The sequence below is a fragment of the Synechococcus sp. BO 8801 genome (assembly GCF_002252675.1).
Lineage (GTDB): Bacteria > Cyanobacteriota > Cyanobacteriia > PCC-6307 > Cyanobiaceae > Cyanobium.
On the sequence record NZ_NQKY01000018.1, the window covers coordinates 1 to 45345 of the forward strand.

Consider the following 45345-nt stretch of genomic DNA (forward strand, 5'->3'; position numbering starts at 1 on the left):
CCGCTGGCAGGGCCTGCGGCCCCGCCCCGTCGGCCGGCCGGCCCCCCTGCTGGAGCAGCCGGCCCCGGGGCTGCTGCTGGCGGGCGGCCACTACCGCAACGGCATCCTGCTGGCGCCGGCCAGCGCCGCCTGGGTGGCCGGGCAGATCGAGAGCCGCCCCACCGGCACCTGAACACCGCGGCAGGCCATGAAAAAAGCCCCCCGAGGGGGGCTTGGTGCCGAGCGATCCGGGCCGGGCGGCCCGGGGATCACTTGCTCTCGGTGAACTCGGCGTCGATGACGTCATCGGCGGCGGAGGCGGTGCCGTTGCCATTGCCACCGGGGGCGGCCCCGGCGGCGGCACCTTCGGCCCCGGCCTGCTGGTACACGGAGGCACCGGCGGCATAGAGAGCCTTCTGCAGCTCCTCGAGGCTGGCCTTGATGGCCGGGGAGTCGTCCTTCTCAAGGGCCTCCTTGAGGTCCTTGGCGAAGCCCTCCACCTTGGCCTTGTCCTCGGCGCCCACCTTGTCGCCGAGCTCGCCCAGCTGCTTCTCGGACTGGTAGATGAGGGTCTCGGCCTGGTTCCTCAGGTCGATCTTCTCGCGCTTCTCCTTGTCGGCGCTTGCGTTGGCCTCGGCGTCCTTCACCATCTTGTCGACTTCGTTGTCGCTGAGGGTGGAGGCGCCGGTGATCGAGATGCTCTGCTCCTTGCCGCTGCCCTTGTCCTTGGCGGTGACGCTGAGGATGCCGTTGGCGTCGATGTCGAAGGTGACCTCGATCTGGGGCACGCCACGGGGGGCGGGGGGGATGCCGTCGAGGCGGAAGGTGCCCAGCGACTTGTTGTCGGAGGCCATCTCACGCTCGCCCTGCAGCACGTGGATCTCCACGTTCGTCTGGCCGTCGACGGCGGTGGAGTACACCTCCGACTTCTTGGTGGGGATGGTGGTGTTGCGGGTGATCATCTTGGTCATCACGCCGCCGAGGGTCTCCACACCCAGGGAGAGGGGGGTGACATCGAGCAGCAGGATGTCCTTGACCTCGCCGGCCAGCACACCGCCCTGGATGGCGGCACCCACGGCCACCACCTCATCGGGGTTGACGGTCTGGTTGGGGGTCTTGTTGGTGATCCGCTTGACCAGCTCCAGCACCGCGGGGATGCGGGTGGAACCACCCACCATGACGATCTCGTCGAGCTCGCTGGTGGAGAGCTTGGCGTCCTTGAGGGCCTGCTCCACCGGCACCCGGCAGCGGTCGATCAGCTTGGAGGCGAGCTCCTCGAACTTGGCCCGGGTGAGGGTGAGGTCGAGGTGCTTGGGCCCTTCGGGGGTGGCGGTGATGAAGGGCAGATTGATCTCGGCCTGGGTGGCGCTGGAGAGTTCGATCTTGGCCTTCTCGGCCGCCTCGGTGAGGCGCTGCAGGGCCTGCTTGTCCTGGCGCAGGTCGATGCCTTCGTTGGCCTTGAAGTTGTCGGCCAGGTGATCGACGATCACCTTGTCGAAGTCGTCGCCGCCGAGGTGGGTGTCACCGCTGGTGGAGAGCACCTCAAAGACGCCATCGCCCACTTCCAGCACGGAGACGTCGAAGGTGCCGCCGCCGAGGTCGAAGACGAGGATGCGCTCGTTGCTCTTGCGATCCAGGCCGTAGGCCAGGGCCGCGGCGGTGGGCTCGTTGATGATCCGCAGCACTTCGAGGCCGGCGATCTTGCCGGCGTCCTTGGTGGCCTGGCGCTGGGAGTCGTTGAAGTAGGCGGGGACGGTGATCACCGCCTGGGTGACGGTTTCACCCAGGTACTTGCCGGCGTCCTCGGCCAGCTTGCGCAGCACTTCGGCCGAGATCTCCTCGGGGGCGAACTGCTTGCTGAGCACCGGGCACTTGATCTTGACGTTGGAGCCGGCCTTCTCGACGCCGTAGCTGACTTCCTTGGACTCCTCGTTGACCTCATCGACCCGGCGGCCGATGAAGCGCTTGACGGAATAGAAGGTGTTCTCCGGGTTCATGACCGCCTGGCGCTTGGCGATCTGTCCGACCAGCTTGTCCTGGTTCTTCGTGTAGGCCACCACCGACGGCGTCGTGCGGAAGCCCTCGGCGTTGGCGATCACCGTGGGCTTGCCGCCCTCCATCACGGCGACGCAGCTGTTCGTGGTGCCGAGGTCAATACCGACGACCTTGCCCATGGATGACCACCTCCTGGTGTGGATGAAGTTCTGACTGGAGCCATCTTCCGCATCCAGGGTTCACCCAGGCGAGGGGTGGTTCCCGAACCGGTGCCGTACCGGGAAGGGGGTCTGGGCCTGTCGGAGCCTGGGATCCGGCGGACCTACGGTCGGGCGGCAGCTGCCCATGCGAGCCCATGCCAACCCCACAGGCAGCACCGGTGATCGGTGGTGGCACCGCCCTGGCGGGGGTGCTGGGGGATCCGGTGCGCCACTCCCTTTCACCGGCGATGCACAACGCCGCCATCGCCGAGCTGGGCCTCGACTGGGCCTACCTGGCCCTGCCGGTGGCGGCCGCGGACCTGGCCGTGGTGCTGCAGGGGCTGGAGGCGATCGACTGCCGCGGCCTCAACGTCACCCTGCCCCACAAGCAGGCCGCGGCCGCCCTGGCGCGGGAGCTGACACCGCTGGCACAGCGGCTGGGGGCGGTGAACACCCTGGTGCGACGGGACGGCGGCGGCTGGCTGGGCGCCAACACCGATGTGGAGGGGTTCCTGGCGCCGCTGCGGGGCCTGGCCGCCCGCGAGGCCCTGGTGCTGGGCTGCGGCGGCAGTGCCCGGGCGGTGGTGGCGGGCCTGGTGGAGCTCGGCCTGGGCCGCATCCGGGTGGCGGGCCGCGACAGCACCCGCCTGGGCCGCTTCCTCGCCTCCTGCGCCGACTGGGCCCCCGGCCTGGAGCCCCTGGCCTGGGAACCCGGGGCGGACGGTCAGCCGGACCCCCTGGCCGAAGCGCTGGCGGGCGCCGATCTGGTGGTGAACACCACGCCCCTGGGCATGGCCTCCGGCGGGGATCCGGCGGCGGCGGCGCGCTCGCCCCTGGATCCCGCCCAGGTGGCCCTGCTGCGGCCGGCCGCCACGGTCTACGACCTCATCTACATCCCCCGGCCCACCACCCTGCTGCGCCTGGCCGCTGAACGGGGCTGCCGCACCATCGACGGCCTGGAGATGCTCGTGCAGCAGGGGGCCGCCTCCCTGCGGCTCTGGAGCGGCCGGCCGGACGTGCCGGTGATCGCCATGCGGGACGCCGCCCTGGCCAGGCTGGGGGCCCCCTAGCCTGCGGGGACCGTCCACACCCGAGCCAGCGCCCCCATGGAAGGTCCTCCGATCTGGCAGCGGCTGCTGGGAGCCCTGGCCTACCTGCTGCCCCTGAGCGACGCCCTGCGCTTCGGCCAGGCCCTGTTCGACATGTTCCCGCTGCTGGGGTGGCTGGCGCTGCCGGCCCTGCCCCTGGTGGTCCTGGAGCAGGCCATCCCCTTCGGCGGCCTGGTGCTGTTCCTGCTGCTGTTCCTGCTGGTGGTGCGCAACCCCAAGGTGCCCTACCCGATCCGCTTCAACGTGCTGCAGGCGATCCTGATCGACATCGTGCTGGTGCTGCTCAGCCTGGCCTTCGACACGGTGCTGGCGCCCCTGGGCGCCGGCTTCGCCATCCGCACCCTCTCCAACACGATCTTCCTGGGCACGGTGCTGCTGGTGCTGTTCTCGGTGATCCAGAGCCTGCGGGGCAAGGAGGCCGACATCCCCACCGTCTCCGAGGCGGTGCGGATGCAGCTCTTCTGAAGGGGGCCACGGCGCTGCGATAAGGTCTTGGATCCGTCGCTGACGGGCCCCGGTGCCCTTCAGCCCCTCCACAGGCGACCATGACGCAGCCCTACTACGAAACGATGTACATCCTCCGGCCGGACATCCCGGAGGAGGAAGTCGAGACCCACGTCGCCAAGTACCGCGACATCGTCGTCGAGGCCGGCGCCGAAGTGCTCGACACCCAGATGCGCGGCAAGCGCCGCCTGGCCTACCCGATCGCCAAGCATCGGGAAGGCATCTACGTGCAGCTCAACCACAGCGGCAACGGCCAGCAGGTGGCCCTGCTCGAGCGGGCCATGCGTCTCTCCGAGGACGTGATCCGCTACCTGACCGTGATCCAGGACGGCCCCATGCCCCCGCCCCGCAGCGTCCCCGGCGCAGCGGTCGAAGTGGCCCCCACCGAAGCGGCGACGGCCTGATCCGGCTTGTTCTCCGCTGATCACTGGGCCTACATTCCCCCCAATGGGTGCTAGGCGATGACTGCGACGGACAAGTCCAAAGCCGGCGAGGAAGCCGGCGAGGAGGTCGGCCCGGAAGGCAGACCAGCGTCCCGTGGCCTGCCGGCCCAGCCGGCCTTTCCGCCCACCAGCTGGCCGGCCAGCCCGGCGCCGCCGGCGGCGAGTGTCCTGACGCCCGGCCAGCCGGTGGCCTCCGTTCCGGTGCCACCGCCGGCCAGCTTCAGTTTCGGAGAAGTTCCGGCCGTTGCGGATCCGGCCCCCATGGCCGTCGAGCCCGTCACTGACGACCTGGGGCCTGCCGTGGAGCCCGTCCCGCCGACATCAGCGATGCCGGCGGCAGCACCGGCGGTGGCCACGGCCAAGCCCACCAGCCTGGCGATCACCACCACCGGTCCCGACGCCCAGCAGCTTGAGATGGAGCTGGCCGCCGCCCGGGATGAGCTGAAGGCCCTGCACGAGATGCTGGAAGACCTTCCTGAGATCTTCGAGCGCAAGTTCCAGCAGCGCCTGGCCACGGTGATGGAGCACCAGAAGCACCTGCTCGCCGACAACCAGGCCCTGCGGGACCGGCTCTACAGCCTCAACCCCGCCGCGGCCGATGGGCCGCCCCCGGGCTCAGGCCGCCCCCAGCCCCTGCTGCTGCCCACGGTGGCCAGGAAGCAGGGCTGGGGCCAGGCCCTGAAGCGGGCCCTGCGGCTGGGCGGCGAAGGGGCGCCCCAGAAAATCAGTCGCCACGACGACGGGCGGCCCATAACCGCGTAGGCATCCCCCACACGTAGATGAAGCCCTCGGCGGCCCGGTGGTCGAAGAGATCCTCCGCGCCGTAGGTGGCCATGTCTGGCACATAGAGGCTGTCGCTGGCGCTGGAGCGCCCCACCACGGTGGCGCTGCCCTTCTGAAGCCGGATCCGCACCAGGCCGTTGACCGTGGCCTGGGTGCGGTCGAGAAAGCCGTCAAGGGCGTCCTTGAGGGGACCGAACCAGAGGCCCTGGTACACCAGATCCGCCCAGCTCATCTCGATCTGGCGCTTGTAGCGCAGCACGTCGGCAGCCAGGGTGAGGCTCTCCAGCTCCTGGTGGGCGCGGATCAGCAGCAGCAGGCCCGGGGTCTCGTAGATCTCCCGGCTCTTGATGCCCACCACCCGGTTCTCGATCATGTCGAGACGGCCGAAGCCATGGGCCCCCGCCAGGGCATTGGCCCGGCGGATCAGGGCCACCGGATCGAGGCGCTCGCCGTCGATGGCCACCGGATTGCCCTGCTCGAAGGCGATCTCCACCACCTGGCCTTCGGCCGGGGCGTCCGCCACCGACCGGGTCATGGCGTAGACCTCCTCCGGCGGCTCCACCATCGGATCCTCCAGGGGGCCGGCCTCGATGCTGCGGCCCAGGAGGTTGAGATCGATGGAATAGGGGGACTTCTTGCTCACCGGCGCCGGGATGTCGCAGCGCTCGCCGTAGGCGATCGTCTCCTCCCGGCTCATGCCCCACTCCCGGGCCGGGGCCAGCACCTTGAGGTCGGGGGCCAGGGCGCCGATGGCGACGTCGAAGCGCACCTGGTCGTTGCCCTTGCCGGTGCAGCCGTGGGCCACCGCGTCGGCCCCCACCTCGCGGGCCACCTCGACGAGGCGGCGGGCGATCAGGGGGCGGGCCAGGGCCGTGGAGAGGGGGTAGCGCCCCTCGTAGAGGGCATTGGCGCGGATCGCCGGGAAGGCGAACTCGCGGATGAAGGGATCGATCAGGTCGTCCACCCGCGACTGGCTGGCGCCGGCCGCCAGGGCCTTGAGACGGATCGGCTCCAGCTCGTCCCCCTGGCCGAGGTCGGCGGCGAAGGTGATCACCTCCTTCACCCCCCACTCGCGCATCAGGTACGGGATGCAGACGCTGGTGTCGACACCACCGGAATAGGCGAGCACCACCCGCTCGGCACGCGGTGTGCCCATGGGCGATTCAGCGCCCGCCCCCTGCTGCCCCAACGTCGCCATCCGTGCCGCTCCTGCGCTGTGGCGACCGATTCTGGCGCCTGGGGGTCATTCTCCCCCCTGGTCCGCCGGCGGCAGCCGCCAGCGCAGCAGCACCACCAGGGCCAGCAGCAGCGGCGGCCCCAGCACCAGGGCGGCCACCACCGCCGGCTGGACCGGCAGGGGCTGGGGCCAGCGCAGGCCGGCGGCGGCCAGCAGGGTGCTGAGCAGGAGGGCCGCCGACCAGAGACGGCCCACCTCCAGGAACTTGGCTGGGGTCATGGGGGCGGCGCGATAGAGTGGTGAGTCGGTCCTTGACGACCCAGCCTGACGGCATGAGCATTCTCGACACCATCAACCCCTCCCTGACCCGCTACCGGCGCAACGAGCCGGCGCCGGTGCTGCCGCTGCGGGATGAGCCCGATCTGCTGAGCCTGCTGGAGGCCAGCGGCCGCCTGGTCGCCGACGAGGAGACCGCCAGCACCGATGTGAGCACGGTGGAGGAGGAGGAGCTGTCGGCGCTGATGGGCGAGAAGGAGGATTACAACCCGGCCGACGAGCCCTCGGAGGAAGACTGGGAGGACTGACGGTCCGCTCCGGCTCCACCCTGCAGCATTTCCGATGGCCTCCCGCGACGGCCGCTTCCCTGCGGCCCTGCTCGCCCTGATCCTGCTGGCCGCCTGCCTGGCCAGTGATGCCCTGGTGGCCAATTCCATGCTGACCCTGCCGCTGGTGGTGGCGGCCCTGGTCAGCGCCGGGGTGGCGGCCCTGGGGGTGCCGCGCCTGCGGGCCCTGAAGCTCGGCCAGGTGATCCGGGACGAAGGGCCCCAGGCCCACCACAGCAAGGCGGGCACCCCCACCATGGGCGGCCTGCTGGTGGTGCCCGTGGGGGTGCTGGTGGGGGGGCTGATCAGCCCGGAGGATCCCCGCCCGCTGGCGGTGGCAGCGGTCACCCTGGCCTACATGGCGATCGGCGCCGTCGACGACTGGCGCAGCCTCACCCGGCGCACCAACACGGGCCTGAGCCCCCGGGGCAAGCTGCTGCTCCAGGCCCTGGCCGCCGTCGGCTTCCTGGTCTGGGCCCACCAGGGCGGCTGGCTGGGGGGCGGGGTGCCAGGGGATCTGGGGCTGCCCTTCGGCCGGGTGCTGACCCTCGGGCTGCTGATCTGGCCGCTGGCCCTGTTTGTGTTCCTGGCCGAGAGCAACGCCACCAACCTCACCGACGGGCTCGACGGCCTGGCCGCCGGCTGCGGCGCCATCGTGTTCACGGGCATGGGGCTGCAGTTGATGCTGCGGGGGCACGGGGGCGATCCGGTGCTGGCCGCCTTCTGCACCGCCATGGCGGGCTGCTGGCTCGGCTTCCTCAGCCAGAACCGCCATCCGGCCCGGGTGTTCATGGGGGACACGGGCTCCCTGGCCATGGGGGCCGCCCTCTCCTCGGTGGCCCTGCTGACCGACAGCCTCTGGCCCCTGCTGCTGATGGGCGGGGTGTTCCTGGCCGAATCCCTCTCGGTGATCCTGCAGGTGGGGGTGTTCAAGGCCACCAAGGGCCCCGACGGCCAGGGGCGGCGCCTGTTCCGCATGGCGCCGCTGCACCACCACTTCGAACTCGGTGGACTGCCGGAGCAGAGCGTGGTGCTCGGTCTCTGGGGCGCCAGCCTGATACTGGTGCTGGTGGGACTGGTGCTGCTGCCCTGAGCAGCCGCCCCCTGTCGTCGATCGCGGCGACCCTGCCTACCGATCCGTCGCACCCCCGGCCATGGCGTTTTTCACCTGGAAGGAAACGGGCCTCACCGCCGACTGCGCCAGCCTGGAGGCGATGGCGTCACGGTTCGAGGAGGCGGCGGCCCTGATGCGCCGCATGGCCGATGAGGGCTTCAAGGTGGAGCGCCACCCGGAGGGGCAGCGCATCACCCACCCCGATCCGGCGGTGTTCGGGGCCTACGGCTTCGTGAGCGAGGAATCGGCCGAGAGCCAGCTCACCCTGCTGGAGGAGCCCGGCGCCTGAGGGGGCCAGATGCGTGGGGGGCCCGGCCGCTCAGCGGCGCAGGTAGCCCACCAGCCACACCACCACGAAGGCCAGGGACGACACGCCCAGGTAGACCAGCGTCCAGGTCTGGAAGTCCGAGACGCTCCATCCGAAGGGCAGCAGCCCGTTGGCCGCGTCACCGGCGGTGCTGAAGGCGAGGATTCGGGAGGCCAGGGGGCCGAAGCCCTGGGAGATCACGGGGAGAGCCGCAGGCATCGCGGCACGTTAGGGGAAGGGGCGCGCGCCGCGTCAGGATCGCCTGATCCGCACCCCACCCCAGCCATGGCACCAGGCCCTTCCCCCTTCCCGCGGACGGTGATGCTGCTGGGCAGCGGCGAGCTGGGCAAGGAGGTGGCCATCGCCGCCCAGCGGCTCGGCTGCCGCGTCATCGCCGTCGACCGCTACGCCGGTGCCCCCGCCATGGCGGTGGCGCAGGTGAGCGAGGTGGTGGCCATGGCCGACCCCGACGCCCTCAAGGCGGTGGTGCGGCGCCACCGGCCCGATGTGGTGATTCCGGAGATCGAGGCCCTGGCGGTGGATGCCCTGGCCGAGCTGGAGGCGGAAGGTCTCACCGTGATCCCCACCGCCCGGGCCACGGCGGTGACCATGAACCGCGACCGCATCCGTGACCTGGCTGCCGCCGGGCTGGGGCTGCGCACCGCCCGCTTCGCCTATGCCGAAAGCGCCGCCGAACTGGCGGCGGCGGCGGCGCCCCTGGCCTGGCCCGTGGTGGTGAAGCCGGTGATGAGTTCCTCGGGCAAGGGGCAGAGCGTGGTGCACGGGCCCGAGGCGATCGAAGCCGCCTGGGAGGCGGCGATGGCCGGTGCCCGGGGGGAGGGGGCGCGGGTGATCGTCGAGGAGTTCCTGCGCTTCAGCCTGGAGATCACCCTGCTGACGGTGCGCCAGTGGCAGGGGCCCACCCTGTTCTGCCCGCCGATCGGCCACATCCAGGAACGGGGCGACTACCAGTGCAGCTGGCAACCGGCCCGGCTGGGGGAGGAGCAGCTGGCGGCGGCCCAGGCGATGGCCCAGGCCGTCACCGACGACCTGGGCGGCGCCGGCCTGTTCGGGGTGGAGTTCTTCCTCTGCGGTGAGCCCGGCCGCGAGGAGGTGGTGTTCTCCGAGCTCTCACCCCGGCCCCACGACACCGGCCTGGTGACGCTGGTGGGCCAGAACCTGAGCGAATTCGAGCTGCACCTGCGGGCGGTGCTGGGGCTGCCGATCCCAGAGATCCGCAGCCTCGGAGCGGCGGCCTCCCGGGTGATCCTGGCCGGAGCGGACGTGCCTCCGGGAGCCGGAAGCCCCAGCTATGTGGGGCTGGAAGAGGCCCTGGCGGTGCCGGACACCCAGGTGCTGATCTTCGGCAAACCCGAGGTCCGGCCCTGGCGGCGCCTGGGGGTGGCCCTGGCCCGCGGCGACGATGAGGCGGACGCCCGCGGGCGCGCCGATGCGGCCGCGGCCCGCGTGCAGGTGCAGACCAGCCGATAAACCGCCACCACCACTGGTTTTTCGCCGCTTTGAGCCCTATGGTGCGCCCCTGCGGGTAGCACAATGACTCAGGCCCATTCCCCCTCGAGGCTCCCTCGCTCCCGGAAGACCCGGCAGAAGAGGGAACTCGGGGCGGTGGCGCTGCCTGAGAAGACCAGCACCAGGCCCGATCCGAAGCAGCGGCCCCCGGCGCCGCACCGGTCCCGCCGCCGGCCCCTGCTCACCTTCGGCGTCGGCGTCGCCGTCGGAGCCTTGATGGCGGGCCCCCTGCCGGCACGGATCGCCCCGTTCCTGGCGGGTCTGATCCCCAGCTCGCGGGGCATCGGCGCGGTGCTGAATCCCCTCACGATCGAGAACCGCCCGATCCTCGTGCTCGGCCGCGATGCCGTGGGCGAGAACACCGACGTGATGTTCACGGTGCGGCTCGATGGCGACATCACCCACATCACCCAGGTGCCGCGGGACACCTTCATCGAATCGCCCCAGCTGGGGGTGGTGAAGGCCAACTCCCTGTTCGCCCTCGGCGGCATCCAGACCGCCAAGGCGGAAGTGGGCACCCTGCTCGCCACCCCGGTGGAGCGCTACCTGAAGGTGAACCTCGACGCGGTCAACAAGGTGGCCGAAGCCCTCGGGGGCGTCGAGGTGGATGTGCCCAAGCGCATGTACTACGTCGACAACGCCCAGGGCCTCTACATCGACCTCTACCCCGGTAAACAGCTGCTGAAGGGCAAGGACCTGGAGGGTTTCCTGCGCTTCCGTCACGACGAGCGGGGCGACCTGGGCCGGATGGAACGCCAGCGCCAGGTGATGGCCGAGGTGTTCAGCAAGCTGGCCCAGCCGGCCACGATCGCCAAGCTGCCGGCCCTGCTGGAGATCGCCGGCAATGACATGGTCACCGACCTGTCGCCGATCGAGATGACCCAGCTGATGTCCGCCCTCGGCAAGACGAAGCTGAGCACCCAGCGGGTGCCCGGCCGGCTCTACTGGCACAACGACCTCAGCTACTGGATGCCGGACAGCAACCAGGCCTACCCCAGCGGCAGCGGCGAAGAGCCGCTGCCCTGAGGCCTCAGGCGGCCGGGCCCCGGCCGTCGTCCGGGGTGCGCCAGCCGGCGGTGAGCTCGGCCAGCAGCTGGGCCAGCCCCTCCTTCTTCGGCAGGTCGGCCTCCGCCGCCCACTCGATCTCCTGGATGCGGGCATCGGCGAGGCCCAGCAGCTCCACGAGATGGCGATAGGCCACCCGCTCCTGGGCGTTGATGCTGGACTCCGCCGGTGAGCGCCGGCCCACCCGCACCATCATGTAGCCGAGCTTCAGGGCCAGCTGGCGGTCGTCGGAGCCGGGCAGCTGGGTCACCAGATCGTCCAGGCCCGCCACCGGCAGCCGCTCGGCCAGAAAGGCCTCCAGCTGCGCGTCGCCGAGGCCATTGGGGCTGTCGCCCTGCAACTGGGTGGCCACCTGCTCGGCCAACAGCTCCCGCTCGGCGGTGGAGCATTCGCCGTCGGCCCAGGCGACGGTGCAGACGATGCGCAGCAGGGCCGCCTGGGTGGGGGTGAGTTCAGCCATGGGTCAGGCCGCGAGGGGGATGGGGGGATGCTGCTCCAGCACGTGCCGCAGGTAGCGGCCGGTGTGGCTGGCGGCGTTCTGGGCCACGGTCTCGGGGGTGCCGACGGCCACGATCTGGCCCCCCTTGTCACCGCCTTCCGGTCCGAGGTCGACCAGCCAGTCGGCACAGCGGATCACATCGAGGTTGTGCTCGATCACCAGGATCGAATTGCCCTTGTCCACCAGACGCTGCATCACGTCCATCAGCTTGTGGACGTCGTAGAAGCTGAGGCCCGTGGTGGGCTCGTCGATCAGGTAGAGGGTCTTGCCGGTGGCGCGGCGGGAGAGCTCGGTGGCCAGCTTCACCCGCTGGGCCTCACCGCCGGAGAGGGTGGGGGCGGGCTGGCCCAGCTTGATGTAGCCGAGGCCGACGTCCACCAGGGTGCTGAGACGCTCGCCGGCCTGGGGGATGGCGGCGAACACCTCGGCGGCCTGCTCCACCGTCATCTCCAGCACATCGGCGATGGTGTGGCCCCGGAACGTCACCTGCAGGGTTTCGCGGTTGTAGCGGGCCCCCTTGCAGACGTCGCACTGGACATAGACATCGGGGAGGAAGTTCATCTCGATCACGTTCACCCCCTGGCCGCTGCAGGCCTCGCAGCGGCCGCCCTTGACGTTGAAGCTGAACTGACCCACCTGGTAGCCGCGGGCCTTGGCCTCCACCGTGGCGGCGAACACCTGGCGGATCGGATCGAAGGCGCCGGTGTAGGTGGCGGGGTTGGAGCGGGGGGTGCGGCCGATCGGCGACTGGTCGATGACGATCACCTTGTCGATCGCCTTGATGCCCCGCAGCTCCTCAAGGCCGGAGGGGAAAGGCACCTTCATGCCGAGGCGGTTCTCCAGGGCCGGATGCAGCAGCTCATTCACCAGGGTGCTCTTGCCGCTGCCGCTCACCCCGGTGACGCACACCAGCCGGCCGAGGGGGATCTCCACGTCGATGCCCTGGAGGTTGTTGCGGGTGCAGTTGGCCAGGGTGAGCCGGCGGCTGCCGGCATCGCGGCGCTCGGCGGGGGTGGGGATGGAGCGGCGACCGCTCAGGTAGGCGCCGGTGAGAGAGGCCTCGGCGTTGAGCAGGTCGTCGAGGGAGCCCTCGGCGACGATGTGGCCGCCGTGGACGCCGGCACCGGGGCCGATGTCGACGAGGTAATCGGCGGCGCGGATCGTGTCCTCGTCGTGCTCCACCACGATCAGGGTGTTGCCCAGGTCGCGCAGCTTGGTGAGGGTGGCCAGCAGGCGGTCGTTGTCGCGCTGGTGCAGGCCGATGCTGGGCTCGTCGAGTACGTACAGGACGCCGGTGAGGCCGGCGCCGATCTGGGTGGCCAGGCGGATCCGCTGGGCCTCCCCGCCCGAGAGGGTCATGGCGGGCCGGTCCAGGCTCAGGTAGTCGAGGCCGACATCGAGCAGGAAGCGCAGGCGCATGCGGATCTCCCGCAGCACCAGGTCGCCGATCTGGATCTGGCGGCTGCTGAGCAGGGGCTCGGCCCCTTCGCTGGCCCCAACGCCCATCAGGGCTTCGATGCGCTCCAGGGTGACGGCCACGCTCACGGAGGTGAGCTCGTGGATGGCGTAGGGGCCCACCCGCACCGCCAGGGCTTCGGGCCGCAGCCGCAGGCCGTGGCAGCTCTCGCAGGGCACCAGCTCCAGGTACTTCTCGAGCTTCTGGCGCATGGATTCGCCGCTGGCATCGCGCAGCTGGCGCTCCAGGATCGGCAGGATCCCCTCGAAGGGCCGCACATAGCCCTCGCTCTTGCGGTAGCGGCTGTCGGCCTTGATGGCGATCGGCTCCTGGCTGCCCTGCAGCAGCACCGTGCGCTGGGCGTCGGTGAGCTGGTCCCAGGGGGTCTTGAGCTCGAAGCCGAAGGCCTCACCGACGCTGAACAGCAGGGAGAAGTAGTAGCTGTTCTCCTTGTCGCTCCAGGGGGCGATGGCGGCGTACACCGGCAGGGAGGGGTCGGGCACCACCCGCTCCACGGTGAACTTGCGCAGATGGCCGATGCCGTGGCAGTCGGGGCAGGCGCCGTAGGGGCTGTTGAAGGAGAACAGGCGCGGCGAGAGCTCCTCCATCACGGCGCCGTGCACGGGGCAGGCGAAGTTCTCGGAGTAGAGCCGCTCCCGCTCCACGCCCTCGGGCAGGGGTTCGTCGGCCTTGGGCACCACCTCCACCAGGGCCAGTCCCTCGCCGCGCTTGAGGGCGGTGCGCAGGGAATCGGTGAGGCGCTCGTTGATGCCCTCGCGGGCCACCAGCCGGTCGACCACCACCTCGATGTGGTGGGCGTGGTTCTTGTCGAGCTCGATGTTGTCGGCCAGCTCGCGCACCTCGCCGTTGATCCGCACCCGGGCGAAGCCCTCCGCCACCAGGCCGGCCAGCAGCTTCACGTGGGTGCCCTTCTTGCCCCGCACCACGGGGGCCAGCAGCTGGTAGCGGGTGCCCTCGGGCAGGGTGAGGATCTGGTCCACCATCTCGTCGATGGACTGGGGCTTGATCGAGCGGTCGCACTGGGGGCAGTGGGGTTCGCCGGCGCGGCCGTAGAGCAGGCGCAGATAGTCCTGGATCTCCGTCACCGTGCCGACGGTGGAGCGGGGGTTGTGGCTGGTGGACTTCTGGTCGATCGAGATGGCGGGCGAGAGCCCCTCGATCGCATCCACGTCCGGCTTGTCCACCTGGCCGAGGAACTGGCGGGCGTAGGCGGAGAGGCTCTCCACGTAGCGCCGCTGGCCCTCGGCGAAGATCGTGTCGAAGGCGAGGGAGCTCTTGCCGCTGCCGCTCACCCCGGTGAACACCACCATGCGGTTGCGCGGGATGGTGAGATCGACGTTGCGCAGGTTGTGCTGGCGGGCCCCACGGACCCGGATCACATCCTCGAGGCTGCCGCCGGTGAGGGTGCGCAGGGCCTGGTCGGGAGAGGGGACGGCATCCTCCGGCAGCTTGCCGGAGGTGCCGTTGCCGGGAGCCGCGCTCTTGCTGGAGGATCCGACGCGGGCACGGGGCATGGGGGGCGGTCGGCAGCCGATGAGTCTACGGGGGATGGCCCTGGGACAGGCTCAGGCCAGCGCCGGCAAGGGGGCGGCGGCGGCGCAGAGCTCCAGGCTCACCTCCCAGAGGCGCCGGCACTGGTCGGCATCGAGGGCGGCCGGGGCGATGCGCACCTCGGTGGGCCAGCCCCGCATGCCGCCGAACTGGTCGGGGCCGTAGTGGCCACCAGGCCTGGCCTCGGGCGCGGTGGCGGCGAACAGCTGGGGCAGGGCCCCCATGGCAGCGCTCTGGAACAGGGGATCCATCAGCCGGTAGGCGAGGGGCTCGAGGCGGGAGCCGGTGGCGGCGATCGAGGCGGGCTGGAGATTGGTGCGGGCGATGCCGGGGTGGGCGGCCAGGGAGAGAACGGGGCTGCCCTGGTCGGCGAGGCGCCGCTGCAGCTCGAGGGCGAACATCACATTGGCCAGCTTGCTCTGGCCGTAGGCCCGCCAGCGGTCGTAGCGGTGCTCGCCCTGGAGGTCGTCGAAGGCGATGCGGCCGAAGTACTGGGCCCCGGAGGTGACGGTGACCACCCGGGCACCGGGCCGGTTACGCAGCAGGGGCAGCAGGGCGAGGCTGAGGGCGAAGTGGCCCAGGTGGTTGGTGCCGAACTGGAGCTCGAAACCCTGGCGGGTGAGGCACCGGGGCGGCGCCATGACGCCGGCGTTGTTGATCAGCAGATCGAGGCGGCCGTAGCGCTCCGCGACGGTCCCGGCGGCGGCGGCCACGCTGGCCAGGTCGGCCAGATCCAGGGGCAGCACGTCGATGGCGCCGGTGGAGGACGCGGCGGTGAGCAGCTCCTCGCGGGCCTGTTCCGCCTTGGCCAGGGAACGGCAGGCCAGCAGCACGGTGGCGCCGCGGGCCGCCAGGGCCCGGGCCGTTTCCAGACCCAGGCCACTGTTGGCACCGGTGACCAGGGCAATCCGGCCGGACTGGTCAGGGATGTCGGCGGCGGTCCAGCGCATGGCGATCGGGAAGCGAAAAGCGTTTGGGGGAGAGCCGTCAGCCGGAGCCGTCCTCCTTCGCTGAAATCGTAACGGAATGTGACGGACCCGGTCCTTCGCGGCGCAGCAGGAAGAAGAAGGGGGTCTCCATGCCCTTGAGGTCCATCACCCCCAGCACGGTGTCGTCGTCCACCTTGCGGAAGACATCGTTGATGGGCAGGTGGTCGTACTGCATCGTGGCGCTCTCCACGCCGCGGTAGCGGGTCATCCGCAGCCGGGCCCCGGAGCGGCGTGTGCTGAACAGTGGCAGCAGCAGCTGGAACAGACGGCCGGCCAGCGGCGCGGTGGGGATCGGCACACGCCCGCTCAGGCGCAGCCCCGGCCCCATGGCCCTCGGCTCCAGGCAGGTGAGGCCGCCGCCGAGCGTGTGGAACACCAGCGGATGGACCTCCTCGGCGCTGTCGAAGCGCTTGCCATGCCAGTGGAAGGCCTCCAGGGCGCCGTCGAGCGGGTGGCCGGTGGGGACGCTCTCCCCCGTCCAGGCTCCGAGCATGAACGCGACCTCCACCGGAGGGAGGGCATCGAAGCGGGCGAAGGCCGCCTCCGTGCTGCTGGTGGTGCTGGTGCTGCTGGTGGCGGGGGGCGAACCCATGCCGGGTTCCGGCGTCAGGTCTCCATTGTCCGGCGCCGACGGGTGCCGCGCGGGGATTCCCCCCAGCGGCGGCGGTAGTCGGCAGCGGTGCCGCCGCAGGCCAGGAGTCCGGCAGCCTGCATCAACTCGGCGATGCTGCGGTGGTCCTGGTCGGCCTCCAGCAGGAGCTGTCGCAGGCGGCAGAGGCGCAGCCGCTTGGCCTCCGCCATCGGCGAGCGCCCCAGTTCCTCCTGGAAGCCGTACTGCAGGTTGCGGACGGAGAGGTCCATGGCCCGGCTCAGCTCCTCGATGCGGAAACGGTGGGTCAGGTGCTCCTGGATCCAGTCGCGGGCATCGGCCACGGCCTGGCGCCGACGCCGGGCGGTGATGCGTTCAGGGCCCTGGTCGCTGTCGGGGGGGTGGCACCACTGGTGCAGGGCCTCCTCCAGGGCCGCGGCGGCATGTTGCGAGCCCCCCGGCTCCCAGGCGGCGGCCCGGGCCAGCTGCAGCCCGGCCGCGATCAGCTGCCGGCTGGCGTGCCCCTGGTCGAGCAGCGGAGACGGCGGCGCCGCACCCCGGAGACAAGGCTGGGGAATCAGGATCGAGAGACCGGTGATGGCATCGCTGGTGCGCCCCCGCATGGCATCGCCCGGGCGGAACAGCAGGGCCATGCCCGGTTCCGCCACCCGCTCGACACCGTTGATCCACTCCTGGGTCAGCCCCCGGAGCGGTATCCAGAGCACCCCGTGGCCGCATTGCTCCCGCTGCAGTTCCAGCCGGCCGCGACCGCTGAGCAGCAGCACCTGGAACTCCTCCACGGCGCCGCAGCGGATCTGGGCCTCGAACGGCGGCGAGCCCGGCAACAACCGGCTGCGGTGATGGCCGAGGGTGCTGGCCACCAGGCTGTCCCACTGGCCGAACGCCCTGGTGTGCAGAACCGTGCGCAGGCCCGGTGCGTCCAGCAGCTGCCGCGGTTGCAGACCGGCCAAGGCGCTGGTGCGTGTGTCTCTGTTCTACAGCGACCAGCACAGGGCGTCCCGCTCGCCAATCAAGAGACTTGCCTTTCTCTCACATCGGCATCCACATGTGCCCATGAAAATGCATTGTCTTCTGGATTGAGTTTCACGCGGTGGGTACGGATGTCCTGCTCGACAAGATGCAGGGGGTTTTTCCCATGGATTGTTCGTGGCCTGCTGAGCATCCTTCCGCTCCGGGGGCGTCAGCCGCCGCTGGGCCCTGTTGCTGGATGCCTCCAACACCCAGGCGTCCGAGGGGTTGGAGTCTCGGCTCTCCAACGACTGGAAGATGGGCGGCGTCTTCGGCTACGGAACCAGTGGACAGTCCACTGACCAGTTCAGCAACGTGTCCATCGATACCGATCCAATCGCCCCCTTCAGTTCGGGACGATGGATCGCACCGCCGAGGCGCGATGGTCTGGCCATGGCCTCAACCTGGCCTTGAGCTCTGAAGTCGATTGGGTGCTGAACCCGGATCACTGACGCTTCTGGGCCAGAACCGCGTCGCCAGTGCCTTGGATGTGGGCGGCTCCTTCTGGAGCAATGGCAACGGGATCTCCTGGGGCGGTGGGCTGCGGTGGCGGTTCGGGGGGCTCCCGGGGGCGGGGACACCGCCGCTTCCCCTTGAAGGGTGAAGTCGGCGGCACGGGCCCAGCGCGCTCCTAGCCTGAACCGGCCAGGTGAGCGCCGGTGCGATTGATGACCCTCCACGACAGAGCGGCGGCCCGATACTCCCTGGAGGACGACATCTACTCCTCCTCCGATCTCTCGGTCACCCTGCCGAAGAGCCATTTTCCCAGCAAGGAACACAACCCCCGCGCCGTGTTCGCCGCGATCCGCGACGAGCTGATGCTGGATGGCAATTCCCGCCAGAACCTGGCCACCTTCTGCCAGACCTGGGTGGAGGACGAAGTCCATGCCCTGATGGATCTGTGCATCGACAAGAACATCGAGGACAAGGACGAATATCCCCAGACCGCCGAGATCGAAGCCCGCTGCGCCCGCATGGTGGCCGATCTCTGGCACGCCCCCGCGGTCGATGACGCCATCGGCTGCTCCACCACCGGCTCCAGCGAGGCCGCCATGCTCGGCGGCCTGGCGATGAAGCGCCGCTGGGAAGCCGAGCGCAAGCGGCAGGGACAACCCAGCGACAGGCCCAACCTGGTGACCGGGCCGGTGCAGATCTGCTGGCACAAGTTCTGCCGCTACTGGGACATCGAGCACCGCGAGATCCCGATGGAGCCCGGCCAGCTGATCCTCAGCCCCGAGGCGGCCCTGCGTTACTGCGACGAGAACACCATCGGCGTGGTGCCCACCCTGGGGGTCACCTTCACCGGCCAGTACGAACCGGTGCAGGAGCTGGCGGCCGCCCTCGATGACCTGCAGGCCCGCACCGGCCTCGACATCCCCATCCACGTGGATGCCGCCAGTGGCGGCTTCCTGGCGCCCTTCTGCGCCCCCGACCTGGTCTGGGACTTCCGCCTGCCGCGGGTGCGCTCGATCAATGCCTCCGGCCACAAGTTCGGCCTGGCACCCCTGGGCGTGGGCTGGGTGCTGTGGCGGCAATCCGTGGATCTGCCAGAGGAGATGGTGTTCTGGGTGAACTACCTGGGCGGCAACATGCGCGATCTCACCCTCAACTTCTCCAGGCCGGGGGGCCAGGTGGTCTGCCAGTACTACAACTTCCTGCGCCTGGGCCGGGAGGGCTACCGCAAGGTGCATGCCGCCTGTTACGCCACGGCCCAGTACCTGGCGAGGGAGATCGGCAAGATGGGCCCGTTCGAGATCATCTACGGCGGCGAGGATCAGGCGGGCATCCCCGCCCTCTGCTGGAAGATCCGGGAGGGAAGTGAGGTGACCTTCAACCTCTACGCCCTCGCCGACCGCCTGCGGGTGCGCGGCTGGCAGGTGCCGGCCTACAGCCTGCCGGCCCACTGCGAGGGGATCACCGTGCAGCGGATCCTGGTGCGCCACGGCGTCAGCCGGGATCTGGCCGATCTGCTGCTGGAGAACATCCGCCAGTCGCTCGACTTCTTCGCCAGCCACCCCGGCCACTCCGCCCTCAGTGAGGCGACCGCTTCGGGGTTCCACCACTGAGCCGGACCAGCGTTGAGGTTGGTGTCATCGCCGCCTCGGCTGCGGCGCCCTGCCCAGGTTGGGGAGTGGTGTCGCTGACGGATCCCGATGAACTGGCTCGAGCCCACCACGCTGCTGCTGCTGGCCTGCGGCCTCCTCTACGGCCTGATGGGGGAGTGGGTCGATGGGGCGATCCTGCTGGCCTTCGTGCTGGGCATCGGCCTGCTCGATGCCGTCCAGCAGCAACGCAGCAGCCATGCCCTGGCGGAACTGGCGCGCCTCTCGGCGCCCCGCGCCCATGTGCGCCGCGATGGTCAGGAGCTGGAGCTCGCGACCGACCAGGTGCGCCTGGGGGACCAGCTGCGCCTGGAGGAGGGGGATCGGGTGGCCGCCGATGCCGCGCTCACCGAAGCGGTGGGGCTGTGGCTGGATGAGTCCCTGCTGACGGGGGAATCCCTGCCGGTGGCCCGCACCGAACCGGGGGAGCGGGTGCTGGCGGGGTCGCTGGTGGCGGGGGGACGGGGCTGGGCGACGGTGGTGGCGGTGGCAGAGGCCACGGAACTGGGCCGGCTCGGCAAGAGCCTGGCCACGGTGCAGCCGCCGCTGACCCGCCTTCAGCGCCAGACCCGCCGGCTCACCTCCCGCCTCACCGTGATGGCCCTGGCCCTCTGCGCCGCCCTGGCCGTGATCCAGGGAGCGTCGAGCGGCGACTGGCCCCGGGCCCTGCTGGCGGCCCTGGCCCTGGCCCTGGCGGTGCTGCCCAACGAGATCCCCGTGGTGCTGGCCCTGTTCCTGGCCCTCGGCGCCCTGCGCCTGGCCCGGATCGGGGTGCTGGCCCGCTGGCCGGCGGCGGTGGAGAGCCTGGGCAGCGCCACGGTGCTCGCCGTCGACAAGACCGGCACCCTCACCGAGAACCGCATGGGGGTGCAGCAGCTGCTCACCTGGCCGGACCTGGAGATCTGGCAGGCCGGCGCCCGCTTGGAGGAACCCTTTCACCAGCTGGTGGAGCTGGCGGTGCTGGCCAGCCGGGGCGATCCGGTGGATGCGATGGAACGGGCGATCCAGCGCCTCGCCACCGACCAGCTCGACGGCAGCGAGCACCTGCACCCCGACTGGCCGCTGGAACGGGAGTACCCGCTGCAGAGCGATCTGCTGGTGTTCTCCCGCCTCTGGCGGGACGGCGATGGGCAGCAGCAGCTGGCGGCCAAGGGGGCCCCCGAGGCGATCGCCGATCTGTGTCATCTCGATGCCGCCGGCACCACCCGCCTGCTGGCCGCCGCCGATGGGCTGGCCCGCCAGGGCCTGCGGGTGCTGGCGGTGGCCCGCGGCCTCGATGGCGCCCCCCAGCACGACCCACCGCCGCCGTCGGCCGCCACGGAGCCGGCCGCCGCCGCCCACGACTACCCCTTCGAGCCGGTGGGCTTCCTGGCCCTGGCGGACCCGCTGCGGGCGGAGGTGCCGGCGGCGATCGCCACGGCCCGGGGCGCAGGGGTGCGCGTCGTGATGATCACGGGCGACAGCCCGGTGACGGCCCGCTCAATCGCCGACCAGGCGGGCCTGCCGCCGGGACCGGTGCTCACCGGCCCCGAGCTGGAGGCCCTCACCCCGCAGGCGCTGGCGGCGGGCATCGGCGCGGTGTCGGTGTTCGCCCGGGTGATGCCCCAACAGAAGCTCCAGCTGGTGCGCGCCCTGCAGGCCGCCGGTGAGGTGGTGGCCATGACCGGGGATGGGGTCAACGACGCCCCCGCCCTCAAGGCCGCCGACATCGGCGTGGCGATGGGCCAGCGGGGCACCGCCGTGGCGCGGGAATCCGCCGACCTGGTGCTGCTCAGGGACACCTTCAGCGATCTGGTGCTGGCCCTGGAACTGGGACGGCGCGTCGATGCCAACCTGCACCGGGCGCTCGGCTACACCCTGGCGATCCACCTGCCGATCGCCGCCCTCGGCCTGGTGCCGCTGCTGCTGCCGGGCCAGGCCCTGATCCTGCTGCCGGTGCACATCGCCCTGCTGCACCTGGTGATCGATCCGGCCTGCACGGTGGTGTTCGAGGCGCTGCCGGCCACGCCGGGGCTGATGCAGCAGGCGCCCCGCCCGCCGGAGGCCCCCCTGTTCGGCCCCGACACCTGGCGCCACTCCCTCACCCAGGGAGCTGTGGTGATGGTGGCGGCCCTGGTGCTGGCCTTCTGGCCCGACACGGACATCGAATCACGCCGCAGCCTGGTGTTCTCGCTGCTCCTGATGGCCGGTGGCGGACTGGTGTGGCTGAACGGGGATCCCCGCAGCCGCATCACCGCCGCCGGTGCCGGCATCGGCCTGGGGTTGTGGCTGCTGCTGATGGCCACTCCCCGGTTGCAACGGCTGCTGAGCCTGGCGTCCCTGCAGGCTTCCCAGATCGTCACGCTACTGATCACCACCGCAGTGGCCCTTCTGCTGGCGGCGGTGGCGGATCGCTGCAGGTTGAGGCCGCCAATCTCCAAGCCAGCGAATCATTTTGAAAACCGTTGAAGGAACCAAAGGAATGATCCAAAAATATCAATCACTACATCTTGGCCATCTTCAAAGCACTTCGCAATCGACAGCAGCTGAGATCCCGCCATCGAGTGGCTCCCGTCGGCAGCTCCTGGCCCTGGAAGGATGCCAGGACCTCAGCTGGAATGGAAAAGCGCGCTTTCCGTGCTAGGACAGATTTTATCTGGTTAGATTCTGCTGAAACTCAGCGCCAGCCATGGATACCCAAGCTTGAACGTTCTGCTCGTCTACCCTGAATTTCCGAAAACATTTTGGAGCTACGAGAAGATCCTTGAATTGGTGAACCGAAAGGTTCTGCTGCCACCACTCGGCCTGATCACTGTCGCCGCCATTCTGCCCCAGGATTGGGATTTCAAGCTGGTAGATGTCAATATCAGGCCCGTTTCAGAGCAAGAATGGCAATGGGCTGATCTGGTGATCATGTCAGCGATGATCGTCCAGAAAGACGACATCATTCGCCAGATCAATCTGGCTAGACACCACGGCAAGCCGGTGGCTGTTGGGGGGCCCTACCCAAGCTCAACTCCCGAGGAACTCGTTGCCGCCGGGGCCGACTTCCTGATTCTGGATGAAGGCGAGATCACCCTGCCGCTGTTCGTCGAGGCCTGGAACCGTGGCGAAACAGGCGGCCGTTTCAGCTCCGAGGGCGTGAAACCGGATGTCACCGCCACACCCATCCCCCGCTACGACCTGCTCGAGCTCAGTGCCTACGACTCGATGAGCGTGCAGTTTTCGCGCGGCTGTCCCTTCCAATGCGAATTCTGCGACATCATCGTGCTCTATGGCCGTAAGCCCCGCACCAAGACGCCGGGGCAACTGATCAGCGAACTCGACCGCCTCTACGCCATCGGCTGGCGCGGAGGCGTGTTCATGGTGGATGACAACTTCATCGGCAACAAGCGCAACGTCAAGATGATGCTCACAGCCCTTGAGCAATGGCAGAGGGACCGTGGGTTTCCGTTCCGCTTCGATACGGAGGCCTCCCTTGATCTGGCTGATGACCAGGAGCTCATTGATCAGATGCTGGCCTGCAACTTTGCGGCCGTCTTCATGGGCATCGAGACACCGGACACGGACAGCCTGGCCGCCACGATGAAGTTCCAGAACACGCGCTCACCCCTGCTCGAATCCGTCGACAAGGTGACGCGCTCAGGCCTGCGGGTGATCGCGGGATTCATCATCGGCTTTGATGGTGAAAAGGAGGGCGCTGGCCAGCGGATCGTCGCCTTCTCGGAAGCCGCGGGGATCCCCACGACCACTTTCGCCATGCTGCAGGCACTTCCCCATACGGCCCTTTGGCACAGGCTGGAGAAGGAAGGGCGCCTGATCGATAAGGTCGGCAACATCAACCAGACCACCCTGATGAACTTCGTGCCGACCCGGCCGGTGGAAGGCATCGCCCAGGAGTATGTGGAGGCGTTCTGCCAGCTTTACGAACCCCACAGGTATCTCGATCGGGTCCATCGCTACTTCCTGAAACTCGGCCCCCCCAGGGTCAAGAGCACCTTCAAGCTTCCCGAGCTGGCGGTGCTCCGGGCACTGCTGATCGTCTGCTGGCGCCAGGGTCTCAAACGCTCCACCCGTTGGGCCTTCTGGCACCACCTGTTCCACATTCTCTGGGCCAACCCCAAGGTGGCGGAGCAATACCTCGCTGTCTGCGCCCACAACGAGCATTTCATGGAGTATCGAGACATCGTGCGGCTGCAGATCGAAACCCAATTAGCCGCCTATGGCCATGAACAGGAGCTGGCTCGCCATCGGCCCATCCCCGTAGCCAACTGAACGGCCGGATGTTCTGTCGCGGAGTCAGAAGTGGAGCTCAAGCCGCCCGTCTCCCCTTCTCGGGTTCGCTCGTGCCCTCAACGCCCAGCAGGCTGGCGGCATAGCTGTGGGTCTCGCCGGAATCACCGCCGGCCAGTTCCGCCAGCTCCGCCTGGCGCTCGCGAGTGTCCCGCAGGTGGGACACCCGCGTGTGGGTGAGACCGGCCTCAACGCTCTTGCTGACCCGGAAATGGTGCTGGGCGGCGGCGGCCACCAGGGGCTGGTGGGTGATGCAGAAGACCTGGCGCCGCTCGGCGAGGCGCCGCAGCAGCTGGGCCATGGCGCCGCTGACACGGCCGCTCACCCCCGCATCGATCTCATCGAAGAGCAGGGTGACGTGGGAGTCGGCTGCGGCCAGGCAGGTTTTCAGCGCCAGCAGGAAGCGGCTCATCTCACCGCCGGAGGCCACCTCCACCAGGGGCGCCGGCGGCTGGCCCGGGTTGGCGGAGAACAGGAACTGCACCGCATCGGCCCCCTCCTCGCCGGCCTCGGCGGGGCTGAGGGCCACGGCGAAGCGCACGTTGGCCAGGCCCATGGGCCGCAGGGCCGCCATCAGCTGCTCCTCAAGGCGCCGGGCGGCGGCGGTGCGGGCCTGGGTGAGCACGGCATTGGCCCGATCGCGCCGCTGGCGGGCGGCGGCTTCGGCGGCCTCCAGGCCCGCCAGGGCGGCCTCGGCATCCGCGCCGGCCAGCTGCTCGCGCAGCTCGTCGCGCCGGGCGATCAGTTCGGGCAGGGACTGGCCATGGCGGCGCTCCAGGGCCTTGAGCAGGGCCATGCGCTCCTGCAGCAGGGCCAGGCTGTCGGGGTCGCTCTCCAGCAGGGAGCCGTAGCGGTCAAGGTCGCGGGCCAGATCCTGCAGCCCGGCGAGGGCGTCGGCGCAGGCCCCGTGCAGCGGCGCCACACCGGCATCGAGGCCGGCCATGGTCTGCAGCTCCTGGTCGCAGGCCGCCAGGTGATCGAGCACGGATGGGGCGGCCTCGGCCCCCTCCACCAGCCGGCCGATCAGGGCCATCACCCCCTCCTGGAGGCGCACCGCGTGGGCGAGCCGGTCCTGCTCGCCCTGGAGCCGCTGGCGCTCGGCGGGATCCTCCAGCGCCGCGGCCTCCAGCTCCGCCAGCAGCTCCTCCTGCCGCTCCCGATCCCGGGCGAAGCGGTCCCGGTCGGCGCGGGCCCGCGCCAGGGCATCGGCCTCCCCCTTCCAGCCCTGCCAGGCGGCACGGGTGGCCTCCAGAAGCGCGGCCAGCTCCTCGCCGGCGAAGCGATCCAGCCAGCGGCGCTGCTGGCCGGGGCGGCCCAGTTGCTGGGTCTGGCCCTGCACAGTGAGATCGAGCAGCAGCGGGCGCAGCTCCAGCACCTGGCTGCGGCTCACCACCACCCCGTTGAGGCGGTGGCGGCTGGTGAGCCGGTCGTCCTGCAGGCGCCAGTCGCGGCTGAGCAGCAGTTCGTCGTCCTCGGCGTCGAGCTCCTGGCGCTCCAGCCAGTCGCGCACCGGGGCCGCCAGGCTGAAGCTGGCCTCGATGCGGCCCCGCTCGGCGCCGCGGCGCAACAGGCGGGCCCCCTGGCTGCCCTGGGCACCGCCCAGCAAGGCGTCGAGGGCATCCAGCAGGATCGACTTGCCGGCGCCGGTCTCGCCGGTGAGCACCGTGAACCCGGCCGAGAACACCAGCTCCAGCCGCTCGATCAGGGCGATGTTCTCGAGGCGCAGACCCGTGAGCACCCAGGCCTCCGGCGAGCGATCGGTACGTGGCCCGACCGTAGCGGCTGTGACTTTCGTTTAGAAGGGGGTTTCGCCTGCCGGCGCCGCGGCGGTACCTCCCAGCCATGGTTTCCTCCCCCCCCGCCCCCGCCGTGACCCCCGAGCGCCCGGGGGCCACCGTCGAGATGGGCGTCGAGATGGGGGACTTCCTGGAGGCGGCGGGCCTGCTCAGCTACGACCCGGCCGCCATCACCCGCATCTACGCCGGCCACCCGATGCGCCTGGCCCGGCGGGTCTGGCAGACCCTGGTACCGATCGGCCTCTATCTGCTGGGGGTGGGCTTCGACTGGTTCACCGGCCAGCTGGCCAACCCCGCCCGGGCACGGGAACGGGCCCGGGAGTGCGCCGAACTGCTGGTGGCCCTCGGCCCCGCCTTCATCAAGGCGGGCCAGGCCCTCTCCACCCGGCCCGACATCATTCCGCCGATCCTGCTCGAGGAGCTGGCCCAGCTGCAGGACCAGCTGCCGGGCTTCGACAGCGCCCTGGCCATGGCCTGCATCGAGGAGGACCTCGGCGCTCCGGTGGAGACGATCTTCGCCTCGCTGGAGAAGGAGCCGATCTCCGCCGCCTCCCTCGGCCAGGTGCACCGGGGGGTGCTGATGAGCGGCGAACGGGTGGCGGTGAAGGTGCAGCGGCCGGGCCTGCGGGAGCAGATCACCCTCGACCTCTACATCGTCCGCAACATCGCCGGCTGGCTGAACAAGAACGTGGGCCTGATCAAGAGTGATCTGGTCGGTCTGATCGATGAACTCGGCAAGCGGGTCTTCGAGGAGATGGACTACATCAACGAGGCCACCAACGCCGAGACCTTCGCCCGCCTCCACAGCCACAACCCCCGCATCGCCGTCCCCGCCATCTACCGCCAGGCCACCAGCCGCCGGGTGCTGACGATGGAATGGATCGACGGCGTCAAGCTGACCAACCTCGAGGCCGTGCGCGCCCTGGGGGTGGACCCCGACCAGATGGTGGAGGTGGGGGTGAACTGCAGCCTGCAGCAGCTGCTGGAGCACGGCTTCTTCCACGCCGATCCCCACCCCGGCAACCTGCTGGCCCTGCCCGACGGGCGCCTGGCCTACCTGGATTTCGGCATGATGAGCGAGGTGTCGCGGGAGGCGCGCACCGGGCTGATCCAGGCGGTGGTGCACCTGGTGAACCGCAATTTCGGCGCCCTCTCCAAGGACTTCGTGCAGCTGGGCTTCCTGGGGGAAGCGGTGGACCTGGAGCCGATCGTGCCGGCCTTCGAGACGGTGTTCGGCCAGGCCCTGGAGATGGGCGTGAGCCGGATGGACTTCAAGGCGGTCACCGACGACCTCTCCGGGGTGATGTACCGCTTCCCCTTCCAGGTGCCGCCGTACTACGCCCTGATCATCCGCTCCCTGGTGACCTTGGAGGGCATCGCCCTGAGCGTCGACCCGGACTTCAAGATCCTCGGCGCCGCCTACCCCTACTTCGCCCGCCGGCTGATGGAGGATCCCGATCCCGAGCTGCGCCGCAGCCTGCGGGAGATGCTCTACGACGGCGAGGAGTTCCGCTGGCAGCGGCTGGAGAGCCTGGTGGCCAGCGCCTCCCTCCAGGACCAGCTGGACCTCGACGGCCTGCTCGACCAGGTGCTGGATTTCCTTTTCTCCCCCAACGGCGGCCTGCTGCGCCAGCAGCTCGTCGATGCCCTGGTGCAGCAGATGGATGCCCTGGCCTGGAACACCACCCTGCGCCTCGGCCGCCGGCTTCCGCCCCGCCTGCTGCCGCCGGGGCTGCGGGCCCTGCCCCCCAGCGCGGCGACGCCACCGCTGCTGGACCTGGAGCCGATCCAGGAGCTGCTGGCGATCCTGCGCGACCTGCCCGGCTTCGAGCCGTCGCTGCTGCTCAAGCGCCTGCCGCGGGTGCTGGGGGAGCCGGATCTGCGCCGGATGGGGCTGCAGGTGGCGAAAGGTCTGGCGGAGAGGGGCGTCGTGCACCTGCTGCGCGATGTGCTGGTGACACCGGCGGTGCGCCAGGCCGCCGGTGTCAGCGGTGCCTGAGATCCGTAGAGTCGATCGCACCCATAGGGAGACAAGCGTGAACAAGCGGCGAAGGCTCGTGGCCGCTGTCCTGGGTCTGGGGCTGTGCTGCTCGACTCCCGCGGCCATGGCCACCGAGAACCTGGTGTTCACCAGCGGGGCCTTCCGGCGCTCGATCCCGGTGGCCGACCTGGAGCACCTGGCCACCACCGGCGAGGCCCGGGGCCTGCTGGCCGACGTGCTGCGGCTGGGCCGCCAGGACCCCAAGCAGGTCAGCAAGCTGCTGAACGAATCGGTGAAGCTGCCGATCGTGCTGATGAGCCGCCTGCTCAACACCCGCATCGGTGAGGCGATCCTGGCCCGCCTGGCGCGGATCCTGTTCCCCCTGCGGGCCCCGGAAGCCGGCGTGCCCGCCCTGCGCGCCGCCATGGTGCTGGGCACCTACGAAGGCAAGGGGTCGCTGTCGGCCATCACCTTCCTGCGGGCCTACCCGACCCGGGAGCTGGAGGTGAGCATCCCGGCCCTGATGGGGCTGGCCTCGAAGGCCTCCTCGATCAGCGAGCTGGTGCGCTTCTTCTCCGAGTCCCCCCTCGACGGGCTGCGGGGCAACGAGCCCCAGGCGGCCCCGGCGCCGTCAGCCGCCACGCCGGCGCCGGCCGCCCCTGCCCCCTGACGCCCCAGACCGGAGCCCTACATTGACGTCAGCCTCGCCGCTGTCCCCCGTGCCCCTGCTTCGAGCCCTGCGACGTATGGGCCGGCAGCCCACCATGCAGGACTGGCCGGGGCTGATCGAGGCCTACCGCAGCTGGCTGCCCGTCAGTGACGCCACGCCGGTGGTGACCCTGCGCGAGGGGGCCACCCCCCTGATTCCGGCGCCGGTGATCGCCGAACGGGTGGGCCGGGGCGTCAAGGTTTTCCTCAAGTACGACGGCCTCAACCCCACCGGCTCCTTCAAGGACCGGGGCATGACGATGGCCATCAGCAAGGCCAAGGAGGCGGGCTCGGAGGCGGTGATCTGCGCCAGCACCGGCAACACCTCGGCGGCGGCGGCGGCCTACGCGCGCCGGGGCGGGATGCGGGCCTTCGTGCTCATCCCCGACGGCTACGTGGCCCAGGGGAAGCTGGCCCAGGCCCTGCTCTACGGCGCCGAGGTGCTGGCGGTGCAGGGCAACTTCGACCGGGCCCTGGCGATCGTGCGCGACGTGGCCGACCGCTACCCGGTCACCCTGGTCAACTCCCTCAACCCCTACCGGCTGCAGGGGCAGAAGACGGCCGCCTTCGAGGTGGTCGATGCCCTCGGCGAGGCCCCCGACTGGCTCTGCATCCCGGTGGGCAACGCCGGCAACATCAGCGCCTACTGGATGGGCTTCAAGGAGTACCGCCAGGCGGGCCACAGCACGGTCCTGCCGCGGATGATGGGCTTCCAGGCCGCCGGTGCCGCCCCGATGGTGCTGGGGCACACGGTGGAGCAGCCCGACACGATCGCCACGGCGATCCGCATCGGCAATCCGGTGAACAAGGAAAACGCCATCAAGGCCCGAACCGAGAGCAACGGCGACTTCATGGCCGTCACCGACGCCGAGATCATCGAGGCCTACAAGCTGCTGGGCCAGGGGGAAGGGGTGTTCTGCGAGCCGGCCAGCGCCGCCTCGGTGGCGGGTCTGATCAAGCGACGGGAGGAGGTGCCGGCCGGCGCCACGGTGGTGTGCGTGCTCACCGGCAACGGCCTCAAGGACCCGACGACGGCGATCGAGAACAACGACGCCACCTTCCACACCGGCATCGCCCCCGAAACCGAGACCGTCGCCAAGGTGATGGGCTTCTGAGCCGCCAGCTCGGACCTTTTCGGACCTGACGGCGGCCCAACCGTCTGGGGAAATCCTGGGACATTCCCCACCGCACGCCGGGAGAGCCGGGGGAGGGAAACCCCCCGTGGGCGGCCCCCGGATTCCCCAGGACCGGGAATCGGTGGAAAACCCCTGGAAACGGCCCCGTTGCGGCGCCGATTCCCCAGCCATCGAGCCCGTAAAACCCAGTGAGAGAAAGGGGAGTGAACCGCTTTACCCGTTTTCCCCCGCCCCTACTGCGACGGGCTGTTTTTCTTCTTCTCAATCCTTGATTGATCCTCTGAACAGTCGGGGAGCCACCCGTTGCGCTTTGGCGCGCCCTGTGAAACCGTGGGGCCTCACGAACGCCGTGCCGCCCTCGCCGGCCCCCGCCATGAAGCTGGTCTGCTCCCAGGCTGAACTCAGCGCCAGCCTCCAGCTGGTCAGCCGGGCGGTGGCGACCCGCCCCACCCATCCGGTGCTGGCCAACGTGCTGCTCACCGCCGACGCGGGCACCGGCCGCCTCAGCCTCACGGGCTTCGACCTCAGCCTCGGCATCCAGACGAGCCTGCCCGCCGCCGTCGAGACCAGCGGTGCCATCACCCTGCCGGCGAAGATGTTCGGCGAGATCGTCGCCCGCCTGGCCACCGACAGCCCCATCAGCCTCAGCTGCCCGGAGGGCGAAGAGCAGCTGGAGCTGACCAACCTCTCGGGCAGCTACAAGATGCGGGGGATGCCCGCCGACGACTACCCGGACCTGCCCCTGGCCCAGAGCGGCACGCCGATCCGCTTCCACGCCGAGGCCCTGGTGAAGGGCCTGCGGGCCACCCTGTTCGCCAGCAGCCCCGATGAGAACAAGCAGCTGCTGACGGGCGTCCACCTGCGCCTCGATGGCGAGGGCCTGGAGTGCGCCGCCACCGACGGCCACCGCCTGGCCGTGCAGCGCCTCTCCCACGCCGTGGAGGCCGCCGGCGGCGAGCCGCCCGCCGCCGATGGCGAGGATTTCGCCGTCACCGTGCCGGCCCGATCCCTGCGGGAGCTGGAGCGGATCCTCTCGGGCCGCGGCTCCCAGGAGCCCCTGAGCCTGTTCTGCGAGCGCGGCCAGGTGGTGGTGCTCTCCGCCGACCAGGTGCTCACCAGCCGCAGCCTCGACGGCACCTACCCCAACTACCGCCAGCTGATCCCGGCCTCCTTCCAGCGCCGCATGGTGCTCGACCGCCGCGCCTTCATCGCCGCCCTCGAGCGGGTGGCGGTGCTGGCCGACCAGCACAACAACGTGGTCAAGATCAGCGCCGACCCGGGCGCCGGCACGGCCACGATCCGGGCCGACGCCCAGGACGTGGGCAGCGGCTCGGAATCGCTGGCGGCCACGATCGAGGGGGAGGCGATCGAGATCGCCTTCAACGTCCGCTACCTGCTCGATGGCCTCAAGGCCATGGGCTCCGACCAGGTGGTGCTGCAGTGCAACGCCGCTACCACCCCGGCCGTGCTGGCGCCGGTGGGGGCCGATGAGGCGTTCACCTACCTGGTGATGCCCGTCCAGATCCGCACCAGCTGAGCCCGTGGGTCTTCCCGACCAGCTGCTGCTGAGCGATCTGCTGCGGCGGCAGGTGCGGTGCGATCAGGGCCTCGAGCGGGGGGCCGGGGTGCTGGCCTGGATGCACCCGCCGGTGCACCGGCTGCTGGGCTGGGCCAGCCGGCCCTCGGCCTTTGCCCAGAAGCGGCTCGTCTGGCGGCTGGACCAGCTGCGGGGGCTGGGGGAGCAGGAGGTGTTCGTGAAGGGGGAGCCGGCGGAGACCGACGCCGCCACCCTGGAGCGGCTGCCCACCCTGATCGATGCGGCCCTCACCGGCGCCGATGACGTGCCCCTGGGGCTGGTGGCCGACGCCGCCGTGGAGCTGCGCAGCGGCCGCATCCTGCATTACCTGGTGGCCCGCAGCGACCCGCGGCTGCCGGGCACCAGCCGCTGGCGCCTGAGCCCCGACCGGATCGTCGACCAGCAGCCCGGCCGGGTGTTCACCGCCCTGCGGGGCCTCGACGACCTGCCGGTGGCCCGCGCCAGCGTGCGCCAGCAGCTGCTGCGCCGCTCGCGGCGCTGGAAGGAGCAGGTGCAGGAGGTGGGCGGCCGTGTCGAGGAGCGGCTGGAGGGCTGGCTGGAGGAGCCCCCCTGGCCGGATGCCTTCCGCGAGGAGCGGCCCTGGCCCGACCTGGACCCGGACCCTGCGCGGGAGCGCCGCGACCCCTACGACGATGACCCCGCCGGGGCCGACCCCTATCCCCAGGAGCGCTACGCCGGCGAGCCGGACGAACCCGACCCCCTCGAGGACTGGCCCGAGGAGGAGGAGCCCCAGGCACCGCCCCGGGAGTTCCGGGAGACCCGGGAAGCGCCCCCGGTGGAGCCGGCGCCGCGCCGCGACCGTTACCGGGGCCGGGAGCCCCACGGGGACGACGACCCCTGGATCTGATACTGGAGGGCCGTTGCCGCGCCCCCCGGTGGTTCCTGTCTCGACCCCGTCCTTCTCGGTGCCCGAGGCCCTGCGCAAGGAGGGCCTGAGCCAGGGCGACTACGACGAGATCGTGCGTCGCCTCGGCCGACCCCCCAACCGGGCCGAGCTGGGCATGTTCGGGGTGATGTGGTCGGAGCACTGCTGCTACCGCAACTCCCGCCCCCTGCTGGGCCAGTTCCCCACCAGCGGCCCCCGCATCCTGGTGGGGCCGGGCGAGAACGCCGGCGTGGTGGACCTGGGCAAAGGCCAGCGGCTGGCCTTCAAGATCGAGAGCCACAACCACCCCTCGGCGGTGGAGCCCTTCCAGGGGGCGGCCACCGGGGTGGGGGGCATCCTGCGGGACATCTTCACCATGGGGGCGCGCCCGATCGCCCTGCTCAACGCCCTGCGCTTCGGGCCCCTGGAGGACGAGCGCAACGTGGGCCTGATGGAGGGGGTGGTGGCCGGCATCGCCCACTACGGCAACTGCGTCGGCGTGCCGACGGTGGGCGGGGAGGTGGCGTTCGACCCCAGCTACGGCGGCAACCCGCTGGTGAACGCCATGGCCCTGGGCCTGATGGAGACCGACGACATCGTCTGCTCCGGGGCGGTGGGCGTGGGCAATCCGGTCGTGTACGTGGGCAGCACCACCGGCCGCGACGGCATGGGCGGCGCCAGCTTCGCGTCCGCCGAGCTCACCGAGGCCTCCCTCGACGACCGGCCCGCCGTGCAGGTGGGCGATCCGTTCCTGGAGAAGGGGCTGATCGAGGCCTGCCTGGAGGCCTTCAAGAGCGGCGATGTGGTGGCGGCCCAGGACATGGGCGCCGCCGGCCTCACCTGCAGCTGCTCGGAGATGGCCGCCAAGGGCGGCCTGGGCATCGAACTGGATCTGGATCGGGTGCCGGCGCGGGAGAGCGGCATGACGGCCTACGAATTCCTGCTGAGCGAGTCCCAGGAGCGGATGCTGTTCGTGGTGGCGGCGGGCCGGGAGGAGCCGCTGATGGAGCGTTTCCGCCGCTGGGGCCTGCAGGCGGCGGTGGTGGGCCGGGTGCTGGAGGAGAACGTGGTGCGGGTGCTGCAGCACGGCGAGGTGGCGGCCGAGGTGCCCGCCAGCGCCCTGGCGGACGACACGCCGATCAACCACCACGAGCTGCTGGCGGAACCCCCGGCCGAGATCCAGGCCCACTGGGGCTGGAGCGAAGCCGAGCTGCCGGCGGCTTCGAATGCCGGCGGCCTGGAGCTGGCCGCTGGATCACTGGGTTGGGGCGACGCCCTGCTGCGTCTGCTGGATGACCCCACCATTGCCAGCAAGCGCTGGGTCTACCGCCAGTACGACCACCAGGTGCAGGCCAACACCGTGGTGCTGCCCGGTGGCGCCGATGCGGCTGTGGTGCGGCTGCGGCCCCAGCAGGGGGAGGGGGCGATGGAGGCGGCGACCCGCGGCGTGGCGGCGACGGTCGACTGCCCCAACCGCTGGGTGGCCCTCGATCCGGAGCGGGGCGCCATGGCGGCGGTGGCGGAGGCGGCCCGCAACCTCTCCTGCAGCGGCGCCGAGCCCCTGGCGGTCACCGACAACCTCAACTTCCCCTCCCCCGACACCGCCACCGGCTACTGGCAGCTGGCGATGGCCTGCCGGGGCCTGTCGACGGCCTGCAGTGCCCTGGCCACGCCGGTCACCGGCGGCAACGTCTCCCTGTACAACGAGACCCGCCTGCCGGACGGCCGCATGCAGCCGATCCACCCCACCCCGGTGGTGGGCATGGTGGGACTGGTCCACGACCTGGCCCACGTGACGGGGCTGGCCTGGGGCCAGGCCGGCGATGCCATCTGGCTGCTGGGGGTGCCGCTGCAGGAGAGCGGCGACGAACGCCTGGGGCTGGGGGCCAGCAGCTACCTGGAGGTGGTGCACGGCCGGCTCACGGGCCGCCCGCCCCTGACGGATCTGGCCCTGGAGGGCCAGGTGCAGGGCTTCCTGCGGGCGGCCATCGCCGCGGGCCTGGTGCGCTCCGCCCACGACCTCTCCGATGGCGGCTTGGCGGTGGCCCTGGCGGAGGCCTGCATCGCCTCCGGCCTGGGGGCCGCGCTGGATCTGCCCGCCGGTGCGGGGCGCCCCGACCGGCTGCTGTTCGCCGAGGGCGGGGCCCGGGTGCTGGTGAGCGTGGCGCCGGAGCAGGAGGCGGCCTGGCAAGCCGCCCTGGCGGAGGCCGGTGCGGCCGTGCCGGCCGAGCGCCTGGGCACGGTCACGGCGGATTCCCGCCTAGTGGTGGCGCGGGGCGGCGAGCCCCTGCTGGCGCTGGCGGTGGAGCAGCTGCGCCACACCTACGAGCAGGCGATCCCCGCCCGGCTGGGCAAGGCCGGCCCCCCACCCGACAGGTAATGGGCCAAGATGAACTCGGTCCTTGGTCTGAGCCTGCCGTGCCCTTCGCCGATCACCGCGATGCGCACGCTGCCCTGATCGACCCTGACCGCCCCGACAAGCCGGAGGAGGCCTGCGGCGTGTTCGCCGTGCTGGCGTCGGGTCAGGCGGTGGCCAACCTCACCTATTTCGGGCTCTACGCCCTGCAGCACCGGGGCCAGGAGTCGGCCGGCATCGCCGTCTTCGACGACGTCAAGGTGCGGCTGCACAAGGACATGGGCCTGGTGAGCCAGGTGTTCGACCAGGACGTGCTGGAGCGGATGCCCGGCCAGCTGGCCGTGGGCCACAACCGTTACTCCACCACCGGCAGCAGCAAGGTCTGCAACGCCCAGCCCGTGGTGCTGATGACGCGCCTGGGGCCCCTGGCCCTGGCCCACAACGGCAACCTGGTGAATGCGGCAGAGCTGCGGGATTCGCTCGCGCACCTGGCCGGGGAGTTCACCTCCACCACCGATTCGGAGCTGATCGCCTTCGCGCTGCAGGAGGCGGTGGATTCCGGGCTGGGCTGGAACGCGGCGATCCGCCAAGCCGCCGGCCGCTGCCGCGGCGCCTTCAGCCTGGTGATCGGCACCCCCGATGGGCTGTTCGCCCTGCGGGACGGCCACGGCATCCGGCCGCTGGTGTTCGGCCTGCTGGGGGAACCGGAGCAGGGCCAGTGGGTGGCCAGCAGCGAGAGCTGTGGCCTCGACATCATCGGCGCCAGCTTTGTGGATGATGTGCAGCCCGGGGAGCTGATCCACTTCCGCCAGGCCGATCCGATCCCCGAGCGGCAGCGCTGGTGCGAGGAGCCCAGCAAGCTGTGCGTCTTCGAGATGATCTACTTCGCCCGGCCCGACAGCCGCTTCTTCGGCGAGTCGCTCTACAGCTACCGGGTGCGGATCGGTGAGGTGCTGGCCCGGGAAACGCCCGTCGAGGCCGACATCGTCATCGGCGTGCCCGATTCCGGCATCCCGGCGGCGATCGGTTATTCGCACGTGAGCGGCATCCCCTTCGCCGACGGCCTGATCAAGAACCGCTACGTGGGCCGCACCTTCATCCAGCCCACCCAGGCGATGCGGGAGGCGGGCATCCGGGTGAAGCTCAACCCCCTGCCCGATGTGCTCGCCGGCAAGCGGGTGGTGGTGATCGACGACTCGATCGTGCGCGGCACCACCAGCCGCAAGCTGGTGGCGGCCCTGCGGGATGCGGGTGCCACCGAGGTGCACATGCGGATCAGCTCGCCGCCCGTCACCCACCCCTGCTTCTACGGCATCGACACCGACACCCAGGACCACCTGATCGCGGCGCGGCTGACGCTGGAGGAGATCGAGCGGCACCTGGGGGTGGATTCGCTCGCCTACCTCACCAAGGGCGGCATGGTGGAGGCGGCCCAGGCCAACTCCAGCCATTTCTGCACCGCCTGCTTCGACGGCCAGTACCCGATCGAGATGGATGAGGAGGTGCGCAACAGCAAGCTGATGCTCGAGCCCACCGGCCTGGCGGCGCGGGTGTAGGCCCGGCGGCCGGCCCCAGCATGCGCATCGCCTTTCTCGATTCCTGGCTGCAGGACGTGGCCGAGGGCAGCGGCACGGCGGCGGCCATCGGCGGCCTGGCCGGGGCCCTGATCGCCCGGGGCCACACGGTGGAGCGGCTGGTGCCCGAGGGCGCCTGGCCCCGCAACCTGCTGCTGCGCCGCCTCTGGTTCAACCTCACCCTGCCCCGGCGCCTGGCGGCCGCCGAGGGCCGCTACGACCTGGTGGTGGGCTTCGACATCGACGGCTTCCGGGTGGCGCACCGCTGCCCGGTGCCCTACGTGTGCTGCATCAAGGGGGTGCTGGCCGAGGAGTCGCGCTGCGAGAGCGGCTGGCCGCGGCTGATGCTCTGGGGTCTGTCGCGGCTGGAGCGCCTCAACGCCAGGCGGGCGCCGCTGGTGCTCTCCACCAGTCGCTACTGCTGCGAGCGCATCGAAGCCCACTACGGCGTGCCGGCCGATCGGCTGCGGCTGGTGCCGGAGGGGATCGATGTCGGCCTATGGAATCCTGCGGGCGGGGACGATGCCGCTCGCGAGCCCCACACGGTGCTGTGCGTGGCGCGCCAGTACCCCCGCAAGCGGGTGGGGGATCTGATCACGGCGTTCCAGGGCGTGCAGCAGCGGTTGCCCAGCGCCCGGCTGGTGGTGATCGGCGATGGGCCGGAGCACGGGGCACTGCGGGAGCTGGTGGAGCGGCTGGGGCTTGGTGAGGTGGTGCGACTGCTGGGGGCCCTGCCCGACGACGGCGCCGTGCGCGAGTGGTACCGCCGCAGTGCGGTGTTCTGCCTGCCGTCGATCCAGGAGGGCTTCGGGATCGTGTTCCTCGAGGCGATGGCCAGCGGCCTGCCGGTGGTGAGCACCACGGCCACGGCGATTCCCGAGGTGGTGCCCCACGGGAAGGCCGGCCTGCTGGTGCCGCCGCGGGATCCCCAGGGCCTTGCCGAGGCCATTCTCAAACTGCTCACCGATTCCGCGCTGCAGGCCGAGCAGCGGGCCTTCGGCCGCGCTCACGTGGGGCCGTTCAGCTGGGACCGGGTGGCGGAACGCTTCCTGGAGGTGGTGTCGCCCCCGGCAGCCGCCGGATCGTGACCAAGCCGCGGCTGCGACCCGAGGTGGAATCAAGGGTGCGGATCGCGGCCCAGAGGTCGGCGACGGGGACCCACACCGAGGGGTAGCGGTAGCGGGCCACGTCGAGGATCAGCACCCGGTCGGAGGGGGCGTGGAAGGCGGCCAGGGGGGCGATGTGGCCGCCGCCGGCCTGGCCGAGGGTCGGGCGCAGGTAGTTGGCCAGCAGGCGGTCGCCGGGCTGGTTGAGGTTGGCGCGCAGCAGGGCGCGGAACTGCTCCAGGCTGAGCTGGTCGCCGTGGATCGCTTCGGCTTTCACCCCGTGGGCCCCCAGCAGACCGGCCAGCTCGGCCAGGGTCATGCCCTGGCGCCGCACCACCTCGGCGCTCACCACCTGGCGGCCGGCCGGCACCTCGAAGACGTTGTCCTGGGTCCAGAAGCGGTAACGGCCGTAGCCCGGCACGGCCGGGGCGGGTACGGCGAGGCTGTTGAGCACCATGGCGGCGCTGGCCACACCGCAGTAGGCGAGGTTGGCCTGGGTGAGGAACTGCTCGGCCAGGGGGCCGTAGTCGGCTCTGGCGGCGCCGTTGGCCACCAGCAGGTCCATGCCCGCCGGCTCCATCAGGGGGATCGGCGCGGCCCGCAGCGGTGCCGCCAGGGCCAGCGACAGCAGCACCAGGCCGGGGAACGGGAGGATCGAGCGCTTCATCACGGCTGCCTTGGTCCCCGGGGTGGGGGGCCTGGGATCGAAGGTAGGGGAGCCATCGCTGGGCTGGGGTTCAGCCGAGCTCCAGGCAGGGAACCGGTGATGGATCGTGCACTCCAATGCCGTGCTGTCCGCTCGTCTATGTCGTCACACTTTTCTGAAGAGCTTCCTGGGCGAGCCTATTGAGACTCTTTCCTTGTACCTCCGCAGTCATCGCCAGTTTCTTGTGAAGTTCAGGCGAGATTCTTAGATTGAACCTGCCTGAAAAGTGTTTACGGGGTTCAATTCCCTGTTCCTTGCAGACCTCAAGGAAAACCTCCAAAGACTTCTTGAACTCACGGCGAAGCTCATCAGGAGTTGAGCCATAGAAGTCGGCACCTCCAGATAGGCCAAGAATTTCCCCACGAAATTGATCCGTGTCCGGGTCGTATTCAATTTTGGCCTGGTAGCCATCCAGTGTCATGAGATTCATGGCGTCACTCCGTGTTCTTCAAGCCATTTTCGGATCGATGCGACAGCACCCTTGTCTGTATCAGGCGATGGGTGGGGTCGATGGAAGACTCTGACTTCACCAAACAGAACGACCGCGACGCGGCTGCCTGCTCTCTCGGTGACATCCCCACCCAGTTCCTGAAACAGCGCTTCCACGTCCCTCCACGGCACATTGCCGCTCACAGGTCGGGAAAAGATCAGCTCAAGAGTGCGCTGGTTCTTTCGCTTCATTCCAGAATGGTACTGATTAACGGTACCATCCGTGGATAGCGATCAGCCGAGCTCCAGGCAGGCCAGCCCGTACACGTCCGCCAGCGACACCGCCGGCGGCACGCCCCGGTACATGCGCAGGGTGCGGGAGGCCGGGCTGAACCCCAGCGATGCCAGCAGCGGCGCGGCGGCGGCATTGGCGCCGGGGGCATCGATCAGCACCGTGCCGGGATGGCGCTGCAGCAGGCCCTCCAGCAGGGCCCGGGCGGCGGCGGGACTGCCGGCCACCAGGGGCCCGAGGCGCCAGCCGTCGCCGTCGGCCAGCAGGCAGGGCCGCACCCGCCCGAAGCCATGGCAGGCGCCGGCCCGGTCCACCAGGGCCAGCACCGTGCCGGCCGGATGCCGCAGCCACTGGCGCAGGAAGTGGGGGCGGGGCGAGGGTTCCCGCTCGGCATCGAAGCGCTGCACGGCGGTCGCCGGGATGGCGCCGCCCTCCAACAGGCACCAGGGGGGCTCCGGCGCAGCGGGCGGCGGGGCTGGGTTGCCTGGGGCGGCGAGCCGCTGCCAGCGGGTGGTGGGGGAGGCGGGCGCGAAGCCCCAGCCGGCGTAGTCGTCGATCCGGTCGGGGGCGGCCTCCAGGCCGATGCAGGGCACGTCGGCCAGATGGTCCAGCGCCTGCTTCCACAGCTGCACCCCGTAGCCCCGACCCCGCTGGGCGGGCACCACCAGGAACAGGCCGATGAATCCGTAGGCGGCGTTGTAGCGGACCCCGGCGATGCACCCCACCGGATCGTCGCCGAGCCAGCCCACCCAGAGGCCCTGGCGGTCGGTCTGGCGGTAGATGGCCACATCGCCCACCCCCGGCGCAAAGCCCTCCCGCCGCGCCCAGCCGGTCACGGTGGCGATGTCGGCGCTCTGCAGGGGGCGGATGACGAGGGGGGCGCTCACCAGATCGTCTCCAGTTCGGGAATGGCGCGGAGTTTGTCGTCGGCGCTGATCAGGGGCCGCCGGCCCTGCAGGGCCGTGGCGCCGATGAGACGGTCGGCCGTATCGCCATGGCGGAACTGGGGGCCACGGGAGAGCAGGGCGATCTCAGCGGTGATCGGCAGCACCTCCAGTCGCAGGGCTTCGAGCAGGCGGCGCAGGTAGAGCGCCGGGGGCACGGCGTCCGGCAGGCTCAGGCGTCCGCGTTCGTGGAGCAGGGCCAGCTCCCAGAGGCTGATGTCGGCGATGGCCAGCTGGCCCTGGGCGCGCCCCTGCTCCACGGCCGCCGCGGCGCGACGGGAGAGCCGGGCCGGTTCATGGGCCCAGAACAGCAGGACATGGGTGTCACAGATGGTCAGCATCACCGGCGCCCTCGAGATCGGCGTCGCCATCGGCGATCGAGGTGATGACATCCCCCAGCGTGACGCCGCTCGCCAGCCCCTCCAGCCAGCGGCGCGCCTCCTCGGCCGGGTCCTGTTCCGGCTCGATACGGGCAATCACCCGGCCGTGGGAGGTGACCTGAATGGCTTCCCCGGCCTGAACCCGCTTGAGCCAGGCCGGCAGGTTCTGGCGCAGGTGGGTCACGGAGACGCGCGCCATGGAGGGCGTCTGTACATGGGGTATGTACAGATTAGAGAGCGTGTGGATGGGGAGTGGGCCCGGCTGGGGAACCCTCAAGAGACCACCCACACGCTTGAGCCCATGGCTGACGCCAGCAGCGCCCCCGGCCTGATCCAGCGCTATCGCGAGGAGCTGCAGGTGCGCCATTACGCCCGCCGCACCGTGAACACCTATGAGCAGTGGCTGCGGCGGTTCCTGCGGTTTCACCGCCTGCGACACCCTCGGACGATGGGAAGCACCGAAGTGAATGCCTTTCTGAGTTACCTGGCCGTGGAGCGGAAGGTGAGCGCCTCCACCCAGAACCAGGCGCTGGCGGCGCTGCTGTTTCTGTACAGGGACCTGCTGGGGCACGACCTGGTGCTGGAAGATCTGGTGCGGGCGCGGACAAGGCGGCGGCTGCCGGTGGTGCTGACGCCCCAGGAGGTGAGGGCGGTGCTGGAGCGGCTGGCCGGCGTGGAGGGACTGGTGGCCGGGTTGCTCTATGGGAGTGGCCTGCGGCTGATGGAAGCCCTCCGGCTGAGGGTGCACGATCTCGACTTCCACCGGCATGAGCTAGCGGTGCGCGACGGCAAGGGCGGCAAGGATCGCCGCACCCTGCTTCCCACCAGTGTGGGCCAGCAGCTACAGGCACATCTGGTTGCCGTGCGGGAGGTGCATCGTCAGGATCTTGCCGAGGGCTGCGGCCGTGTGTCGCTGCCCCATGCGCTGGCAAGGAAGTACCCCAACGCTGCCGCGGAATGGGGCTGGCAGTGGGTGTTTCCGCAGCGGCAACGCTGGCGCGATCCAGCCAGCGGAGAGCAGGGCCGGCACCATCTCGATCCCAGCCTGATCCAGAAGGCTGTGCGGCGGGCGGTGCTGGCGGCGGGGATCATCAAGCCGGCGACACCGCACACCTTTCGCCATTCGTTTGCCACCCACCTGCTGGAGCGGGGCCAGGACATCCGCACGATCCAGGAACTGCTGGGGCATCAGGATGTGCAGACAACCATGATCTACACCCATGTGCTGAACCGCGGGCCCCTAGGCGTCAGCAGTCCGGCCGACTTGCTGTAGCCCACTGAACGGTCTTCTGCGGGTCCGCCTAAGGCTTGGGACCTGTGGCTGGATGAGCCCGGCATCGTTTGCCGTCAGGCTGTGGATCAAGGACTTCTACACACATGCCTTAACTGGTTTAGGCTGATGGGGGTTGAAGCATGGACGCTTTAACCGGGTCCGCCCATTTAGCGTTAGATTGACTGAGGAAATTTGGAGACCAAATGAGGATACCCTACTACCATATTGACTCCTTCACCCAGAAGATCTTTACCGGAAATCCGGCTGGTGTTTGTATTTTGGACTATTGGCTCTCTGATGAAACAATGATGAGTATTGCAAAAGAGAATGGTCTGGCCGAGACGGCGTTCATTGTTGGCAAGCAGAGTAACTACAAGATTCGATGGTTCACACCGGATATTGAAATGGACCTCTGCGGTCATGCAACTCTAGCTGCGGCCCATGTTGTAGCAAACTATCTCGAACCCACAAAGAATGTGACGTTTCGCTCAAACACTGATGAACTCAATGTCGGTATTTCCGATGGTAGAATAACCATGTTGCTCCCAAGGCGCGTACCCGAGTCTGCCATCGCACCAGAGTTACTCCTTGATTCTGTCAGTCTCAAACCCTCTAAGGTCTTGAAGGCCAGAGATTATCTATTCATCTACGACACAGAGGATGAAGTAGCTAGATTACAGATCAACACGGCGATCTTTAACCAGATTAATCTTGATCCGGGTGGTTTGTGCGTGTCTTCAGTAGGTTCTTCTGTAGACTTCGTATCTCGCTACTTCACACCACAGTCAACAATTCTTGAAGATCCAGTTACGGGTTCTGCACACTGCTCACTGATTCCATATTGGTCTGATGAAATAGGCAAGAGGCAACTAAGAGCAAAGCAGATCTCGGCTCGTGGTGGCGACCTCTATTGTGAAGACTGCGGCGACTGCGTAAGTGTTGCTGGATATGCAGTAACATACAAGACAGGAGAAATCGAAATTGATGATTAGGAGCAATCTAACATCTAGTTCAACCTGATAACTTCGTACCGAAATTACAGGTTAACTAGGCGTTAGGCGGCGCAAACAAAGAGAGTCCCACCACGATGCAGAACTACGATCTCGCCATCCCTACGATGCCATCTCGATCAGTCGCCTCGACTACAGAGTTCTATCGACGACTCGGCTTCGAAGGCGGAGCGCACCCCTTCAACAGCGATTACGCTATCTTCAGGCGTGGTGCAGTCGAACTGCATTTCTTCACGCACATGGATCTCCAACCTGCAGAGTCCTCATCTGGCTGCTATATCAGAGTCCAAGACGTAGATACTTTCTACAAAGCGTGCTCAGCCCTTGGGTTACCACGCACAGGTATCCCACGCATGGACAGACTCGAAGACAAGCCGTGGGGTCTCCGAGAGTTTGCCATCGTCGATCCTGACGGCAATCTCCTGCGCATTGGCCAAGTCATCTAAGGCCAGGTGCACGCCTTGCCGGACACAGCGCCGCCTAACCCCTCGTTGAACCACCGGACCCGCTACGGCCGGCCGGTTCACTCGAACGTTTTACCGACGCGCGTGATCGACGAGTTCATTATCCAGCCGCTTGTCCGCAGCCCGCGCCACGACGCGGCGCTTGAGCAACTGCTCCACGACGCCTACGTCCCCGCCGGCTTCACGGAGGCGGCCCGCGCCACCGCGCTCTTCCGAGCGGACGCGGTCCATGCGCGTGGGTTCACGTTCGGCGCACACGATGCGTCGGGCACGCTGCTCGGCACCGTCACCCTCGTCCCCGGTGGCGGGCCCGCGTGCCGGATCGCCGCCGCACATGAGCTCGAGGTGCATCTCTTGGCCGTGCGAGCCGATGCCCGCGGTCGTGGCGTCGGCGAAGCGTTGGTCACCGCCCTCCTCGACGCCCCTGAGGCGCAGCGCGCCACCGTTGCCTGGCTGTGGACGCAAGCCGCGATGACCACCGCCCAGCGCCTCTACCACCGGCTCCAGTTCGAGCGGGTGCCGAGCCGCGACTTCCGCGACGGAACCCGAGAGTTCCTCGTGTACGCCCGGCCGCTCAGCGGGCGCGCCGACTTGGGTGCGGTATGACGCCGCTTGCTGCTGCAGCAGAAGCAAACGTTAGGCAGATTAGTGGCGATTGACGATGAACCACGAGCGACTCGAAACTCACCGCAAGAGCGGTTCACAGCCCCTACACGCGAATGGCATCCCACTAGGCGTCGCCTTTCAGGAGTTCTGGACATGGTCAGGCTCGGATCTCATCAGCAACGCGCCGCGCGGGATTCTTGCTGCGTTTCTGGTCGCCCATGCGCTGGGGGTCGATGGATCCGCTCAACGTCAATCACGTTCTCGCCTTGCTTCAGAAGCTCTGCCCGAGAGCGGTGCCGCTCGATGGTCCCTGCGACGCTCTGGCCGAGGTAGCCAGCTGCATCCCGTCTGCTCCAGGCAGTACGGCGTAACCCGCTACTGCGTAACCTCAAGAGCTGGCTTCGCATCTGTACCCATGGTGTTCGCTGCGTTCTCGCTCCTCGCAGGCGCCGCCCTGGTGTGGTTGTCTGTGTGGTTGAAGCTGCGCTCCCAGCAGTGCCGGCAGTGGCCCAGCGTCATGGGTCGCGTCACCGAATCTCGCGTGGACGACGCACGCCTGGAAACGACCAAGCCCATTCTTCGCTATCACTATGAAGTTGGCGGCCAAACCTACGTTGGCTTCCGCGCTTCGTTCTCCGGGTACGGCGTCAGCCGTGCGGCGATGGAGTCGGTCATCAAGCCCTACCCCCAGGGAAGCAGGGTCAGGGTCTACTACAACCCACGCCATCCGGCATCCGCCGTCCTCGACAACACCGCACCGTCGGATTGGCCCTATTGGTTGTCGTTTGGTGTCGGCTTCCAGGTCCTCGCTGTCTATCTGGCCCTCCGATGAGCCACCGCCCCGCTTCGATCCGGGTCCTCGGCCCCACGGACGCCCCGGCGCTTCGCCAGATGCTGGGCCTCTTCAGCGACGCCTTCGACGACCCCGAGTCCTACCTCCACCATCAACCCAGTGACGCCTACCTCACCAGGCTCCTGGCCAGCGACACCTTCATGGCCGTCGCCGCCTTTGCGGCAGACCAGATGGTCGGCGGCCTGGCCGGTTACGTCCTTCCCAAGTTTGAGCAGGAGCGCAGCGAGTTCTACATCTACGACCTGGCCGTCGCGGAGGAGTTCAGGCGCCGGGGCATCGCCACCGCACTCATCAACACCATCAGGCGCATCGCCCAGCAGCGCGGCATCCATGTGATCTACGTCCAGGCCGACTACGGCGATGACCCAGCGGTCGCGCTCTACACCAAGCTCGGCACCCGGGAAGACGTCATGCACTACGACATTCTTCCCGGCGCGTAGGCGACGTGATCGAATTCCGCCTGGAATCCCGCCGCCGTTGGGCTGCAGGCATACAGCCCCACCTGTGCCGGTCCCGTCTCGCCCAGCTCCTGCAGCCGGGCCATCCGCAGTTGCTGCCAGTCCTCCCCATCCAGGCTGGCGTCGGCGATCACATCGCGGCCCTCGCGGCGCAGCCGGAACCACACCGTGCGGATCTCCCGGGCCAGGGGCTGGGTCGACCAGTCGGAGGCCTGGGCGTTGGTCACCACCGCGCCGAGCCGGTTGGGGCCGTCCGGTTCGAATTCCACCGAGGTCTTGATCCAGCAGGCCGGCGATAGCCGCAGCAGCAGTCCGGCCTGGTCGTAGCGGTGCCGCGGATGGGCCGTCACCCGGCAGGTGAGCAGCCCATCACCGTCCATCTCCCGCAGCAGGGCATGGCCGTTGTCGGCCTCGAAGCCGTAGTGGGTGCGCTGCCAGAAGTCGGTGCGGCCCGACGGCCAGAGCCGCAGGCGGCCGGTGGCGGCCTCTCGTTCCCATCGCGGCGGTTCGTTCAGCCACTGCAGGTCGTTGTCGAGGTTCATGGCGTCTCAGGGGTGGGGGTGGAGGCGAGGCCGATCTCCTGGCCGTAGGAGAGCTCCAGGGTGTGGCCGTCGGGATCCCGCAGGAAGGCCCAGAGCCCCACGGGCGGGCCATCGTCCCGCGGCTCTGCGATCAGCACCCCCTCGCTGCGGGCCATTGCGCAGAGCTCCAGCAGTCGCTCCGGACTGGCGCAGCCCACCCCGAGATGGCCCAGGGGCCGCAACGGCGCCTCCACCACGCCGCTCTCGATCAGCACCACGACGAAGGGCCGGGTGCCATCGCTGATCCAGGCGACGCGCAGCCCCGTCCCGCCGTCCCGCCGGTGGACGGGACGCAGGCCGGTGTAGGTGGCATAGAAGGCCAGGCTCCGCTCCAGATCCGTGACGGGCAGGGCCACATGGGTCAGTCCGATGTCAACCATGGCGAGGCAGGAGAAGGACATGGAGGCCGGCCAGGGCCAGCCCCACGGGGATCAGCAGGGCGGGCACGGCGGCGAGCCCCAGGTCAGCGGCGATCCAGCCCAGCGAGGTGGGCACGGCCACCGCACCGGCGCTGGCGGCACTGGTGGCCAGGCCGACGGCGGCCGGCACCAGGGCGACGGGCAGGCGCCGCGGGATCAGCAGGATCGTGGCGGGAAAGATCCCGGCCAGGCCGAACCCCGCCAGCGGCAGGGCGAGCCAGGGCGCGGCCCCACCGGACCAGCCGATCAGGGCCGCCAACAGCAGGGCCAGCGAGCCGCTGATCCACCGGATCACCCCCAGCCGCCCCACCAGCCCGCCGAAACCGAAGCGGCCCGCCGTCAGCCCCAGCCAGTAGAGGCTGACGCCGATGCCGGCTGCCACTGCGGCCTGGGAGCGGCCCAGGTGCTGAACGCTGAAGGCCCAGGTGCCGATCGAGGCCTCGAGGCCCACCGCCGCCAGCAGCACCAGCCCGCTCAGCCCCACGGCCGGCCGCC

General features: G+C 69.6%; 45 protein-coding genes and 1 pseudogene. 27 read left to right on the forward strand and 19 right to left on the reverse strand.

The window, feature by feature from the left end:
• Nucleotides 1–172, forward strand: a 172-nt coding sequence (locus CJZ86_RS12365; protein ID WP_143594153.1) for an FAD-dependent oxidoreductase, incomplete at its 5' end; no start/stop codon positions are given.
• Nucleotides 173–248: 76 nt separating this feature from the next.
• Here CJZ86_RS12365 and dnaK read toward each other — a convergent pair.
• Entirely contained in the window at nt 249–2153 is a 1905-nt protein-coding gene (gene dnaK / locus CJZ86_RS12370; RefSeq protein ID WP_094586242.1) for a molecular chaperone DnaK, read from the reverse strand.
• A 176-nt stretch (nt 2154–2329) separates the two neighbouring features.
• On the opposite strand from dnaK, the gene CJZ86_RS12375 reads away from it, so the two are divergent.
• From CJZ86_RS12375 to CJZ86_RS12390, 4 genes are all read left to right on the forward strand, one after another.
• Nucleotides 2330–3244, forward strand: coding sequence for a shikimate dehydrogenase (locus CJZ86_RS12375; protein WP_094586243.1), 915 nt, complete (start codon nt 2330–2332; stop codon nt 3242–3244).
• Nucleotides 3245–3280: 36 nt separating this feature from the next.
• Nucleotides 3281–3748 (forward strand): Tic20 family protein, encoded by a 468-nt coding sequence (locus tag CJZ86_RS12380; RefSeq protein ID WP_094586244.1) that lies wholly within the window; start codon nt 3281–3283, stop codon nt 3746–3748.
• A gap of 80 nt (nt 3749–3828) precedes the next feature.
• Nucleotides 3829–4191, forward strand: coding sequence for a 30S ribosomal protein S6 (gene rpsF, locus CJZ86_RS12385; RefSeq protein WP_094586245.1), 363 nt, complete (start codon nt 3829–3831; stop codon nt 4189–4191).
• Nucleotides 4192–4248: 57 nt separating this feature from the next.
• Nucleotides 4249–4992 carry a hypothetical protein gene (locus tag CJZ86_RS12390; RefSeq protein ID WP_094586246.1) on the forward strand — a complete coding sequence of 248 codons (744 nt, stop codon included), beginning with the start codon at nt 4249–4251 and terminating at the stop codon, nt 4990–4992.
• On the opposite strand, the gene CJZ86_RS12395 is transcribed toward CJZ86_RS12390, so the two are convergent.
• Together CJZ86_RS12395 and CJZ86_RS12400 are read right to left on the reverse strand one after the other, a co-directional pair.
• A complete protein-coding gene (locus CJZ86_RS12395; protein ID WP_094586247.1) occupies nt 4955–6169 on the reverse strand; it encodes an argininosuccinate synthase in 1215 nt (404 codons plus the stop codon). The two genes, CJZ86_RS12390 and CJZ86_RS12395, sit on opposite strands and share 38 nt — an antisense overlap.
• Nucleotides 6170–6256: 87 nt before the next feature.
• Nucleotides 6257–6469 carry a hypothetical protein gene (locus tag CJZ86_RS12400; protein ID WP_094586248.1) on the reverse strand — a complete coding sequence of 71 codons (213 nt, stop codon included), beginning with the start codon at nt 6467–6469 and terminating at the stop codon, nt 6257–6259.
• 53 nt (nt 6470–6522) lie between these two features.
• Here CJZ86_RS12400 and CJZ86_RS12405 point away from each other — a divergent pair, with 53 nt between their 5' ends.
• The 3 genes from CJZ86_RS12405 to CJZ86_RS12415 all read left to right on the forward strand — a co-directional run bounded on the left by CJZ86_RS12405 (nt 6523) and on the right by CJZ86_RS12415 (nt 8195).
• Nucleotides 6523–6774 (forward strand): DUF3134 family protein, encoded by a 252-nt coding sequence (locus CJZ86_RS12405; RefSeq protein WP_015109952.1) that lies wholly within the window; start codon nt 6523–6525, stop codon nt 6772–6774.
• Between the two features lie 34 nt (nt 6775–6808).
• Nucleotides 6809–7885: a phospho-N-acetylmuramoyl-pentapeptide-transferase gene (gene mraY, locus CJZ86_RS12410; protein ID WP_094586249.1), complete on the forward strand. Its 1077-nt coding sequence runs from the start codon at nt 6809–6811 to the stop codon at nt 7883–7885.
• A 61-nt stretch (nt 7886–7946) separates the two neighbouring features.
• A complete protein-coding gene (locus CJZ86_RS12415; RefSeq protein WP_094586250.1) occupies nt 7947–8195 on the forward strand; it encodes a hypothetical protein in 249 nt (82 codons plus the stop codon).
• A 30-nt stretch (nt 8196–8225) separates the two neighbouring features.
• Here the strand turns inward: CJZ86_RS12415 and CJZ86_RS12420 are convergent, their stop codons facing one another.
• Entirely contained in the window at nt 8226–8432 is a 207-nt protein-coding gene (locus CJZ86_RS12420; protein WP_094586251.1) for a 5'-phosphoribosylglycinamide transformylase, read from the reverse strand.
• A 66-nt stretch (nt 8433–8498) separates the two neighbouring features.
• On the opposite strand from CJZ86_RS12420, the gene purT reads away from it, so the two are divergent.
• Nucleotides 8499–9704: a formate-dependent phosphoribosylglycinamide formyltransferase gene (gene purT, locus CJZ86_RS12425; RefSeq protein WP_094586252.1), complete on the forward strand. Its 1206-nt coding sequence runs from the start codon at nt 8499–8501 to the stop codon at nt 9702–9704.
• 135 nt (nt 9705–9839) lie between these two features.
• Nucleotides 9840–10769, forward strand: coding sequence for an LCP family protein (locus CJZ86_RS12430; RefSeq protein WP_233134001.1), 930 nt, complete (start codon nt 9840–9842; stop codon nt 10767–10769).
• Between the two features lie 4 nt (nt 10770–10773).
• On the opposite strand, the gene CJZ86_RS12435 is transcribed toward CJZ86_RS12430, so the two are convergent.
• The 5 genes from CJZ86_RS12435 to CJZ86_RS12455 are packed head-to-tail and all read right to left on the reverse strand — an operon-like array spanning nt 10774 to nt 16884.
• Complete coding sequence (locus tag CJZ86_RS12435; protein WP_094586256.1) at nt 10774–11268, reverse strand: tellurite resistance TerB family protein; 495 nt, start codon at nt 11266–11268, stop codon at nt 10774–10776.
• 3 nt (nt 11269–11271) lie between these two features.
• Entirely contained in the window at nt 11272–14298 is a 3027-nt protein-coding gene (gene uvrA / locus CJZ86_RS12440; RefSeq protein ID WP_233134002.1) for an excinuclease ABC subunit UvrA, read from the reverse strand.
• Nucleotides 14299–14349: 51 nt separating this feature from the next.
• A complete protein-coding gene (locus CJZ86_RS12445; RefSeq protein ID WP_094586258.1) occupies nt 14350–15285 on the reverse strand; it encodes an oxidoreductase in 936 nt (311 codons plus the stop codon).
• A 37-nt stretch (nt 15286–15322) separates the two neighbouring features.
• On the reverse strand, nt 15323–15916 hold the full coding sequence (locus tag CJZ86_RS12450; protein WP_094586260.1) for a DUF4334 domain-containing protein: 594 nt from the start codon (nt 15914–15916) through the stop codon (nt 15323–15325).
• 14 nt (nt 15917–15930) lie between these two features.
• On the reverse strand, nt 15931–16884 hold the full coding sequence (locus tag CJZ86_RS12455) for a helix-turn-helix domain-containing protein (protein ID WP_094586261.1): 954 nt from the start codon (nt 16882–16884) through the stop codon (nt 15931–15933).
• Between the two features lie 726 nt (nt 16885–17610).
• Here CJZ86_RS12455 and gad point away from each other — a divergent pair.
• The 3 genes from gad to CJZ86_RS12470 all read left to right on the forward strand — a co-directional run bounded on the left by gad (nt 17611) and on the right by CJZ86_RS12470 (nt 23298).
• A complete protein-coding gene (gene gad, locus CJZ86_RS12460) occupies nt 17611–19008 on the forward strand; it encodes a glutamate decarboxylase (protein WP_094586263.1) in 1398 nt (465 codons plus the stop codon).
• A gap of 87 nt (nt 19009–19095) precedes the next feature.
• Entirely contained in the window at nt 19096–21492 is a 2397-nt protein-coding gene (locus CJZ86_RS12465) for a cation-translocating P-type ATPase (RefSeq protein WP_094586265.1), read from the forward strand.
• 234 nt (nt 21493–21726) lie between these two features.
• Entirely contained in the window at nt 21727–23298 is a 1572-nt protein-coding gene (locus CJZ86_RS12470) for a B12-binding domain-containing radical SAM protein (RefSeq protein ID WP_094586267.1), read from the forward strand.
• Between the two features lie 37 nt (nt 23299–23335).
• Here CJZ86_RS12470 and recN read toward each other — a convergent pair whose 3' ends face one another.
• Nucleotides 23336–25054, reverse strand: coding sequence for a DNA repair protein RecN (recN, locus tag CJZ86_RS12475; protein WP_094586269.1), 1719 nt, complete (start codon nt 25052–25054; stop codon nt 23336–23338).
• A gap of 164 nt (nt 25055–25218) precedes the next feature.
• Here recN and CJZ86_RS12480 point away from each other — a divergent pair, with 164 nt between their 5' ends.
• The 8 genes from CJZ86_RS12480 to CJZ86_RS12515 all read left to right on the forward strand — a co-directional run bounded on the left by CJZ86_RS12480 (nt 25219) and on the right by CJZ86_RS12515 (nt 36417).
• On the forward strand, nt 25219–27111 hold the full coding sequence (locus tag CJZ86_RS12480; protein ID WP_094586349.1) for an ABC1 kinase family protein: 1893 nt from the start codon (nt 25219–25221) through the stop codon (nt 27109–27111).
• A 37-nt stretch (nt 27112–27148) separates the two neighbouring features.
• Nucleotides 27149–27763 (forward strand): alpha/beta hydrolase, encoded by a 615-nt coding sequence (locus tag CJZ86_RS12485; protein WP_094586271.1) that lies wholly within the window; start codon nt 27149–27151, stop codon nt 27761–27763.
• A 94-nt stretch (nt 27764–27857) separates the two neighbouring features.
• Entirely contained in the window at nt 27858–28916 is a 1059-nt protein-coding gene (gene thrC / locus CJZ86_RS12490) for a threonine synthase (RefSeq protein WP_094586351.1), read from the forward strand.
• Nucleotides 28917–29310: 394 nt separating this feature from the next.
• The gene (dnaN, locus tag CJZ86_RS12495; protein WP_094586273.1) at nt 29311–30474 is read left to right on the forward strand and encodes a DNA polymerase III subunit beta; all 1164 of its coding nucleotides are present in this window, start codon (nt 29311–29313) and stop codon (nt 30472–30474) included.
• Nucleotides 30475–30478: 4 nt separating this feature from the next.
• Complete coding sequence (locus tag CJZ86_RS12500) at nt 30479–31381, forward strand: RNA methyltransferase (RefSeq protein WP_094586275.1); 903 nt, start codon at nt 30479–30481, stop codon at nt 31379–31381.
• A 28-nt stretch (nt 31382–31409) separates the two neighbouring features.
• Nucleotides 31410–33779: a phosphoribosylformylglycinamidine synthase subunit PurL gene (purL, locus tag CJZ86_RS12505; protein WP_094586277.1), complete on the forward strand. Its 2370-nt coding sequence runs from the start codon at nt 31410–31412 to the stop codon at nt 33777–33779.
• Nucleotides 33779–35311 (forward strand): amidophosphoribosyltransferase, encoded by a 1533-nt coding sequence (gene purF, locus CJZ86_RS12510; protein ID WP_233134003.1) that lies wholly within the window; start codon nt 33779–33781, stop codon nt 35309–35311. The genes purL and purF overlap by 1 nt, the downstream gene beginning before the upstream one ends.
• Nucleotides 35312–35331: 20 nt before the next feature.
• The gene (locus tag CJZ86_RS12515; RefSeq protein WP_094586281.1) at nt 35332–36417 is read left to right on the forward strand and encodes a glycosyltransferase family 4 protein; all 1086 of its coding nucleotides are present in this window, start codon (nt 35332–35334) and stop codon (nt 36415–36417) included.
• On the opposite strand, the gene CJZ86_RS12520 is transcribed toward CJZ86_RS12515, so the two are convergent.
• The 6 genes from CJZ86_RS12520 to CJZ86_RS12545 all read right to left on the reverse strand — a co-directional run bounded on the left by CJZ86_RS12520 (nt 36350) and on the right by CJZ86_RS12545 (nt 39385).
• Entirely contained in the window at nt 36350–37102 is a 753-nt protein-coding gene (locus CJZ86_RS12520; RefSeq protein ID WP_233134004.1) for a phytochelatin synthase family protein, read from the reverse strand. The two genes, CJZ86_RS12515 and CJZ86_RS12520, sit on opposite strands and share 68 nt — an antisense overlap.
• Nucleotides 37103–37238: 136 nt before the next feature.
• Entirely contained in the window at nt 37239–37571 is a 333-nt protein-coding gene (locus CJZ86_RS12525; protein WP_094586283.1) for a type II toxin-antitoxin system HicB family antitoxin, read from the reverse strand.
• Nucleotides 37568–37822, reverse strand: coding sequence for a type II toxin-antitoxin system HicA family toxin (locus CJZ86_RS12530; RefSeq protein WP_094586285.1), 255 nt, complete (start codon nt 37820–37822; stop codon nt 37568–37570). Before CJZ86_RS12530 ends, CJZ86_RS12525 begins: the two co-directional genes overlap by 4 nt.
• Nucleotides 37823–37864: 42 nt before the next feature.
• The gene (locus CJZ86_RS12535) at nt 37865–38749 is read right to left on the reverse strand and encodes a GNAT family N-acetyltransferase (protein WP_094586287.1); all 885 of its coding nucleotides are present in this window, start codon (nt 38747–38749) and stop codon (nt 37865–37867) included.
• The gene (locus tag CJZ86_RS12540) at nt 38746–39147 is read right to left on the reverse strand and encodes a type II toxin-antitoxin system VapC family toxin (protein ID WP_094586289.1); all 402 of its coding nucleotides are present in this window, start codon (nt 39145–39147) and stop codon (nt 38746–38748) included. The genes CJZ86_RS12535 and CJZ86_RS12540 overlap by 4 nt, the downstream gene beginning before the upstream one ends.
• Nucleotides 39131–39385 (reverse strand): type II toxin-antitoxin system Phd/YefM family antitoxin, encoded by a 255-nt coding sequence (locus CJZ86_RS12545; RefSeq protein WP_094586290.1) that lies wholly within the window; start codon nt 39383–39385, stop codon nt 39131–39133. The genes CJZ86_RS12540 and CJZ86_RS12545 overlap by 17 nt, the downstream gene beginning before the upstream one ends.
• 102 nt (nt 39386–39487) lie before the next feature.
• Here CJZ86_RS12545 and CJZ86_RS12550 point away from each other — a divergent pair, with 102 nt between their 5' ends.
• From CJZ86_RS12550 to CJZ86_RS12575, 6 genes are all read left to right on the forward strand, one after another.
• On the forward strand, nt 39488–40459 hold the full coding sequence (locus tag CJZ86_RS12550; protein WP_094586292.1) for an integron integrase: 972 nt from the start codon (nt 39488–39490) through the stop codon (nt 40457–40459).
• 203 nt (nt 40460–40662) lie between these two features.
• Complete coding sequence (locus tag CJZ86_RS12555) at nt 40663–41451, forward strand: PhzF family phenazine biosynthesis protein (protein WP_094586294.1); 789 nt, start codon at nt 40663–40665, stop codon at nt 41449–41451.
• Nucleotides 41452–41576: 125 nt separating this feature from the next.
• Nucleotides 41577–41915 carry a bleomycin resistance protein gene (locus CJZ86_RS17650; RefSeq protein WP_353615226.1) on the forward strand — a complete coding sequence of 113 codons (339 nt, stop codon included), beginning with the start codon at nt 41577–41579 and terminating at the stop codon, nt 41913–41915.
• Between the two features lie 102 nt (nt 41916–42017).
• Nucleotides 42018–42539 carry a GNAT family N-acetyltransferase gene (locus CJZ86_RS12565; RefSeq protein WP_158219561.1) on the forward strand — a complete coding sequence of 174 codons (522 nt, stop codon included), beginning with the start codon at nt 42018–42020 and terminating at the stop codon, nt 42537–42539.
• Nucleotides 42540–42954: 415 nt separating this feature from the next.
• The gene (locus CJZ86_RS17000; protein WP_158219562.1) at nt 42955–43371 is read left to right on the forward strand and encodes a DUF3592 domain-containing protein; all 417 of its coding nucleotides are present in this window, start codon (nt 42955–42957) and stop codon (nt 43369–43371) included.
• Complete coding sequence (locus CJZ86_RS12575; protein ID WP_094586302.1) at nt 43368–43832, forward strand: AAC(3)-I family aminoglycoside N-acetyltransferase; 465 nt, start codon at nt 43368–43370, stop codon at nt 43830–43832. Before CJZ86_RS17000 ends, CJZ86_RS12575 begins: the two co-directional genes overlap by 4 nt.
• On the opposite strand, the gene CJZ86_RS12580 is transcribed toward CJZ86_RS12575, so the two are convergent.
• The 3 genes and pseudogenes from CJZ86_RS12580 to CJZ86_RS17005 form a co-directional block, all read right to left on the reverse strand.
• Nucleotides 43808–44392, reverse strand: a complete 585-nt coding sequence (locus CJZ86_RS12580) for a DUF1349 domain-containing protein (RefSeq protein ID WP_094586304.1) — start codon at nt 44390–44392, stop codon at nt 43808–43810. The two genes, CJZ86_RS12575 and CJZ86_RS12580, sit on opposite strands and share 25 nt — an antisense overlap.
• The gene (locus CJZ86_RS12585; RefSeq protein WP_094586306.1) at nt 44389–44811 is read right to left on the reverse strand and encodes a VOC family protein; all 423 of its coding nucleotides are present in this window, start codon (nt 44809–44811) and stop codon (nt 44389–44391) included. The genes CJZ86_RS12580 and CJZ86_RS12585 overlap by 4 nt, the downstream gene beginning before the upstream one ends.
• Nucleotides 44804–45345: pseudogene (locus tag CJZ86_RS17005) on the reverse strand (MFS transporter); the annotation flags it as partial. The gene CJZ86_RS12585 and the pseudogene CJZ86_RS17005, both read right to left, overlap by 8 nt.

What these genes read in the sequence shown, in the direction of transcription:
- dnaK (WP_094586242.1), bottom strand. Translation starts at nt 2,153, where the DNA reads ATGGGCAAGGTCGTCGGTATTGACCTCGGCACCACGAACAGCTGCGTC.
- CJZ86_RS12375 (WP_094586243.1), top strand. Translation starts at nt 2,330, where the DNA reads ATGCCAACCCCACAGGCAGCACCGGTGATCGGTGGTGGCACCGCCCTG.
- CJZ86_RS12380 (WP_094586244.1), top strand. Translation starts at nt 3,281, where the DNA reads ATGGAAGGTCCTCCGATCTGGCAGCGGCTGCTGGGAGCCCTGGCCTAC.
- rpsF (WP_094586245.1), top strand. Translation starts at nt 3,829, where the DNA reads ATGACGCAGCCCTACTACGAAACGATGTACATCCTCCGGCCGGACATC.
- CJZ86_RS12390 (WP_094586246.1), top strand. Translation starts at nt 4,249, where the DNA reads ATGACTGCGACGGACAAGTCCAAAGCCGGCGAGGAAGCCGGCGAGGAG.
- CJZ86_RS12395 (WP_094586247.1), bottom strand. Translation starts at nt 6,169, where the DNA reads ATGGGCACACCGCGTGCCGAGCGGGTGGTGCTCGCCTATTCCGGTGGT.
- CJZ86_RS12400 (WP_094586248.1), bottom strand. Translation starts at nt 6,469, where the DNA reads ATGACCCCAGCCAAGTTCCTGGAGGTGGGCCGTCTCTGGTCGGCGGCC.
- CJZ86_RS12405 (WP_015109952.1), top strand. Translation starts at nt 6,523, where the DNA reads ATGAGCATTCTCGACACCATCAACCCCTCCCTGACCCGCTACCGGCGC.
- mraY (WP_094586249.1), top strand. Translation starts at nt 6,809, where the DNA reads ATGGCCTCCCGCGACGGCCGCTTCCCTGCGGCCCTGCTCGCCCTGATC.
- CJZ86_RS12415 (WP_094586250.1), top strand. Translation starts at nt 7,947, where the DNA reads ATGGCGTTTTTCACCTGGAAGGAAACGGGCCTCACCGCCGACTGCGCC.
- CJZ86_RS12420 (WP_094586251.1), bottom strand. Translation starts at nt 8,432, where the DNA reads ATGCCTGCGGCTCTCCCCGTGATCTCCCAGGGCTTCGGCCCCCTGGCC.
- purT (WP_094586252.1), top strand. Translation starts at nt 8,499, where the DNA reads ATGGCACCAGGCCCTTCCCCCTTCCCGCGGACGGTGATGCTGCTGGGC.
- CJZ86_RS12435 (WP_094586256.1), bottom strand. Translation starts at nt 11,268, where the DNA reads ATGGCTGAACTCACCCCCACCCAGGCGGCCCTGCTGCGCATCGTCTGC.
- uvrA (WP_233134002.1), bottom strand. Translation starts at nt 14,298, where the DNA reads ATGCCCCGTGCCCGCGTCGGATCCTCCAGCAAGAGCGCGGCTCCCGGC.
- CJZ86_RS12445 (WP_094586258.1), bottom strand. Translation starts at nt 15,285, where the DNA reads ATGCGCTGGACCGCCGCCGACATCCCTGACCAGTCCGGCCGGATTGCC.
- CJZ86_RS12450 (WP_094586260.1), bottom strand. Translation starts at nt 15,916, where the DNA reads ATGGGTTCGCCCCCCGCCACCAGCAGCACCAGCACCACCAGCAGCACG.
- gad (WP_094586263.1), top strand. Translation starts at nt 17,611, where the DNA reads ATGACCCTCCACGACAGAGCGGCGGCCCGATACTCCCTGGAGGACGAC.
- CJZ86_RS12465 (WP_094586265.1), top strand. Translation starts at nt 19,096, where the DNA reads ATGAACTGGCTCGAGCCCACCACGCTGCTGCTGCTGGCCTGCGGCCTC.
- CJZ86_RS12480 (WP_094586349.1), top strand. Translation starts at nt 25,219, where the DNA reads ATGGGCGTCGAGATGGGGGACTTCCTGGAGGCGGCGGGCCTGCTCAGC.
- thrC (WP_094586351.1), top strand. Translation starts at nt 27,858, where the DNA reads ATGCAGGACTGGCCGGGGCTGATCGAGGCCTACCGCAGCTGGCTGCCC.
- dnaN (WP_094586273.1), top strand. Translation starts at nt 29,311, where the DNA reads ATGAAGCTGGTCTGCTCCCAGGCTGAACTCAGCGCCAGCCTCCAGCTG.
- purF (WP_233134003.1), top strand. Translation starts at nt 33,779, where the DNA reads ATGGGCCAAGATGAACTCGGTCCTTGGTCTGAGCCTGCCGTGCCCTTC.
- CJZ86_RS12515 (WP_094586281.1), top strand. Translation starts at nt 35,332, where the DNA reads ATGCGCATCGCCTTTCTCGATTCCTGGCTGCAGGACGTGGCCGAGGGC.
- CJZ86_RS12520 (WP_233134004.1), bottom strand. Translation starts at nt 37,102, where the DNA reads ATGAAGCGCTCGATCCTCCCGTTCCCCGGCCTGGTGCTGCTGTCGCTG.
- CJZ86_RS12525 (WP_094586283.1), bottom strand. Translation starts at nt 37,571, where the DNA reads ATGAATCTCATGACACTGGATGGCTACCAGGCCAAAATTGAATACGAC.
- CJZ86_RS12530 (WP_094586285.1), bottom strand. Translation starts at nt 37,822, where the DNA reads ATGAAGCGAAAGAACCAGCGCACTCTTGAGCTGATCTTTTCCCGACCT.
- CJZ86_RS12540 (WP_094586289.1), bottom strand. Translation starts at nt 39,147, where the DNA reads ATGCTGACCATCTGTGACACCCATGTCCTGCTGTTCTGGGCCCATGAA.
- CJZ86_RS12545 (WP_094586290.1), bottom strand. Translation starts at nt 39,385, where the DNA reads ATGGCGCGCGTCTCCGTGACCCACCTGCGCCAGAACCTGCCGGCCTGG.
- CJZ86_RS12550 (WP_094586292.1), top strand. Translation starts at nt 39,488, where the DNA reads ATGGCTGACGCCAGCAGCGCCCCCGGCCTGATCCAGCGCTATCGCGAG.
- CJZ86_RS12555 (WP_094586294.1), top strand. Translation starts at nt 40,663, where the DNA reads ATGAGGATACCCTACTACCATATTGACTCCTTCACCCAGAAGATCTTT.
- CJZ86_RS17650 (WP_353615226.1), top strand. Translation starts at nt 41,577, where the DNA reads ATGCCATCTCGATCAGTCGCCTCGACTACAGAGTTCTATCGACGACTC.
- CJZ86_RS17000 (WP_158219562.1), top strand. Translation starts at nt 42,955, where the DNA reads ATGGTGTTCGCTGCGTTCTCGCTCCTCGCAGGCGCCGCCCTGGTGTGG.
- CJZ86_RS12575 (WP_094586302.1), top strand. Translation starts at nt 43,368, where the DNA reads ATGAGCCACCGCCCCGCTTCGATCCGGGTCCTCGGCCCCACGGACGCC.
- CJZ86_RS12580 (WP_094586304.1), bottom strand. Translation starts at nt 44,392, where the DNA reads ATGAACCTCGACAACGACCTGCAGTGGCTGAACGAACCGCCGCGATGG.
- CJZ86_RS12585 (WP_094586306.1), bottom strand. Translation starts at nt 44,811, where the DNA reads ATGGTTGACATCGGACTGACCCATGTGGCCCTGCCCGTCACGGATCTG.